General features: G+C 62.8%; 60 protein-coding genes and 3 pseudogenes (1 of these 63 running past the window's edge). 33 read left to right on the top strand and 30 right to left on the bottom strand.

What is annotated here, in order from left to right; translation table 11 throughout:
• Both IEY49_RS16815 and IEY49_RS16810 read left to right on the top strand, forming a co-directional pair.
• On the top strand, positions 1-1809 hold a 1809-nt coding region (locus IEY49_RS16815), incomplete at its 5' end, for an NPCBM/NEW2 domain-containing protein (protein ID WP_194505920.1).
• A gap of 495 nt (positions 1810-2304) precedes the next feature.
• Positions 2305-2796, top strand: coding sequence for a hypothetical protein (locus IEY49_RS16810; protein WP_189010857.1), 492 nt, complete (start codon positions 2305-2307; stop codon positions 2794-2796).
• Between the two features lie 97 nt (positions 2797-2893).
• Here IEY49_RS16810 and IEY49_RS16805 read toward each other — a convergent pair whose 3' ends face one another.
• From IEY49_RS16805 to IEY49_RS16785, 5 genes are all read right to left on the bottom strand, one after another.
• Complete coding sequence (locus tag IEY49_RS16805) at positions 2894-3133, bottom strand: hypothetical protein (protein WP_189010855.1); 240 nt, start codon at positions 3131-3133, stop codon at positions 2894-2896.
• Positions 3134-3277: 144 nt separating this feature from the next.
• Positions 3278-3865 (bottom strand): DUF805 domain-containing protein, encoded by a 588-nt coding sequence (locus IEY49_RS16800; RefSeq protein WP_189010853.1) that lies wholly within the window; start codon positions 3863-3865, stop codon positions 3278-3280.
• A complete protein-coding gene (locus IEY49_RS16795; protein WP_189010877.1) occupies positions 3798-3962 on the bottom strand; it encodes a hypothetical protein in 165 nt (54 codons plus the stop codon). Before IEY49_RS16795 ends, IEY49_RS16800 begins: the two co-directional genes overlap by 68 nt.
• 120 nt (positions 3963-4082) lie before the next feature.
• Positions 4083-5303 (bottom strand): sensor histidine kinase, encoded by a 1221-nt coding sequence (locus IEY49_RS16790; protein ID WP_189010851.1) that lies wholly within the window; start codon positions 5301-5303, stop codon positions 4083-4085.
• Between the two features lie 154 nt (positions 5304-5457).
• Positions 5458-6138, bottom strand: a complete 681-nt coding sequence (locus IEY49_RS16785; RefSeq protein WP_229780873.1) for a response regulator transcription factor — start codon at positions 6136-6138, stop codon at positions 5458-5460.
• Positions 6139-6301: 163 nt separating this feature from the next.
• Here IEY49_RS16785 and IEY49_RS16780 point away from each other — a divergent pair, with 163 nt between their 5' ends.
• Both IEY49_RS16780 and IEY49_RS21730 read left to right on the top strand, forming a co-directional pair.
• Positions 6302-6757, top strand: coding sequence for a DUF6326 family protein (locus tag IEY49_RS16780; protein ID WP_189010846.1), 456 nt, complete (start codon positions 6302-6304; stop codon positions 6755-6757).
• 181 nt (positions 6758-6938) lie between these two features.
• Positions 6939-7073: a hypothetical protein gene (locus IEY49_RS21730; RefSeq protein WP_268239081.1), complete on the top strand. Its 135-nt coding sequence runs from the start codon at positions 6939-6941 to the stop codon at positions 7071-7073.
• Between the two features lie 394 nt (positions 7074-7467).
• Here the strand turns inward: IEY49_RS21730 and IEY49_RS16775 are convergent, their stop codons facing one another.
• A complete protein-coding gene (locus IEY49_RS16775; protein WP_189010844.1) occupies positions 7468-8493 on the bottom strand; it encodes an SDR family oxidoreductase in 1026 nt (341 codons plus the stop codon).
• A 216-nt stretch (positions 8494-8709) separates the two neighbouring features.
• Here IEY49_RS16775 and IEY49_RS16770 point away from each other — a divergent pair, with 216 nt between their 5' ends.
• A complete protein-coding gene (locus IEY49_RS16770; protein WP_189010842.1) occupies positions 8710-9123 on the top strand; it encodes a hypothetical protein in 414 nt (137 codons plus the stop codon).
• 116 nt (positions 9124-9239) lie between these two features.
• Positions 9240-9422 carry a hypothetical protein gene (locus IEY49_RS16765; RefSeq protein ID WP_189010840.1) on the top strand — a complete coding sequence of 61 codons (183 nt, stop codon included), beginning with the start codon at positions 9240-9242 and terminating at the stop codon, positions 9420-9422.
• 104 nt (positions 9423-9526) lie between these two features.
• On the opposite strand, the gene IEY49_RS16760 is transcribed toward IEY49_RS16765, so the two are convergent.
• Entirely contained in the window at positions 9527-9874 is a 348-nt protein-coding gene (locus IEY49_RS16760; RefSeq protein ID WP_229780872.1) for a hypothetical protein, read from the bottom strand.
• A gap of 6 nt (positions 9875-9880) precedes the next feature.
• Positions 9881-10051, bottom strand: coding sequence for a hypothetical protein (locus tag IEY49_RS21545; protein WP_229780871.1), 171 nt, complete (start codon positions 10049-10051; stop codon positions 9881-9883).
• 110 nt (positions 10052-10161) lie between these two features.
• Here IEY49_RS21545 and IEY49_RS16755 point away from each other — a divergent pair, with 110 nt between their 5' ends.
• From IEY49_RS16755 to IEY49_RS16735, 5 genes are all read left to right on the top strand, one after another.
• Positions 10162-10482 carry a hypothetical protein gene (locus tag IEY49_RS16755; RefSeq protein ID WP_189010838.1) on the top strand — a complete coding sequence of 107 codons (321 nt, stop codon included), beginning with the start codon at positions 10162-10164 and terminating at the stop codon, positions 10480-10482.
• A complete protein-coding gene (locus tag IEY49_RS21945) occupies positions 10479-10697 on the top strand; it encodes an NUDIX domain-containing protein (protein WP_373291938.1) in 219 nt (72 codons plus the stop codon). Before IEY49_RS16755 ends, IEY49_RS21945 begins: the two co-directional genes overlap by 4 nt.
• 109 nt (positions 10698-10806) lie before the next feature.
• Positions 10807-11208 carry a Type 1 glutamine amidotransferase-like domain-containing protein gene (locus tag IEY49_RS16745; RefSeq protein WP_189010834.1) on the top strand — a complete coding sequence of 134 codons (402 nt, stop codon included), beginning with the start codon at positions 10807-10809 and terminating at the stop codon, positions 11206-11208.
• Between the two features lie 141 nt (positions 11209-11349).
• On the top strand, positions 11350-11649 hold the full coding sequence (locus IEY49_RS16740) for an AbrB/MazE/SpoVT family DNA-binding domain-containing protein (RefSeq protein WP_189010832.1): 300 nt from the start codon (positions 11350-11352) through the stop codon (positions 11647-11649).
• A complete protein-coding gene (locus tag IEY49_RS16735; protein ID WP_189010830.1) occupies positions 11646-12092 on the top strand; it encodes a type II toxin-antitoxin system VapC family toxin in 447 nt (148 codons plus the stop codon). Before IEY49_RS16740 ends, IEY49_RS16735 begins: the two co-directional genes overlap by 4 nt.
• 60 nt (positions 12093-12152) lie before the next feature.
• On the opposite strand, the gene IEY49_RS16730 is transcribed toward IEY49_RS16735, so the two are convergent.
• The gene (locus IEY49_RS16730; protein WP_189010828.1) at positions 12153-12500 is read right to left on the bottom strand and encodes a DUF2834 domain-containing protein; all 348 of its coding nucleotides are present in this window, start codon (positions 12498-12500) and stop codon (positions 12153-12155) included.
• A 542-nt stretch (positions 12501-13042) separates the two neighbouring features.
• Between IEY49_RS16730 and IEY49_RS16725 the strand changes: the two genes are divergently transcribed.
• Positions 13043-13804 carry a VOC family protein gene (locus tag IEY49_RS16725; protein WP_189010826.1) on the top strand — a complete coding sequence of 254 codons (762 nt, stop codon included), beginning with the start codon at positions 13043-13045 and terminating at the stop codon, positions 13802-13804.
• Between the two features lie 136 nt (positions 13805-13940).
• On the opposite strand, the gene IEY49_RS16720 is transcribed toward IEY49_RS16725, so the two are convergent.
• A complete protein-coding gene (locus IEY49_RS16720) occupies positions 13941-14489 on the bottom strand; it encodes a class I SAM-dependent methyltransferase (protein ID WP_189010873.1) in 549 nt (182 codons plus the stop codon).
• A gap of 51 nt (positions 14490-14540) precedes the next feature.
• Between IEY49_RS16720 and IEY49_RS16715 the strand changes: the two genes are divergently transcribed.
• The 5 genes from IEY49_RS16715 to IEY49_RS16695 all read left to right on the top strand — a co-directional run bounded on the left by IEY49_RS16715 (position 14541) and on the right by IEY49_RS16695 (position 17300).
• Positions 14541-15206, top strand: coding sequence for a Type 1 glutamine amidotransferase-like domain-containing protein (locus tag IEY49_RS16715; protein ID WP_189010824.1), 666 nt, complete (start codon positions 14541-14543; stop codon positions 15204-15206).
• Positions 15207-15442: 236 nt separating this feature from the next.
• The gene (locus IEY49_RS16710; RefSeq protein WP_189010822.1) at positions 15443-15841 is read left to right on the top strand and encodes a VOC family protein; all 399 of its coding nucleotides are present in this window, start codon (positions 15443-15445) and stop codon (positions 15839-15841) included.
• Positions 15838-16161 (top strand): DinB family protein, encoded by a 324-nt coding sequence (locus tag IEY49_RS16705; protein ID WP_189010820.1) that lies wholly within the window; start codon positions 15838-15840, stop codon positions 16159-16161. Before IEY49_RS16710 ends, IEY49_RS16705 begins: the two co-directional genes overlap by 4 nt.
• Before the next feature lie 45 nt (positions 16162-16206).
• Positions 16207-16395 (top strand): DinB family protein, encoded by a 189-nt coding sequence (locus tag IEY49_RS21940; RefSeq protein WP_373291939.1) that lies wholly within the window; start codon positions 16207-16209, stop codon positions 16393-16395.
• 320 nt (positions 16396-16715) lie between these two features.
• Positions 16716-17300, top strand: a complete 585-nt coding sequence (locus tag IEY49_RS16695; RefSeq protein WP_189010816.1) for a hypothetical protein — start codon at positions 16716-16718, stop codon at positions 17298-17300.
• 384 nt (positions 17301-17684) lie between these two features.
• On the opposite strand, the gene IEY49_RS16690 is transcribed toward IEY49_RS16695, so the two are convergent.
• Positions 17685-17975 carry a hypothetical protein gene (locus IEY49_RS16690; RefSeq protein ID WP_189010814.1) on the bottom strand — a complete coding sequence of 97 codons (291 nt, stop codon included), beginning with the start codon at positions 17973-17975 and terminating at the stop codon, positions 17685-17687.
• A 131-nt stretch (positions 17976-18106) separates the two neighbouring features.
• On the opposite strand from IEY49_RS16690, the pseudogene IEY49_RS16685 reads away from it, so the two are divergent.
• Positions 18107-18450, top strand: a pseudogene (locus tag IEY49_RS16685) (transposase); the annotation flags it as partial.
• On the opposite strand, the gene IEY49_RS16680 reads toward IEY49_RS16685, so the two are convergent.
• Genes IEY49_RS16680 through IEY49_RS22095 form a run of 4 tightly spaced genes read right to left on the bottom strand, consistent with a single transcriptional unit; the run spans position 18416 to position 21007 of the window.
• Positions 18416-19561, bottom strand: coding sequence for an FAD-dependent monooxygenase (locus tag IEY49_RS16680; RefSeq protein ID WP_189010812.1), 1146 nt, complete (start codon positions 19559-19561; stop codon positions 18416-18418). The pseudogene IEY49_RS16685 and the gene IEY49_RS16680 overlap by 35 nt on opposite strands.
• A complete protein-coding gene (locus IEY49_RS16675) occupies positions 19558-20208 on the bottom strand; it encodes a TetR/AcrR family transcriptional regulator (RefSeq protein WP_189010810.1) in 651 nt (216 codons plus the stop codon). The genes IEY49_RS16680 and IEY49_RS16675 overlap by 4 nt, the downstream gene beginning before the upstream one ends.
• Positions 20208-20612: a DUF6463 family protein gene (locus IEY49_RS16670; protein ID WP_189010808.1), complete on the bottom strand. Its 405-nt coding sequence runs from the start codon at positions 20610-20612 to the stop codon at positions 20208-20210. Before IEY49_RS16670 ends, IEY49_RS16675 begins: the two co-directional genes overlap by 1 nt.
• A 38-nt stretch (positions 20613-20650) precedes the next feature.
• Positions 20651-21007 carry a hypothetical protein gene (locus tag IEY49_RS22095; RefSeq protein ID WP_444542417.1) on the bottom strand — a complete coding sequence of 119 codons (357 nt, stop codon included), beginning with the start codon at positions 21005-21007 and terminating at the stop codon, positions 20651-20653.
• A 33-nt stretch (positions 21008-21040) separates the two neighbouring features.
• Between IEY49_RS22095 and IEY49_RS22090 the strand changes: the two genes are divergently transcribed.
• Positions 21041-21418: a hypothetical protein gene (locus tag IEY49_RS22090; protein ID WP_444542416.1), complete on the top strand. Its 378-nt coding sequence runs from the start codon at positions 21041-21043 to the stop codon at positions 21416-21418.
• Positions 21419-21567: 149 nt separating this feature from the next.
• On the opposite strand, the gene IEY49_RS16660 is transcribed toward IEY49_RS22090, so the two are convergent.
• The gene (locus tag IEY49_RS16660) at positions 21568-22245 is read right to left on the bottom strand and encodes an IS3 family transposase (protein WP_268239082.1); all 678 of its coding nucleotides are present in this window, start codon (positions 22243-22245) and stop codon (positions 21568-21570) included.
• Here IEY49_RS16660 and IEY49_RS16655 point away from each other — a divergent pair.
• The gene (locus IEY49_RS16655) at positions 22240-22578 is read left to right on the top strand and encodes an ABC transporter substrate-binding protein (protein ID WP_189010804.1); all 339 of its coding nucleotides are present in this window, start codon (positions 22240-22242) and stop codon (positions 22576-22578) included. The two genes, IEY49_RS16660 and IEY49_RS16655, sit on opposite strands and share 6 nt — an antisense overlap.
• 65 nt (positions 22579-22643) lie before the next feature.
• On the opposite strand, the gene IEY49_RS16650 is transcribed toward IEY49_RS16655, so the two are convergent.
• A protein-coding gene (locus IEY49_RS16650; protein ID WP_189010802.1) for an IS630 family transposase occupies positions 22644-23649 on the bottom strand; the annotation gives its coding sequence in 2 pieces (ribosomal slippage) (positions 22644-23180 and positions 23182-23649; 1005 coding nt in all).
• 262 nt (positions 23650-23911) lie between these two features.
• Here IEY49_RS16650 and IEY49_RS16645 point away from each other — a divergent pair.
• The 3 genes from IEY49_RS16645 to IEY49_RS16635 all read left to right on the top strand — a co-directional run bounded on the left by IEY49_RS16645 (position 23912) and on the right by IEY49_RS16635 (position 25121).
• Positions 23912-24427 carry a LysM peptidoglycan-binding domain-containing protein gene (locus IEY49_RS16645; RefSeq protein WP_189010800.1) on the top strand — a complete coding sequence of 172 codons (516 nt, stop codon included), beginning with the start codon at positions 23912-23914 and terminating at the stop codon, positions 24425-24427.
• Positions 24409-24789, top strand: a complete 381-nt coding sequence (locus tag IEY49_RS16640; RefSeq protein WP_189010798.1) for a hypothetical protein — start codon at positions 24409-24411, stop codon at positions 24787-24789. Before IEY49_RS16645 ends, IEY49_RS16640 begins: the two co-directional genes overlap by 19 nt.
• A gap of 179 nt (positions 24790-24968) precedes the next feature.
• A complete protein-coding gene (locus IEY49_RS16635) occupies positions 24969-25121 on the top strand; it encodes a hypothetical protein (protein WP_189010796.1) in 153 nt (50 codons plus the stop codon).
• Between the two features lie 305 nt (positions 25122-25426).
• Here the strand turns inward: IEY49_RS16635 and IEY49_RS16630 are convergent, their stop codons facing one another.
• The 3 genes from IEY49_RS16630 to IEY49_RS16620 all read right to left on the bottom strand — a co-directional run bounded on the left by IEY49_RS16630 (position 25427) and on the right by IEY49_RS16620 (position 28931).
• Positions 25427-26101, bottom strand: a complete 675-nt coding sequence (locus IEY49_RS16630; RefSeq protein ID WP_189010794.1) for a hypothetical protein — start codon at positions 26099-26101, stop codon at positions 25427-25429.
• 271 nt (positions 26102-26372) lie between these two features.
• Positions 26373-28265, bottom strand: coding sequence for a putative bifunctional diguanylate cyclase/phosphodiesterase (locus IEY49_RS16625; RefSeq protein WP_189010792.1), 1893 nt, complete (start codon positions 28263-28265; stop codon positions 26373-26375).
• A gap of 255 nt (positions 28266-28520) precedes the next feature.
• Complete coding sequence (locus IEY49_RS16620; protein WP_189010790.1) at positions 28521-28931, bottom strand: hypothetical protein; 411 nt, start codon at positions 28929-28931, stop codon at positions 28521-28523.
• A gap of 272 nt (positions 28932-29203) precedes the next feature.
• Here IEY49_RS16620 and IEY49_RS16615 point away from each other — a divergent pair, with 272 nt between their 5' ends.
• Positions 29204-29440 carry a hypothetical protein gene (locus IEY49_RS16615; RefSeq protein ID WP_189010788.1) on the top strand — a complete coding sequence of 79 codons (237 nt, stop codon included), beginning with the start codon at positions 29204-29206 and terminating at the stop codon, positions 29438-29440.
• 54 nt (positions 29441-29494) lie between these two features.
• Here the strand turns inward: IEY49_RS16615 and IEY49_RS16610 are convergent, their stop codons facing one another.
• A complete protein-coding gene (locus tag IEY49_RS16610) occupies positions 29495-29983 on the bottom strand; it encodes a hypothetical protein (protein WP_189010786.1) in 489 nt (162 codons plus the stop codon).
• A 420-nt stretch (positions 29984-30403) separates the two neighbouring features.
• Here IEY49_RS16610 and IEY49_RS16605 point away from each other — a divergent pair, with 420 nt between their 5' ends.
• Together IEY49_RS16605 and IEY49_RS16600 are read left to right on the top strand one after the other, a co-directional pair.
• On the top strand, positions 30404-31597 hold the full coding sequence (locus tag IEY49_RS16605; protein ID WP_189010785.1) for a branched-chain amino acid ABC transporter substrate-binding protein: 1194 nt from the start codon (positions 30404-30406) through the stop codon (positions 31595-31597).
• A gap of 16 nt (positions 31598-31613) precedes the next feature.
• A complete protein-coding gene (locus IEY49_RS16600) occupies positions 31614-31760 on the top strand; it encodes a hypothetical protein (RefSeq protein ID WP_189010876.1) in 147 nt (48 codons plus the stop codon).
• Positions 31761-31808: 48 nt separating this feature from the next.
• Here the strand turns inward: IEY49_RS16600 and IEY49_RS16595 are convergent, their stop codons facing one another.
• Positions 31809-32255 carry a hypothetical protein gene (locus IEY49_RS16595; protein WP_189010784.1) on the bottom strand — a complete coding sequence of 149 codons (447 nt, stop codon included), beginning with the start codon at positions 32253-32255 and terminating at the stop codon, positions 31809-31811.
• Positions 32256-32650: 395 nt separating this feature from the next.
• Between IEY49_RS16595 and IEY49_RS16590 the strand changes: the two genes are divergently transcribed.
• Both IEY49_RS16590 and IEY49_RS16585 read left to right on the top strand, forming a co-directional pair.
• The gene (locus IEY49_RS16590) at positions 32651-32863 is read left to right on the top strand and encodes a hypothetical protein (RefSeq protein ID WP_189010783.1); all 213 of its coding nucleotides are present in this window, start codon (positions 32651-32653) and stop codon (positions 32861-32863) included.
• A 63-nt stretch (positions 32864-32926) separates the two neighbouring features.
• Entirely contained in the window at positions 32927-33151 is a 225-nt protein-coding gene (locus IEY49_RS16585; protein WP_189010782.1) for a hypothetical protein, read from the top strand.
• A 104-nt stretch (positions 33152-33255) separates the two neighbouring features.
• Here IEY49_RS16585 and IEY49_RS16580 read toward each other — a convergent pair.
• From IEY49_RS16580 to IEY49_RS16565, 4 genes and pseudogenes are all read right to left on the bottom strand, one after another.
• A pseudogene (locus IEY49_RS16580) lies at positions 33256-33666 on the bottom strand (recombinase RecA family protein); the annotation flags it as partial.
• Positions 33651-33785, bottom strand: a complete 135-nt coding sequence (locus IEY49_RS21725) for a hypothetical protein (RefSeq protein WP_268239078.1) — start codon at positions 33783-33785, stop codon at positions 33651-33653. The gene IEY49_RS21725 and the pseudogene IEY49_RS16580, both read right to left, overlap by 16 nt.
• Positions 33786-34048: 263 nt before the next feature.
• The gene (locus IEY49_RS16570) at positions 34049-35434 is read right to left on the bottom strand and encodes an amidase (protein ID WP_189010781.1); all 1386 of its coding nucleotides are present in this window, start codon (positions 35432-35434) and stop codon (positions 34049-34051) included.
• A 232-nt stretch (positions 35435-35666) separates the two neighbouring features.
• Positions 35667-37436, bottom strand: coding sequence for a hypothetical protein (locus tag IEY49_RS16565; protein WP_189010780.1), 1770 nt, complete (start codon positions 37434-37436; stop codon positions 35667-35669).
• A gap of 668 nt (positions 37437-38104) precedes the next feature.
• On the opposite strand from IEY49_RS16565, the gene IEY49_RS16560 reads away from it, so the two are divergent.
• The 3 genes from IEY49_RS16560 (at position 38105) to IEY49_RS16550 (ending at position 39786) form a co-directional block, all read left to right on the top strand.
• Positions 38105-38686, top strand: coding sequence for a hypothetical protein (locus tag IEY49_RS16560; RefSeq protein WP_189010778.1), 582 nt, complete (start codon positions 38105-38107; stop codon positions 38684-38686).
• Between the two features lie 149 nt (positions 38687-38835).
• On the top strand, positions 38836-39237 hold the full coding sequence (locus tag IEY49_RS16555; protein ID WP_189010777.1) for a hypothetical protein: 402 nt from the start codon (positions 38836-38838) through the stop codon (positions 39235-39237).
• 51 nt (positions 39238-39288) lie between these two features.
• The gene (locus IEY49_RS16550) at positions 39289-39786 is read left to right on the top strand and encodes a hypothetical protein (protein ID WP_189010776.1); all 498 of its coding nucleotides are present in this window, start codon (positions 39289-39291) and stop codon (positions 39784-39786) included.
• A gap of 699 nt (positions 39787-40485) precedes the next feature.
• On the opposite strand, the pseudogene IEY49_RS16545 reads toward IEY49_RS16550, so the two are convergent.
• The 3 genes and pseudogenes from IEY49_RS16545 to IEY49_RS16535 all read right to left on the bottom strand — a co-directional run.
• A pseudogene (locus IEY49_RS16545) lies at positions 40486-40818 on the bottom strand (recombinase RecA); the annotation flags it as partial.
• Positions 40794-41513 carry an IS3 family transposase gene (locus IEY49_RS16540; protein WP_189010775.1) on the bottom strand — a complete coding sequence of 240 codons (720 nt, stop codon included), beginning with the start codon at positions 41511-41513 and terminating at the stop codon, positions 40794-40796. The gene IEY49_RS16540 and the pseudogene IEY49_RS16545, both read right to left, overlap by 25 nt.
• Positions 41510-41809, bottom strand: a complete 300-nt coding sequence (locus IEY49_RS16535) for a transposase (protein WP_189010774.1) — start codon at positions 41807-41809, stop codon at positions 41510-41512. The genes IEY49_RS16540 and IEY49_RS16535 overlap by 4 nt, the downstream gene beginning before the upstream one ends.
• A 265-nt stretch (positions 41810-42074) precedes the next feature.
• On the opposite strand from IEY49_RS16535, the gene IEY49_RS16530 reads away from it, so the two are divergent.
• The gene (locus IEY49_RS16530; RefSeq protein ID WP_189010773.1) at positions 42075-44915 is read left to right on the top strand and encodes an HD domain-containing phosphohydrolase; all 2841 of its coding nucleotides are present in this window, start codon (positions 42075-42077) and stop codon (positions 44913-44915) included.
• 88 nt (positions 44916-45003) lie between these two features.
• Positions 45004-46569, top strand: a complete 1566-nt coding sequence (locus IEY49_RS16525) for a GGDEF domain-containing protein (protein WP_229780870.1) — start codon at positions 45004-45006, stop codon at positions 46567-46569.
• A gap of 528 nt (positions 46570-47097) precedes the next feature.
• Here the strand turns inward: IEY49_RS16525 and IEY49_RS16520 are convergent.
• Positions 47098-47241, bottom strand: partial view of an SRPBCC family protein gene (locus IEY49_RS16520; protein ID WP_189010765.1) — the 3' end only. It continues 423 nt past the right edge of the window; the window shows 144 of its 567 coding nt (coding positions 424-567); its start codon lies off the right edge, out of view — the gene reads right to left on this strand; the stop codon is at positions 47098-47100.

Genomic DNA, 47241 nt, shown 5'->3' with positions numbered 1-47241 from the left:
GCACGCCGCTCAATCCTGCTCAGCACTGCCCTGACCCTCCTGCTCGCCGCCTGCGGCCAGCCGCAAGGAGAGTCACCCGCCGAAGTCGATCCCTACGCCAACGGCGCGAATTACCCCTGGTCCTACACCGCCCCCGAAGGCCGCCTCACCACCCTGAGCCTCACCCCCGGCGAGAACAACCTGTACTTCGAACCCATCCTGGCCGCCTCCAACGGCTGGGGTCCCGTCGAGATCGACCGCAGCAACGGCGAACAGGCCGCCGGAGACGGAAAGACGCTGAGCATCAACGGGAAGACGTACACCCGCGGGTACGGCGTTCATGCGGGCAGTGAACTGCGCTTCAGCCTCAAAGGCACCGGAGCGAACTGCACACGGTTCACGGCGGATGTCGGGGTGGACGACGAGGTCGGCAAGAAAGGCAAGGTGGTGTTCCAGGTGTTCCTGGATGGCGTCAAGGCGTACGACAGCGGGGCGATGAAGGGCAAGGACCCGGCCAGACTGGTGGACCTGGACATCACTGGGAAACAGGAACTGAGGCTGGTGGTGACGGATGCGGGGAACGGCATCAACTACGACCATGCTGACTGGGCGCAACCCAAGATCTTCTGCGTGGCCACCACGCCCCCCACGACCCCGCCCCCCACCCCGCCACCCTCTGGCCCCTCAGGCACGCTGGACCCCAGCTTTGATGGTGATGGGATCGTGGTGACCAACTTTGATGGAGGCAATACCGAAGCCTCTGCGGTCCAGCAACAGCCGGATGGCAAAGTGGTCGCCGTCGGCACCATGTTCGCTGTCGGTATCGATTTCAAAACTGTCGTCGCTCGCTACAACAGCAATGGCAGCCTTGACCCCAGCTTCGGAAGTGCGGGAACAGCCGTGCTGAATCTGATCAGCAGCAGTTCCGCCAATCCTTCGGGGTACGAAATTTATTCCGCTATAGCGCTGCAGAAAGACGGCAAGATCCTTGTGGGTGGCGGAACCTCAGGTCTCACCCCGTTGATGGCACGCCTGACTCCGACAGGCGCACTTGACCCCACCTTCGGCAATGGTGGCGTCGTCATCGTTCCCGAACTGACGGTTGGGGGGGTGACCGAGATTCTGGTGCTGGGTGATGGACGACTCCTGGTCAACGGCACCCGGGCCGTGCAACGGTACAACTCCAATGGAACGCTTGACACGACGTTCGCGAGTGCCGGTACCCTGGAGCGCCAGGAGGGCGGGCAACTGTCCATCGCCGACATTGCTCTTCAGTCCACTGGTCAGATTCTTCTCCTGACGAGCAACGGGTACCTGAAACGCTTCACCGCGGATGGGCAGCTGGACACCAGCTTCGGGACGAATGGGCAGATCGGGTATGAAGTCTGGCGGTCCGCTTACAAGGAATTCAGTGGCAGGTCGCTCGCGATGCTCCCAGGCGACGGCTTCCTGGTCGGGCTGCAGGGTCGGAACATCTCTGAAAGCACATCCAAATATGATCCACCTGTCATAGATGACGACAGCATGCTGGTGAAGCATGAGCCCAACGGGGCCCTGAGCAGCAGCTTCGGAATGGGGGGGCGTGTGTTCTACCCCGAGGGCTACGGTTTGACTGGTTTACAGACTCTGCCAGACGGTTCCTTACTGGCGCACAATGTACGCTTCAATGCGGATGGAACCTTCAAGCAGATCTACTCCCTGCCAAATATGAATGTGACCCGAAGCAGCGTGCAGGCAGATGGCCGAATTCTCCTGGCTGGATCATCGAGCCTGCCTTCATGCCTGTCTCCGTGTGGCAGTTCCTTCACGGTGGCCCGCCTGTTTCCCTGATCAGAGGTAAATGGGCAGCGATGGTACTGCCATACCCGTCATGCTCATAAACCCTCGACCATCCGATGTATATCCTTGACTCAGCCTGTATTCGACGCTATCTTTAAGAAATCAAGGCGGCCTCCGGGCCGCCTTCTTCGTTGCACTCAAGGATGCTTCAGCAGATCAGGGGTTCTCGCCGGCTACACGCAGGACGATCGGGTTATCGCGCGGAGCAGGCCGTGGTGAGCGGCTAACTTCAGCATGTCTGAATGTCTGATAGCGAAACCCCCAGGTGTGTCCTGGGGGCAGAGGGGCAGGTAGTCTTACTGCGATTGAGTCATCAGACCTTCTACAAATCGCTAGTGCTGGCTTTTGCCCGCTCCGTTCAGTTCCTCAAAGACGGACTCCATAATGTTCTGCTCCCACCAGACTGCTGATGCCCCTCACCCACTGGCACAGGTACAGCGCATCTGCGCCGCGTGGCGGGCGTGGGCGCGTGTACTGTGAGAAGAAATGCGCGCCCTGTTGCCCCTGATCCTGCTGACCATGACGGTCCCCGCCCTGGCGACACCGCTGCTCAGCGCTCCACTCGTGCCCACCCCGATGGTGTTCAAACACGCGAACGACACACTCTACTCCGCGCGCGTCATGCTGCCTAAAGGATTAGTGCCAGACCCCACATCGTTCGATATGGGCAACCCGGTCGGCTTCAAGAGCACCGTCCTGGGTATGGTTATGCAGTTCAAACTGCACTACAACCCGGTCATCGTCATAACAAACGCCAGCGTGAAGCGCCGCGCGGCCGGCCGCACGACTGCCGAGGTGCATACCTTCCCGACAGGCAGTGTGACCATCTACACCAGCACGCCCGCACCTGAAGCTGGCGGGCACGTGACCTGCAAGGTCGATCTGGATCCCGCCCGGGTGCCCGCCCGGCAGATGGCGGCCGCCGTGGACCGCGCCGTGAACACCTGCACGTCCCTGCAGATCCTTGGAAAGAGATAACCCATTCCGGACGCCAACAAGCTACCTGACGGTGACTTATCGCCAGTGCCACCTTGGTTCCCCTCAACTGCGTACTGGAGTCCCGCGCCCGAGCGTGTCAGCGCGGTCCTGCGGTCAACGAGTGCTGAAGGTCGGTGAGCTCGGTCAGGCTGCCGTGATCAGTGATCGGCCAGACGGAGGACGTTTCATCCTGCTGAAATGACACCCGGAGTGTTTTCCCCTCGCCTGCATCCGCTTCGAGCAAGATCTGCCGGCCTGTGAAGGTCATCGAGCCTCCATCTCCGGCCAAGGTGCCCGCGACCAGTCGCTGGACCTTCCCCACCAGGGACGCGCTCACATCGAACATTTATACCCGCCGCGGCCTGCCCTCCTCCAGCACGAACCTGCGGGGTCGCGCCGTACACCACGATCTCCACGGCGGTCTTCACGCCATGGTGCAGGGAAGCCGGGGGGATGGTCTGATCCGCGAAGGGAAGCGTCATCAGGTCATCATGATCCACGCTGAAACCCGACCGTGACCCGGTGTGGTGCGCTTCAGGCGTTCACGGTCCCCGTCACCGTTCCTTTTGGACTCCCCCCAGCGGTTCACGCCCGGGAGGCTGTCCACCATCAGCAGCATCAGCAGGCCCGCCCATCCCAGCACGCCAGATGCGAACCACCACGGCCCCCAGACGACGGCTACCCCCGGACCCACCATGCTCCACGGCACGAACAGCAGCAGGGGAACAAGCAGCAGCTGCCACCACCCACTCCGCCCCGCGTCATGTAACCGCCGCGCGCCCATGCCCAGGGTCGGCACCAGGAAACCCAGTGCTACCAGCAAGTCCACTCCTTCCACGATCCGGACCAGCAGGGTGTCCTCACGCATCCCCAGTTGAAGCATGCTCAACACCAGCGACACCAGGGCCGTTGCGAGCATGAAGCACCAGAAGGCACGCCGGCGGACGCGCCCTTTGAAGTTCGCGTAATCGGGCTTAACCTGGCGAGGGGCGAAATTCTGTCTAACTTGTCTGTGCCAGCTGTGACTTGAGCGGCAGTCGCTCGTGCATGTTGAGCGTGAAGGTGACATACGGGCTGATGTGCGGCCACTTCAGCGGCGTCAAGGCCCGCAGGTCCACCGGGGTCGGTCGCCCCTGCCGCTCCGGCTCTGACAGCACCTGCTGCATCACTGAGACTTGATCTCAATCGGAACACAGAACCGCGCTGTTCGCTCCCTGGAATCCCCACGTGTCGAAGTCTCGCCATAGGAGGTGTGAAACCGCATCTCTTCCGAGCGGATGAGAACTTCAGAATCGTGGCCTTGCCCCGGCAGGCCCTTCATCGCCCGCGAGTGGGTTCAGCGTGATCTGCACCCCCGCTCCAGTTTCGGTGTTGAACAGCCTCATGCACCCGCCGTGAACTTCGATCAATGATTTCGAGATGGCCAGCCCCAGCCCACTTCCGCCGCGCCCGCGTTCCCGGTCAGGGCCGCTGTAAAACCGTTCGAACGCCCGATTCAGGGCTTCTGCGGTGAACCCTGTGCCTGTGTTGTGAATCTCGATGTGGACGGCCCCCGCTTCCACCTCAAGCTTGATCCAGACCGTGCCGTGCGGGGGCGTGTGGCGCAGGGCGTTGGTCAGCAGGTTATGGACGACCTGCTGCAACCGGCGCCGGTCACCGGTCACCATGACCGGTTCGGGACAGAGTTCCAGGAGAAGATCGACGCCCTGTGCCTGGGCCGTCGGCAGGTGATCGGCGTGCAGACGGATCAGGACATCCTGCATCTCCACTGGCCCAAGTTCGAGCCGCAATTCGCCCGCTTCAGCCAGCGAGAGAAGCTGCAAATCCTCAATCAGCTCGGACAGCAGGTCGGCATGACCGATCAATTTGTCCAGTTCCTGCGGGTGAGCCGGCAACACGCCGTCCCGCACAGCTTCCAGCCGCCCGCGCAGCACCGTCACTGGCGTGCGGAGTTCGTGGGCAATGGCAGCCACGCTATAGCGCCGTTCATGCTCCAGCCGCTCTAGGGATGCGGCCATGACGTTAAAATCTCTCAGGAGCCTCGCTGTTTCGTCGCTGCGCCGGGTCAGACTGCGGCTCAACGCGGCGCGGGCCGTGAAGTCCCCAGAAGTCAGCCGGTTCGCGGCAGCGGAGAGATGTGTCAAAGGGCGAGCAAAACGCCGGGCCGACCACCACGCGAGCAGGGACAGCACGGTGAAGAGCAGCACCAAGCCGAACACGAACAGGGACCGGATCTGATCCACATCTAGGCTGGTCCCAGACAGCTGTCTCGCCTGCATCAACAGGGGGTCAAGTTGACTGGGGGACAGCTGAAACCGGGCCGTCAGCAACTGCTGGGTCTGACGCTGCACCTCATCCATAAAAGCTGACCAGGCGTAACTGAGAATGACGAACACGGTCAGCGAGGTCAGCAGCACCAACCCCAGCATGGTTTTGTAGAGGTCTGCGGCCAGCGAGTTCCAAGCGCGCCGCATGGCTTGCCAGGGCGTCTCAGGCTGCAGCTTCATAAAGATTCCTATTGAAAGCCATACAGTTCAGCCTTCGACCAGGGCAAACTGGAACAGCTGCGTAGCAGCGCATGGAGGGACGAGCACGGGTCCCACGGTATGGACGAACATCCGGTGGGGGTGCCAAATGTGCACGAGTGGAGCGCAGTCCGCCTCATTCGTCTGCCAGCCGGAAGCCCACGCCGCGCACCGTCTGAATAATATTGGGCTGGCCCGCGCCCTCCAGTTTCCGGCGCAGATTCCACAGGTGGGTGTCGATTACCCGTTCCAGCGCGTCCGAGTCGGGCAGGGCCACTTCGAGCAGTTCGGCACGGGAACACACCCGGCCCCGGTGCCGCAGCAGGTGTTCCAGCAAGCGGTACTCGGTCATGGTCACGTCGAGGCGCTGACCAAGAACCCGCACCCGCACGGCCAACGGATCGAGTTCGACCCCGCTTAACCGAAGCGGTTGCCCGGTGGTCTGTGTTCCGGCACGGCGCAGCACCGCTTTGACGCGGGCAACCACCTCCAGGGGGCTAAAGGGCTTGACCACATAGTCGTCCGCGCCCATTTTGAGGCCCAGAAGCGTGTCCAAGTCTTCCGCGAACGCCGTGACCATGATGACGGGTGTTCCTGCCGTCTCCCGGATGAGCCGCAGCACTTCAAAGCCGTCAAATTCGGGCAGATTGACATCCAGCAAGACCAGATCAGGCCGGGCCGTGCGATGCAGTTGCACGGCCGCTGAGCCGGTACTGGCCCGTTCAGTGCGGAACTGCTCGCGGCGCAGGTACACCTCCAGCAACTCGGCAATATCCGGCTCGTCTTCCACGATCAATACGAGTTGGCCTGGGTTCACGTCTTTCAGTGTAAGCAGCCTTGCCAAGACCACGCCTAACGCCTGTCAAGAAAACTTGTCAATTCCCCGAAAGCGTCTTGTGGGTCGCCGCACACACTCCATGCAGGGTTGCACGTCGCTACCCGAGGCGTGAGCCTCACCAACCGAATGTAAGGAGGAGAACATGACACGACATGTCCCCATCAATAGCACTTTGAAGGACCCGCAGATCCCGGTGCAAGCCAAGCTCACGGCAGCCTGGGCCAGCTTCATGTTCCTCTACATCTACGTCGACATCTTAAATTTCTACAAGCCCGGCGTCGTCGACGGCATCCTGGTTGGCCTCATCTGGAAGTTCGACATCAGCTCGACGTTGTTGACCATTTTCCTCGTGTCTGTGTCGATCCCGGCCATGATGGTGTGGCTCTCCATGACGCTGCCCGCCCGGGTGAACCGCCCCACGAACCTCGTCGTTGCATCGCTCCTCATCCCCTACTCGATGTTCAACGCAGCAGGGGCGACCTGGGAGTGGGCCGCCTTCTACGGCATCTCCATCGGACTCGAGGTGCTGCTTCTGGCCTTCATCCTGCGCTCCGCCTGGACCTGGCCCCGCACGTCCTCACCATTGACGCCGGCGTAGCAGTGGTGTCCCTGTCCAAGTGGCTAAGCCAGCTATACGCTCTGCCAGGAGATAACCTCGACGGAATACGCGTGGTGACCATGGCATACGGGGCGTTCTCCTTCTCGTTCGCTATGCAGGCGCGCAGGCCTCAACCCCTGATCGTGCTGCTGGTCGCCGCGAACGCGACGTGGGGCGGGCTGTGAGCTTGCGGGTGCAATTGCTGGCGCTGAGTCCGTGGCTGGACTTCGACGCCAGTAATGTCGTGGTGGCCTGGTCGCGCTGGTTGGTCACGTTGGCTTTGGCCGAACGGTACCTGCGGCGCTCCTCCCGGTAACGCTCCAGGTTGAAGTCACGACACGGACAGGCCCCTTCTGCCTACCCCGCTCAGAAGCAGACTGTGCCGCAAGCCGCTGAGTTGCGGCTTCAGAAACCCCTCATGCGGTCTGGAAAAAATTTCAGCCTTCGTCAGGTTAGGTCCTAATCACGACGCAGGACATCAGCCAGATGCGTACAGAGGAACGGCATCAGCGCACCAGCAGGCAGCCGACTGCAGGCAACGTATGGGAACAAACAGGAGTTGCATTCCCTCCAATGTACCCGTCTCGTGAGACCAGACGAGACGGATGTAAGGACAGTGCGTCACGGAATGATGGTCACGGCAGGTGTTTTGGCAGCGGCGGTGTCTAGATGACGTCTGACTGGTACTCCCGCAGGATGGCTGTCGCCCGTCATTTGCCTCCATCCACGCTGAGCACCTGACCGGTCACCCAGCCGGCATACTCGGACGCGAAGAACAGGACCGCGTGAGCGATGTCCTCCGGACTGCCGAGGCGCTTCAAGGCGATGTTCTCGATCAAGCGGCGTTGCCCGTCCTCGCCGTAACTTTCCCACTGCCGCTCGGTGGTGGGGTTGCTCCGCACGAACCCGGGCGCGACGCTGTTCACCGTGATGCCCCATGCGCCGAGTTCGTGGGCCAGCTGCCGGGTCAGACCAATCTGCGCGGCCTTCGCGCTCGCGTACGCCTGAACGCCTGTCAGACTCACGCCCACCCCCGCCCCGCTGCTGATGTTCACGATGCGCCCAGCACCCCGCGCCTTCATGATCGGCGCGACCGCCTGACTGAAATAAAACGCGCCGTCCACGTTTACTCGGAACAGCGCGTGCCAGTCGTCCTGACTGATTTCCTCCACTGGCCGGCCCACCTGACCAAGCACGCCACCCGCGTTATTCACCAGTACATCCACCCGCTCTCCCCCTGAAGCCTCCTGAACCAGGGCCTGCACCGCCCGCCGGTTGGAGACATCCACCGTGCGAACCTGCAACGAAGCGCCTTCTTGAACCGCCAGGGCTTCCGTTTCCCGTAGCCCAGCTTCGTTCACGTCACAGGCCCAGACCCTCGCACCCCTGACCGCAAACGCCAGGCTGATGGCTCGACCGAAGCCATGCGCCGCACCGGTTACGACGACGGTCTGGCCATCGAAGCGGACGATCACGGCCGGACCATCGCAAGCGAGGGTGATGGTCCGTTGATTCTGCAGGGCGGAGTCAAGGGTATGGGCATGCCGCCATCCTGCCATCACCGTTCGCCGAACGACACTCCTGCCTGGCGGGCACTTGCCGCCGATACCGTCACGGTCGCGGTCCAGCTTCGTGCTGTACCCGGGCTCCCCGGCCCGGATCGGCGCAGCCCCGGCCGCACACAGCGCGGCACAGTGCGCGGACACGACCGGCGCCCGCTTCGGTAGCGCAGTCAAGCGTCTACAAGCAAATCCTGCCCGACGGATACTCAGCGCCACGTATTCATCTCTTCGGCAGCCACCAGATCATGGTCCCGGCCATGATCTGGTTCAGTGTTTTGTCAACTTCTGTCGCTAGGATAGGAGTGCACAGGTAGATCTGCTGTCAGAGTGACATGTCGGAACGCAGGTCAACTTACTTTCCTTCGCTAAAAGATTGGATACCCCATGAAAATGCCCCGACTTCTGATACCCCTGCTCCTGCTGGTTCTCGCCTCCCCGGCGGGGGCCCTGCAGTTAATCGTCTGGGACCGTGATTTCCAGACAAAGGTCGGCTACGGGGAAAGGGACGGCGGCAGGTTCGACGTGCAACTGGTCCCGCGCCACAACGGACCGGTGGTGGTGTTGTTTTCCCAGACTGATGAGGAATTCCGGCGAGGCACGTTCCCTGCCCTGCTGAGTCGTTACAACGGCTTCCTGCGGGGCGGGCAACTGATCATCGAGCTTCCAGGAAACGACGACCTGACACTCTCCAAGTTCCTGGCTACCTTCCGGCTGAGCGTCAGTGTGCAGTCGACGGGACAGACCCTGTCATTGCCTGGGCTAAAGGGTGCTGGACCGGACAACATTAAGATCAAAAACAGGTAGTTTCAGGGAAGCTGACCGACTGCCGGTATATCCGGACTGTTTACCCCCAGGCCTATCAGGCCCCCACAGGGTCGCGCAAAGTGCTACGGTACGCTCCACGGGATCGCCTCCCGGTGGTGGCCCGCACCCCAGCACTGCACATGCGCAAACCCAGCCCCTCCATCACCAAATACCACGACACTTACCCGCCGGAGCTGGCCACCACCGACGAACTCAAAGCGCTCGGGTTGAAACCAGGAACCTTCACCCCGGCAGCGCTGCTGGAATACCACCGCCCGCCGGATGTTTCAGGCGTCTGAGGGCTGTTTGAGAGGGTCAAGGCCGTGCCGATCACTGCTCGATGAGCCGTGTGCGGTCACATCAGGCTGCTTCACCCGGTAGCCACCACACCTGAACTCATGGCCTACGGGCGTGAACTGCTGCGCTGCGCCGCTTGCTTCGGCTGACCGGACAGCGTCAACCCACGCGGCTTCACGACCGACAACACCGTAATCACCAGCAACACCACCAGGCCAGCACCAGGGTGGAGCAACTGACCTTCAAGTCCAGGCGCCGCATCACCGTTGGGCACCGACCTCGCCGCGACATTCGCCATCACGCTGATCTCCGGCATGGTCAACAGCTGCACCACCGTCGCCACGACCGTCAGCAGCAACTTGAACACCACCCAGTAATGCCTGAACAAGCCCCAGGGCGTCAGCAGCGCCTGCGCCACGCCACTCAGCAACGCCAGCACACTCAGTGGCACCATGGCGTATCACGCGATGACCTCCATTCCCATCCAGGCGGTGCGCAGCATCTGCACGTCGTGACTGTTCATGGCCGCCACGGCCAGCACCAGGTACGAGATCGCCGCCCCGACCCAACCCACGGAGGCCGTGATGTGCAGCGTCAATGCGGCCTTCCGGACACCTGGGACGAGGCTCATTCGCGGGACGCCCGGCTCCGGGAGGCCCGGGCACCATTCGCCGGCGTGCCCGGGAGCACCGGCGTGTGATCGCCTGTCGGCTCTCCCGCTGCGATGTGTTGGCCCGGTCCATGATTTCCGCCCAGGAGCTTCAGGATGACCAGCAGACCAGGCCGACGAAAGCGGGCGCTCCCAATGATCCGGTCAACCTGGAGTTCCAGGTCGTGAACACCTCGACGGGTCGGTCGCGCATCTTGAAGCTGAAGATCGCTGAGCGGCCTGGGTGTGGGCCGCTGGATGACACGTTCGTGATGGAGAATTTTGCGACGCGAGCGGATGAGCGGTTTTACTGGGCGCAGCGGCATGACCGCTGCGGGTACTTTGTCATCCGGTTCGACTGGCACGGGAGCGACCAGCAACGACCGATTGTTCGCGCGGGAACGCTGCCTTGAGGGCTCTGGGGTTCATCAGAGGAGGCGGAAGGACATCCTGCAGTGGTGCTGGAGCCTGGATCCTCCGGGATGTCCGGGGCGCACAGCATGAACCTGAGTTCGACGTCGTGGCACTCCCGAAGGGTGGTGTCGAACCTGGGGAGAGCGCTCTGCAGGCGGCCGTGCGGGAAATCAGGGTGGATCGCATGACTGAACACGCTGCATGTGCAGGGTGAGTTATCCCGCCTTTAGAGGTCAGCGGACTGCGATCCCCATAGAGAGCGGTCCAACCCGTTGGGTTCTGGAGTTGACCTTTCTGACCTTGCCAGTCACGACCCGGGAGACTTGAGTGAATTCGACGGGGTCTATATCGGTGGCGGAAATACCTTCAGACTGTTGCACCTGCTCCGCGAGCATTCTCTCGACGCTGCCCTGAAGCGGTATGCCTTTGGCGGCGGAGCTGTGTATGGCGGCAGCGCCGGAGCCATCCTGATGGGGTCTGACATTCTGTCCTGCGCGCACGATGATGCTGATGTCATCGGCCTGCAGAGCACGACTGCCCTGAACTTCCTAGGTGGTCATGACGTCTGGTGTCATTACCAGCCTGAGCAGCACGCACAGGTTCAGGCGTATGCGGACCTTCATCAGCGCCCGGTATATGCCCTTCCCGCACGGGGCGGTCTCGTCGTTCACAGCGGGCAGATTGAGTTCGGTGGGTTTGAGCCTGGAGTGACTGTCCGGCCGTGATCAGTCACAGTTGAAGCGCACAGGACGTCCTTCGCCAACAGTGTGGCGGGTGAGACGCAACAGGGAGCAGGCAGGCCAGGGGCGGTCGTGGATGAGCCTTGCCTTCTGGTAAGACATACGCGTAAGGAATACAATCACGGCATGGGAACGATTACGGCCAAGATCACCAGTAAAGGGCAGGTGACCCTCCCCCGCGAAATCCGTGAACGCCTCGGTGTGCAGGACGGCGACCGAGTCCGCTTCGAGGTGGAACACGGCACGGTCGTGCTGTACCCCCAACGCGACACGCCCAGCTTCGGCGGCATGATCGGCCTTGACCCTCTGCCCGCCGGCCAGGATGCCTGCCAGCGTGTAGACGATCTCAGGCACGACCCCGACGACACGGCCGCCCTGCGGTCTGCGCCAGCACACCCGAACGTGACCCTGCTGGATGACCATTGAGCAGCGTCTCCCTGGACACCAATGTCCTGCTGGCCCTCTGGAATGCCGAGGTCACAGCGTCCCGCCTGGCCGCGGCTCTTGATCGCCTGGCCCGCTCAGGCCGCCTGCTGGTGTGCGGGGCGGTGTACGCCGAACTGTACGGGATGCGTCCGGATCTGGACGCTCTGCTGCGCACGTACGGTGTGGTGGCGGACCCTGAGATGTCGCTCATGGCCTGGCAGCGGGCAGGTCAGGCTCATGCGGCGTACTCGGTGCGGCGCCGGGCTGCTGGGGGTGGAATGCTGCGTCGCATCCTGACGGACTTTCTGGTGGGCGCTCACGCGAGTGCGGGGGGGCATCAGTTGCTGACCTTGAACGTGCGGGATTACGGTGACTTTCCTGAGGTACCGCTGTTGACGGTCGCGCTGCCCGCTCCTGGGCCGGAGTCAAGCGCAGGAGGGTAAGGTCAGTCGGTCGCCGTGGGCTTCTTCTGCGGCCTGGGGGCTGCGGCCCACCGTGTGCCGTCATTCGCCCGGCGCGGTTTCAGAGGGGCGCCCCGGTTGTGCTCGCTCCCGCAGGTAGAGATAGAGCGGCAGGGCCAGCGATGCCCCAACGAGGCACGCGGCCAATACCGGCCACAGCACGCGGGTCACGCCGGCGCGGGGGGCATCGAGGCGGATAAAGACCAGGATTGTCACGACCGTGACCAGCACGTCCGCCCAGGCGAATGCGGAGATGCGACTGCGCCTGATCTCCTCGCCGATCAGGGCCAGGTCCAGGCCGTGTTCAGCCAACCACGGCAGAAAAGCAGCCAGGGGCAGCGCCGCGCCTACGACCGCGAGTGTCAGGTAAAGCACTTGTGGGGAAGTCACTCGCTCAGCTTAAGATCTGCAGCCAAGAACACGATGCAAAAGTGGATTGAGGGTGTCGCACGGCTGGGTACACGCTGTGACGGCTGGGGGCACATGATTCGCCGGCATACAAGCGCGTTCATGTATGTGAATGGCGCTGGGCCTCAAGCGGGCCTCTACCCGGATCTGGAGCGGGTGGCACCAGGGTTACCCTCACGGTCAGTTTTCACCCGGCGTTGACGGCATCTAGGTATACCAGCAGGCTCAGCAGAGTGGAATGTGCGCCTTATACGACCGGGCGACCGCCCAGCCCCTATCCCGGGAACAGGGATAACTTCGTCTCCTTCTGTTCAATGCAATTGCAACTGCCTGCTGATACAGCTGTGACCACCGGGCTGAGGGTTTGACACATTAGTTGCTGGATGGGCACAGAAGTTGCCCAGACCATCCCGTTTCACCTACACCCATCCCAGGCTGTTCGGCTTCAATCTAGAATTATGCTATTGACAAAATAAATGCTGTGACTTACGCTACTCTTGATCACAATTTAAGGAGGAGCGCCCATGACCTATCCTGCCGGACAACCTAGCTGGACTGACCTCGCCACACCCATGCCAGACCAGAGCAAAGCCTTCTACACGGCCCTGTTCGGCTGGGAATACGGAGAAAGCAGTGAGGAATACGGCCATTACGCAATGGCCTTCCAGGACGGAAAACTGGCGACGGGGCTGGCTCCGCTTCCACCCGGCGCAGAGATGCCGAGTGCCTGGACGGTCTACTTTGCCAGCGACGATATCGCTGCCGATGCAGAGCACGTCACGCGCTTAGGTGGCCAGGTCATCATGGGGCCGATGCAGATCGGTGACCAGGGTCATATGGGGGTGTTCAGCGATCCCACGGGCGCCACTTTCGGCCTGTGGCAGGCCGGCAACCATCAGGGTTTCGAAGCCCGGGAAGGCGACGGCAGCGTGGCCTGGGTGGAGGTCAACACCCGCGACTCGGCCCGCGCCCTGTCGTTTTACACTCAACTGTTCGGTGCCGAGAGCACGCCGATTGAAGGCGCGGATTACCACCAGCTCCGGCACGGCGAGCAGGGCTATGCCGGAGTGTCAGGGCATGGTGCGAACTGGGAAGCTGTTACGGAGCCCCACTGGGTGACCTACTTCTATGTGACCGACGTCGACCGGGCAGCGCAGGTGGCTCAGGATCAGGGCGGGAAGGTGCTGGTGGCGCCTTTCGATATGCCTTACGGGCGCATGGCTGTCCTGGCCGATCCTGCTGGCGCGACGTTCAGCGTCATGAACCCGAAGCCGGCAGACGACTAAGGCCGATATCCGGTTTATTGAGAGCGGCCACCATCCAAACTGCTTTCTGCTCTGAACTGGACGGGGTGGACGGTACTTCAGGAGCCTCGGGCACCTCCGGTCGGTGTCACTTTACGTCAGTCTCCGAAAGCGACCATCAGCGGGGTTTCCTGGCATCCAGAACGATGGAAACACAGCCCACCTTGCCGTCACGGTTGCGGTGATCGAGCAGCAGCGAGCGGTAGATCGGCCCCGTCGTCACATCCCAACCGTGATAGTGGAAGCGGCCCCGCTCATCGCAGTATTCCAGCAAGTCCACCTCAAAGCCTGCCATCTCAAAGACTTGCCTGAAGCGGTGAGCGTCGTACACGATTTTGTGGTCCGCTGCCGGGTGGTCCGCCGGACCAGGCCCACCCACCTGCACGATCCGCTGGTACTCCTCGTCCGGGAAGTTCGCGTCGGGAACCGCGCAGCGCAGGAACCCACCTGGTTGGAGAAAGTTGAAGCACAGACGGGCAGCCTCCAGACCCTGCTCTGAAGTGAGGTGCTCCCAGACGTGCTCGCACAGGAAGGCGTCAGCGCGTCGGTCACCGAAGTACCGCTCGAAACTTGTACGGTCCGTCAGGTCGAGTTGTTCTCGCTGCGTGGGAGTCCAACCGTCCCAGGCCTGATTTCCTGCGCCAAGAATGACCTGGAGTGGTGCCATCACGGGTGCAGTATGCTGCCCGAAGCAGAGGCATCAGCAAGGAGAGCACCCATGAAACTTCTGCTTACTTCCGGCGGCATCACCAACCCGAGCATCCACGATGCGCTGGTCGGCCTGCTGACGAAACCGATCGCGGAGTCCACCGCCCTGTGTATCCCGACCGCGCAGTGGGGTCACCCGATGTGCGGACCAGGCTCGGTGCGGCACTTCATTACTGACCAGACTCCGGCGACCATGTGTGGCCTGGGATGGAAGTCGGTGGGCGTCCTCGAACTGACTGCGTTGCCGAGCATCAGCCAGGAGCGGTGGGTGCCGTGGGTCCGGGAGGCCGACGTCCTGCTGGTGGATGGGGGTGACGCGACGTACTTATGCCACTGGATGCGGGAATCCGGGCTGGCAGAGCTCCTGCCCTCGCTGCCCGAGACTGTCTGGGTGGGGCTGAGCGCTGGGAGCATGGTGATGACGCCGCAGATCGGTGAGTACTTTGTCGAATGGCCTTCTGCGCCAGACGACCGCGCCCTCGGGGTCGTTGACTTCTCGATCTTCCCGCATCTGGATCACGAAATGCTGCCGGGGAATACCATGTCCGCTGCGGAACGCTGGGCGGCCAGCATCAAGGGGCCTTGCTACGCGATCGACGACCGGACCGCCATCAAAGTGGTGGGTGACTCCGTCGAAGTCGTTTCTGAAGGGCACTGGAAACGGTTGACGCCCTAGCGTTTTTCGCTCGCCATTGTTTTGACGGCGGAGATCTGGGGGCTCCAACTGAAGAGGGAGTCTCGCCTGGGCATCCCATTGTTGTCTCCAGGAGGCGGTGTCTTCCCCTCCAACCTATTCTCGGCAGACTCTAGGATGACGCTGGCCGGAACCTGGTGATCTTGACGGTCACCTCTCCCGACCTCGTCTGAACCGACGTGTCCACACTGGCTGACCTACATTGGAGGAGTGCATCCATGACTGACCAGACCCCGTGGACGAGCAACATTTTCGCCATCACCCTGCTCACTGAGAACCTCGAGGAAGCCAAAGCCTTTTACCAGAGGGTTTTCGACCTTCCGATCTCATTTGAAGGTGACACCTCAGCCGTGTTCCAGTTCGGGAGCACCCTGATCAACATCCTCGCCATCAGTCAAGCCGAGGAACTGATCGCCCCGGCAACAGCCGCGCGCCCCCAGGATGGTGCCCGTGCCGTGTATACCCTTCGTGTCGAGAATGTGGACGCCAGATGCGCCGAGCTGACGGCCAAAGGCGTCAGGTTGCTGAACGGGCCGATGGACCGACCCTGTGGCATCCGCACCGCCAGTTTCCAGGACCCGATGGGAACCATCTGGGAGGTCGCCCAGGACCGATGAATCTGCTCGATACCCTGCTCGCCCATAACGAGGGCACCACGCGACGTCTGATTGAACAGAGTGCTGCGCTCTCCGATGAGCAGTTGGACCAGGAGTTTGATCTGGGTTTGCGTACGGTACGCCTTTCCCTGCATCACATCATCGAGAGTATGAAGTGGTGGACGGATCTGATGAACGGTCAACCGCAATGGTCGTTGGACCCCCTCCCTCACGACCCTGTTTCTCTTCCCAGTTTGCAATTTCGTCTGGCCACGGTGGCCGAGCAGTTTGCCCGAACTGCCCACGACGTGGAGGAACGTGGACGGTGGGACGATCACTAGCCTGCTCGGGCGGATCAGAGTTCCCGCCAGTATGGCACCACGTTGGTGCACGTCCTGACGCACGGTGCCCATCACCGGTCGCAGGTGATTCATATGCTGAAGCGACTGGGCGTTCAGGATGTGATCTGGCGGGCGAAAGTGCAACACAGTGGCGGGAGCGAACGAATTATGGGAATGCGGAGACGGTGCGGCAGATGCTGCTGTTGCTTGAGCAGAGGTGGGGCCGCAGCCTGAGTCCGGCGCTGGGGGCCCCCTGATTGATCACGCCTGAAGTGGATCGGCTGTTGGTGCAGGCGTTCGGTCAGTCGAGTCGGGAGAGGCGGCCGGTGTTGGAGTGCCTGGGTGAGTTGCTGCGGGACACGGCCGTGAAAGAGGTAGAGGTGATGTCTTCTTCACCGGCTGCGGAACCTGTGGGAAGGATGCCGGAAGCGGCAGAGGGTCGGGAGGAGCAACCGCTGGAGTTGATTGCAGTGAAGCTGCTTTTGTTCTCGGAGGAGGTGGAGGCCCGGGCCCGCGCGAGGGAGGAGCATCATTGGGAGGAGTCCCGTCGCTTGATGAAGGAGCAGCGGAATGAACTGCGGTCCGCGTGGACTGACCAAGTGGCCGGGTCGTTGCGTCGGGTCGAGCTTGCCCTGACGGCCAAGGTCGCTGGCGTAGAGAAGGAACTGGATGACTGGATTGACCGGTTGTCGCAGGGGAGGGAGCAGGAGCTGCAGCGCCTGGGGGAAATCCCGGGAGAGTTGCGGACGGTCCGGGAAGAGATGGCAGTCATCGCCGGACTGATGGAGCGGATGGAAGGCCAGGCCAACACTTCGGCGGAACTGCAGCGGGGCCTGACGTCCTTGACCCAGCAGCTGGCTCAACTGGAAGGACGGCTCAGCGGGGTGGTCAAGGACGTGAGTGCCTACTCTGCTCAGGCAGACACCCAGGGAAAGTCCGTGGTTTGGGAGGCCCGGCAGTTGAGGTCTCTGCTTCCGGAGGCGAAGGTGGTAGGTCTGGTGTGTGGCTTTGTACTGTTCGCACTTCTGGCGATGGTGATAGGTGAGCGGGTGCTGGAGCCACGAGTGCTTCTAGGCGTGATGTTCCTGGGGCTCGCAGGTCTCTTGATTCGGAGAGTGTGGAATGGGCGCACTGCCTGACATCCCTCCGCGGATGGTCAGACAACAGATGGGCCGGGCACTCCAGAAGTTGGGAGCCCAAACCAGGACCCACACACCCTGTAATCATTTCGAGGGCTTCCGCAGGTTCGAACCAGTGCCCGTGCCAGTGGTCGAACCCGATGGTGATGTGCTGGTCTTCCGTGGTTATCCACAGCTGGCACTCGTGGTCAGCGGGAGAGGCGAGGGTGACACTGAACGCTTCACCCTCGTCGTGCGCTTGAGCGTGCGCTCGCCACTCGGGATGCACCGCTAAGAGGTCCTGAGCGAACGCTCTGGAATGAGGATTGAGGACGTGGACGTCAACCGGCGACATGGCTCTACCTTGCCTCATCGCCCGGGCAGGCACACTCAGGGGAAGTCGGGTTACACGCCACGAACCCTGGCCGCGGGCAGCCCGGTCCCGGTCAGGACCCAGCATCCGAGCCCGAAGAAGGTCATGAGGTCCTCCAGGAGTGAGAACGGCACTCCTGCCATGTCAAGCGTGTGACCGGCCTGGTCGTGCAGGCTCACACCAATGCCCCGGTTTGCGTTCGTGACGACCACCACTGCCACATCCGGCACGACCGCCCGCACCTCCACCGTGAGGCGCCGCAACTCACGCTCTGTGATTCCCCGGTCCACGTCCGGCATCCGCACTGCGTTGAAAAGCGTCATGCTTCACCGTGCCGGGGCGCTGGGTGGGCGCACAAGCTCCCCTCCCCCCAACCCCGGCCAGCGAGGTACGGTATGAGGATGACCCGATATGGCGTAGATGGAGATAAGCCCCCACGATAGGAGGCACCATCATGACTGATCGCAGAATCCACACCGCCGAGTTCAAACGGGATGCCGTGCGACTGGCCCGAACCAGCGGCAACCTGGCCGGGACCGCCCGTGACCTGGGCCTGAATGCTTCCCTACTGCGCAAATGGATGAATGCCGAGCAGGAGAAGGGCAAGGCCGCTTTTCCTGGTCATGGGCAGCAGATCCTGACTCCAGAGCAGCAGGAGATCCGCAGGCTGCGCAAAGAAAACGAAATCCTCCGACAGGAGCGTGAAATCCTGAAAAAAGCCGCGGCCTTCTTCGCCAAAGAAACTACACGCTGAGGTATGAATTCATCCGAGATCATCGAACCCAGTACCGCCTGGATCGGCCTGAAAGAGTTGACCCATCGACCGACGTGTGAGTTCCGGCGGGGTGAGGCGCATGGCCATGGCCCTCAGGGCACGCAGGCCTGCTGCCTCCAGCTGCCCAGCCTGACCCAGCAGGCGCGACGCGGTCTGCACACGGTCAACCCTCCGGCGCCGAATTCGGCCATACCGTGCCAGAGCTGCAGGAAGGTCAGAGGACGCTGTGAGCTGCTCGCCCAGAACCCAGGCGTCTTCCAGGCTCATGGCCGCGCCCTGCCCCAGGTTGGGCGTCATGGCATGCGCGGCGTCGCCCAGTAAGGCCACCCGGCCGTGCACCCAGCAGGGCAGGCGAACCTCGTGGATATCCGTGCGGATTACTGGCGTGTCCGGCTTCAGTCGGGTCAGCAGCTCTGGCGCGGGATCAGCAAATTCCGCGCATCGCGCCCTGACCTCGCTGCTGGGGTCAGGCGTGCCTTCGCGTTGCCCTTCCTGCGCGTTAGCCGTAATGTACCCGTACGTCTGCCCACCCCCGATAGGCACGAATCCCAGCCGGCAGCCCCGGCTCCACATCTCCACGGCATGCCGGGATGCAGGAGCACTGACCACAAAGCGCCAGCTGGTGTAGCCGGCATAGCGTTTCGGAACGTCCCCAAACACGAGGCCGCGAACCGACGAGTGCAGCCCGTCTGCCCCAACCACCACGTCGAATCGGTGCCTGGAGCCGTCACTGAACGTGACATCCACTCCCTGGTGGTCCTGACGAAGAGCCTGCACGGTCGTGCCGAACCGCACTTGTTCTCCGAGACCCTGTCCAAGGACGTCCTGCAATGCCGCGCGGTGCAGGGCAACCGCCCCACCATAAGCCTGATACGACATGGTCTGCAGGGGGCGTCCACGCGCGTCTGTCAGTTGGACCGACGCCAGAGTCTGGCCGGCCTGCGCGGTCACTTCCCGCAGCCCCACCCGGTCCAGAACCCTCAGGGCGTTGACGCTGAGAATCAGTCCCGCGCCCACCGGCCGCCAGGACGCTACCTTCTCGATCACCTGAACCTCGGCCCCGGCGCGTTTCAACACCTGAGCCAGAGTCAGGCCGCCTATTCCGGCACCAACAATCAGGACCGAGGGGGTCATGGCTCACCGCCCTGGTCAGATAAGCAGGCCCGCAGCGCCCGGCCCTGCAGGTGCAGCAGCGCGTCGAGCTGGCGCCGCGTGTCGGCCAGTGTGGCCCCTCCCGCCAGCCAGCCGACAAGGCACGCCTGGTACAGCGAGAAGATAGCCACGGCCGCCGTGTGCGGGTCCAGGTCGGCTGCAATTTCTCCCGCCGTCTGCCGGCCCAGCAGCAGTTCGGTCAGGCGCTGCACGAATGTCTCGCCCTGCTGCATCTCGCGCTCGCGCCAGGGGCTCTGATGAAACAGCACCAGCTGGAGGAAATCACTGGCCAGCACCTGATGCCCCTCGTAAAAGTCGAAAAAGGGATCAAACAGGCGGGGAAGCACCTGAGCGAGCGGACCACTGGTCCGGCGCGGGTCCAGGGCCTGCTCAATCGTCTGGCCGATCACGTCATGAAACACCATCAGCAGCAGGTCGGCTTTGTCGGTCGCGTACCGGAAGATGGTCCCTGTGGCCACATCGGCTTCGGTGGCAATCTGGCGGATGGTGGTGGACCCGTAGCCCTGCTCGGTGAACAGGGTGAGCGCGGCGGCTCGAATCCGCTGCAGTTTGTCCTGCTTGTGGCGTTCACGGCGGCTGGGTGCGGTCAGCCTGGGTGGGCGGGTCATCATGCTTTCCTGGACTGGTTGGGGGCGGCCCAGGACGGGTTTTCGGACGCGAGCAGGAGCAGTGCGGGGAGGAGGTTGATCCAGAATCCGCTAAGTGGGACCAGCGTGACCTGAACGACTGTGAGGACCAGCAGCGCCATTCCGGTGCCCCTGGGCAGCGGCTGACCTGCTCGGGACGCGACGGTGACCCAGACCCCCCACAGCAGCTGTGGGCCGGCGAAACTGCCGAGTGAGCTCCAGAAGGCGGCTTGACGGTCCAGGTGGAGGGGGTGCCAGGGCACCCCGGTCACTCCGGGGAGTTGCTCCGGGGCCATCAGGGCCAGGTGAGGAATGATGCTGGCGAGGGCCAGCAGCAGGTGGCCCACGGCCACGAAGATCAACAGGCGTCCTGCCCATAGTTGCATATCCCACTCCTTTTGAACTTGCTCAAACTTGAACATGTTCACTCTTGCAGAAGTGCTGCCTCATCGACAGGAGGAATGTCCTGACGCGATGCTCGCACCAGCTCACTTTGCGGGTGTGGTGAAGCCCATGGAGTTAACCCTGACTGCTCCACACAGCAGCTCAATCGGGGGCGCTTCTGAAGCTTCATGGCAAATCCAACAGACTCATCCCAATCTCCGCGGGAGGCACAGGATGGGCACAGTTCACGTTCCACATCGACGCGCGTCACTGCTTCCTCACCCATGGTTGCCTGGAAGGTCCGAACTCCATTCCTGTCGTCTTGCTTGGCCCGGTACATCGCGATATCAGCGTGCTTCTGCAGGGTGGTGACGTCCCGGCCATCTTGCGGTGCCACCGCCACCCCGATCGAGCCGGTGACGTGCAGGGTATGCCCGCCGACCTAAACGGGCTGCGCGAGCTGGGCGTGGATCATCTGCGCGACGCGCTGTGCGTCCCGGGCGTTGCGAAGGTCCCGGAGGATGATCGTGAATTCGTCACCGCCCATGCGGGCCACGAGGTCGCCGGAGCGAACCGTCTGGTTGAGCGTCCGGGCCACTTCCTTGTGCAGTTCGTCGCTAACATCATGACCCAGGGTGTCGTTGATCTGCTTGAAGCGGTCGAGGTTGATGAACAGGATGCCGAACGATGCGTTTTCGCCCGCCTGGAGTGCGCGCTCGACCTCCGCCTGGAAATGCGCCCGGTTAGACAGCCCGGTCAGGGCGTCATGGGTCGCCCGGAACCGCCGCTCATCAGGACATGGTGCTGATCAGGCCGGTTGGAGGATGCAGCGCCTCATGGTTCCATGGCATGACGTCACCTTCAGTGCGTTGAGGTGCTTGCTGCCGTACCTCACGCCCTCCTCCTGGTCAGTCTCTTGTAGTGGAGTGAACCCCTGATGGCGGACCAGTGGGCAAGTCACATCTGGGTGGCAGTGTACCGGGCAGCGAACTCAGCCGGTGGGACATAGCCGAGACTGGAATGCAGTCTGCGGGTGTTGTACAGGTCCGCAATGAACGAATCAATGTGCTGCCGGGCATCGTCCAGATCAGCATATTCCTGCAGGTTGACCTCCTCAGTTTTCAGAGTCTTGTAGAAGCTTTCCATCCTGGCGTTATCGTACGGATTGCCCTTTCTGGACATGCTCGGTGTGATCCCAACGGCGCGAAGCCGGTTCACATAGACCCGGCTGGCGTATTGCACTCCCTGATCGGAATGATGCAGGAGTCCCGGCGCCGGACAACGCGCGCTCAGCGCGTTGTTTAACGCAGCGAGCGGGAGTTCAGCATCCAGGAATTTCGACAGGGACCAGCCCACCACCTCACGGGTAAAGCTGTCCAGCACACACGCAAGGTACACGAAGCCCTGCTGCACTCGCACGTAGGTGGGGTCCGCCTGCCACACCTGATCGGGCCGGACGGGTGTGACCTGGGGCAGCAGGTTGGGAAAGCGCGTCTCACGGTGTGTGGAATCGGTGGTCGCCCGATACCGGCGCTCCCTGCGGCACAGCAACTTGCGTTCCCGCATGACCCGCAAGACGCGTTTGTGGTTCACGGGGCGACCTCGCCGGGCGAGTTTTGGCTGGGTCCGGTGCAGAATTACACGAACGGTCAGGCGTTTATCACTGCGTACCAGAAGGCGTTCGGAACGGCTCCTGCAGTGCGGGCTGCGTTCACCTGCGACGCCATGAACGCCATGCTTAATGCGCTCGCAGTGGCAGCACGAAGTGCTGGCAAAACACCCACACGGGCACAGGTGGACGTCGCACTGAACTCGGTCAACATCTCGACCTCACGGGGCGTGACGGGCCCAATCTCCTTCAGAGCCACTGGGGAACGGCGTTCCTCGCCCATGTTCATTGTGGAGATCGATTCACGGACGCTGCAACCCAAAGTCATCTCCGGCCGCCGGCACACCACCTCTAAGTAACCCACCCGCGCGGATACCTGAAAGTTGGTGTGTTGCAAAAGGCCCCTGCCAGACCCAATGGACCACTATTGATTACGGCATAGGTTGGTCTGGATCAGCTTTCGTGGGAGATCCACGTACCGAACACGTTGCCACGCTCCGGCCAGCTTCTCCTTCAAGTCCTCTATCGAACGAGCACAGAAATTCCCCAAAACATTGCGCTTGATGTACGCCCATACTAACTCAATCGGGTTGAGCTCGGGAGCATACGGCGGCAAATACTCCAGGGACAGGCGTTCGTGCACAGCGACGAACGCCTGTACTGCTTTGGCTCTGTGGATGCCGGCGTTGTCCAGGACCACCACGACTTCTCCCTCCATATGGCGTAAGAGGTGCTGGAAAAACCTGATCACATCTCCGCTGCGGATGGATCCTTTCTTGGTGTTCTGGAAGAACTGACCCTCTGTGGTGATCGCACCAATGGTGGAGAGCTTCTCCCAGTTGGCCGGCAGTGTGACCAGGGGCGTGACGCCCCTGGTGGACCAGGTCCGCTTGCGGACCCCTTTCATGGCAAACCCCACCTCATCGAGGTATACCAGGGTGGCACCCTCAGCAACCTTTTTTTTCCAACTCCGGCACCACCTGTTCTTTCCAGCTGGCGATCCGCAGTTCGTTCCGTTCTGCTGCCCGTCCATCCGGCATCTGTGGCGTAAAGCCCAGCTGACGCAGCACTTTGCGCACGTGATCGTGGTGGTACCAGACATCGAAGTGCCGACCGATCAGCTCCACGACGCGCCGAGTGGTCCAGGTTTCGTCCCGAAACCCATGATGCTTGGCACCCTCCCGCAGGAGGGTGCGCAGGTGTTCGTGCTGGACTGAGGTCAGCCGTGCGCTCGGACCTGGCGCAACCGTGGCCTGCAGTGTGCCCTTTTTCTTGAGGCGGGCATTCCATGTGGTGACCGTAACCACGGAGACACCAAAGTATTCAGCGATTTCGCGGTGCGTATGGGTGCCTTGTTGAAGCCATTCAGCGGCCGCCAGCCGTCGTGCTTCCAGTTGCGCACGGGAATACTGGTTGGGTTGCCATTCCATCAGGAATCTAAAATATCAAGACAGAGCCGTGCCGTAATCAATAAATTAGCGTCCAGAGTGATCTTGTTTTCGGGAGTACTCGCTGCCCTGCCGCTTCAGGCCATCAATACTGGTATTGATCTGAGCAGGATGGATCGTAAACCCAGAAGCTGCGCTTGCAAACCGGGACGCTGCTTGGGCGGCCAGCCTGCTGAAAGGCAGGACCGCGTGAACTTGTCAGCCAATGCATGCCAGTCGCGGTGTACGATCTCTCGAAGCAGCCATGAGTGACCTGACATCTGTCCACCTCCGTGATCAGTCGCATGGCCGTTTCGCGGTCATGCCGCCTCAGGTCCGGGTTCACCCCTGGGGGGCCCCACGGTTGCCCGTGTCGGCCACTCACCGTCAGGCGTGGCTGCTCGGCACCCTGGTGACCTTTACGTTCAGCGCCGCGCACGCGGCTGTCCCACAACCCGTCCACTCCGCCCCCGCAGCGCTGACAGCCAGCCGTGTGCGCGTCACAACCACGACCTATACCGTGAAAACCGGGGACACGCTCGCCATTCTCGCGCAGAGGTTCAACACCACCGTGCGGGAACTCATCACCATGAACAACCTTACGGGCACCGTTATCTACGTCACGCAGCGCCTCATTGTGCCCGCCACCGGCAGTGTCACGCCCGTGAAACCAGCCCCTCCGGCAGGGGTCGCCCGAACCATAGTGCTGCTCCAGTCATCCCTGCCCCCGTGGCCGCGTCGGCAGACAGTCCGTGCGGGCCGGTGCAGTGCCTGCTGCTGAGTTCGGCCGATGGCGTCCGCACGTTCAGCGTTGGCGGCCGTCCGGACCTCACCCTGGAGTACCGCACAGCCGCCAAGGGTATTCCGGCGTCCCTGAAAGTCACCTGGAAACGCGACGCGCTCGTTCCGGCGGACGTGGCGATCGTGCCTGAACTCATGCGTACTCTTTTGGGCGATTCGGGAGTGAACGCCTTGGGTGAGGGTGCGTGGCGGGTGCCGACGTGGCTGCTCAGTGAGTGTGGTCGTGGTCCTGCAAAGACCAGTGCCCGGTACCGTCTCGGAATTGACCCCAACCCGAGTGTTCTGTGCGCCCGGGGGAGGCGTGCGGGCGTGGATATCGTGAGTCTCGTCATCAGCCGCTAGACGGCGCTGCACCACGGTTCAGGGCCCCACCGGGTTCTGTCATCCTGCGGCCACTACGCCTTTTTTCCCGTGAACTCACACTTGATCAACCTTCGACAGATTTGTCTCCAGTACGGTGTCCTGGTGAAGCGCCTGAGTCAGGGTTGTGTGCGTCCTTTTGTGGGTGCAGACTGGGGTGCATGAGCCAGACGAAGGGGTGGGGCGTTTTGATCGGCGGTGCGCTGATTGGCCTGGGGCTTAGCCTGCCCGAGGAGATGCTCGGGCTTTCTGCCCTGTGTGCTCGTTTGATTGGCTTAGGCGTGCTGGGCTGGATCCGTTCAGAACAGCCATAAGCTGCTCCATCGTGATAGGGAGTTATCCGGCAGAGGAAGCGTTGAAGAAGGCCTACGGTGTGGCGCTGGCGAAGTGGACAGGCACCGAGCCCCGAAACTGCGCGCGATCTTGTCTTCCATGTGGTTGATCTTCCCGAGGTTCTTCCACGCCAGGTCGCGCCAGGCGTTCGTTACCTGAATCCGGAAGTCCCGCACGTGGTCTGGCCGTCGTACGCTGGCGTGGGGTGAAGCGCGCACAGAGTAGAAACCCGTTACCTGATACACCTTGCCAGAGACAGAACACTCGAGTGGCTCAACGATTATCCCTAAAACACCGACTGTAACTGCAAGGTCATTTCACTCACCACGGCATCGGTCGCAAAGGCTGTACAGGCATACAATCCTGCCTCAGCCAAGGGAGAAACTTCGAAGCGGGCCGACTCCCCAGCCCAACAGAAGTCTGACGCCGTCATATTGGCCGATGCCACACGGTAGGGCGCACCATGCATTCGCTCCGCCACCAGTCCAAGCTGCCCCATCAACACAGCGACCGGCATGGCCGGGTAATGGTCGAAATGTCCCGCGCAAGCTTCTTCTGGAACAACTTCCAGAGTCAATGTGCAAGTCTCACCCTTCCTGCAGAACTTGCCAGGTGGTGGGTCTGGCATCCGCTCGCGTGCCAATCCCGCGAAGGCTGGTGAATACTTGGAACGAAACAGCCGTTTGAAAGCAGCCTCGCTCAGGATGGTGTAGGTCACGCGCAGATGTGCCATAGGCTTCCTTCCTGCCGAGACTGTAATTTCTGCCGCAACCTGCCTTTTCCCTTGTTCAACGACGCTCGCCATAAATGAGATGACCGAACCGTAAGGTGCAGCATTCGCAAAACCTGTGTAAATAGCGTCTTGAGCGAGGTAATACTGACGGTCGTTACTGCCAAGAGCGAGTGCTGCAGCACACAGTCCGCATATCGCCGCGTGCCGGCTGATCTCGGCAGCCTGCATGGGACCCACCTCATTCGAGATGGGCCGCTCAGCGACGGCGGTCGCGAAAAAGGACATTCCATCGCTCTGGAGGTCCCTGAGGGCAAAATATGGCGGCCGAACACAGATCCGGCGCAGGAGAGTGTTGACCTCCAGTGGGACGGGGGCTGCAGTCGCAGAATGATGAACCTGATCGAGCATCTGACCTCCCACTCTGAACGTTTCAGAGTCCGGTGCATGTTATTGAATAAATTGCACGATGTCGGCCCATTCCGACGAACGAAGGACTCGTTTAATCAAGGGGCGTGGGGCTGCTTCCTGGTGGAAACAAGGTTGAGGCCAGGACGGTTTCGAGGGCAGCGTCCGCTGCCACCGGGGGGCAGAGAAAGTAGCCCTGTCCAAGATCGCACCCGAGGTCCCGGAGCATATCGAGTTGCTTCTGGGTCTCAATGCCCTCAGCCACCACCTGCAGGCTCAGGGTACTGGCAATGCCAATGACCGCCTCGATCAACGCCAGTGCAAATTGAGGGGCCCGGCGAGGCGTGCTTAGGTCATGAATAAAGGTTTGATCGATCTTGATGCAGTTGATGGGCAGATCGCGCAGGTAGGCGAGCGAGGAGTAACCTGTCCCGAAATCATCAATCGCAATCCTGACCCCGAGACGCTGCAATTCGTGTAATGACGCCTTGACGACTTCCAGGCGGCGCATGACAGCGCTTTCCGTGAGTTCGATTTCCAGAGCTGAGGCGGGCAGTCGGGCATCTCCCAGTGCCTGACGCACCTGATTCACAAAGTTGACCTGCGTGAACTGCAAGGGGGAAACATTGACTGACACCGTGACTGCCAGGCCTGTCCTGTCAATCCACTCCCGGGCCTGTTGACAAGCTGCCCGCAAAGCCCATTCACCCAGCGGAATAATCTGTCCGTTTGTTTCTGCGATGGGGATAAATTCAGCCGCTGAGACTGGGCCTAATGTTGGATGTGTCCAGCGCAGAAGCGTCTCCAGTTTCCGTACGACGCCATCATCTAGAGAACAGATTGGCTGGTACACCAGGTGGAACTGCTGACAGGTCAGGGCCTGGGTCAGGGCATGCTCAATCTGTTTGAGGCGTTCAATGGCAGAATCGGTGGCCAGCTCGAACCGTCTGATCCCATTCTTGCCGAAGGTTTTCACGGTGTACATGGCACTGTCCGCGTGCTGGATCAGCTGCTGGCTATCGCTCCCGTCGTCAGGATAAACACTCATTCCAATGCTCGCCGTGAGGTGCACGATGTGACCTTCAGCGACGATGGGGCGCGCCAGGTCTGTCAGCAGCGTCTGGGCGATCTGGGAGGCCTTTGTGGGGTCATCAAACACGAGGACTACGAATTCGTCGCCACTCAGCCGGCCTGCGAAGTAGTGTTGGTCCTCAAGCTTTTGCAGCCGTCTTGACGTTTCTTGTAAGGCCCGGTCGCCAATGACATGTCCGAGGGTGTCATTGATCAACTTAAATCCGTCCAGATCTATAAACAGGAGGGCGAATGTCCGCTGTTCTGAAATTGCTGTGTTCATAACTTCGTGCAGTCGCTGACGGTTGGGGAGGCCTGTCAGGAGATCCGTGTCCAGCAACTCCCGCACGGTTTCGTAGGCAGAGATGGAACGGACGTATTTTTCCTTGAATCCGATAAAAGCACTCGTGACAATAAAAAGCACGCCGTTTGCCAGATTGAGCTGGAGCAGTGCGTAAACGGTTCCCTGCGATGGCTGCGAACCAATGACTTGAAGGAGGTACATGACACTGACCAGCAGGAAGAGTGAGAAAAAGATGGTCGAGGCGTTGCGGGCGCCTCGAAGATTGGGGATGAAGAATGAAAGGATTTGTAGAGCCGGAATCCAGAAGAAGGTCTCGGTCATTTCCAGCTGAACTTGGTACGACTGGGGAATAAAGAAAAGAATAAAAACGAGTTTGCTCAGAAAAAGACTGCTCATCGCAAAAACCAGTGCAGTCACCACAGCATTCACTCGTGCTGGGCGTTTCCAGAGGACCAATGAAAGGGTGAGTAAAAGACTGAAGGCCACTGGGTAGCCAATCTGATCGAAAGGGGTGGCCTGACCACTGGGACCATCGAATTGGATGCCAATGAAAAAGGCGAGTGCCGCAGCCGGAAGAGCAAACAACAGGGGACGCCGCCATTCGATCTCCATGTGCGACTTCCGTTCCACTTCTGTCAGGAGTTGAGGCATCTCTACGTTCCAGGCTAGCGGACTACCTGTGGAGTGTGCACCTGCCTTTCGCAACTCCATCTCAGAGAAGGGTTATTGCCACGCAAGCGCGTTCAAGACATTACGCGCAGAGCCGAACAGGTAATACTCGCTGTCCGTCAGCGGGTTGATGTGCTAACAAGAAAGGCGGCCCTTGGGTCGCCTTTCTTGTTGGGTTTGCGCGGCTCAGCTGGTCAATCAGTGTGTGAGTCGGCCGTACTGGTTGGACAGGACGCGTAAAGCGACGCCCACGGTGGCGAGCATGGTGGCGGTGGTGAGGCCGCCCCCCAGACCGAGGAACGCGGCGCTGTGCAGGGCGTGATACGCCGCCTGCAGGGGCTCATTGCGGGCCGCGCACAGCTGCGCGTACACCCCTGCGCCCAATCCGTGGACGTCCGCGCTGCCCTGCCCGGCCATCAGGGCGATGTCCTGCGCGTTGCGTTCGATCTGGGTGGCGAACGCGAGGATCATCTCCCGGGTGGGATGTTCCCCGGCGAGGGTAGGGGAAAACTCGATGGCCGCGATCATCTGCAGGGACAGGGCGATGCAGGTGTCGAAGGTCTGCTGGTTGTGCGTGGAGTCCAGCCTGGCGCTGGCGGCGGCGGTCATGCCTCCAGCGTGAGGGGGCGGACCCTGGCACGTCAAGGCAACCGGGTGGCCCCCCGCAACTCATGAAGAAGGCCGGCGAAGCCTACCAGAACGCCAAGGGATTCATGAGGAGAAATGTGCCTCCAGGAAGCCTGGGCGCGTGAGAAGCTGAACGGATGAAGACGGATTGGCTAGAGCGGGCCTTCGCGGTCCTGGTGGTGGCGTGTGCCGTCGGGATTGGGGTCATGATCGTGCTCGCGTTGGGGTGAAGCAGGGTCGGGTACGCTCTTGGGGTGATGTTTCAGCCTGGCCGTCCCCTTCCCACCGACTCTCAGACCACGCAGGAGCGCACGCTGTACCACCAGGCGCGGGGGAGTGGCGCGGTGGCGACCATGACGCGGGAAGGCGGCACGTGGCAGTGGCGGGAGCTGCACGGGAATGCCCCGGACGGGTCCGGGTCCGGCGGGTGGAATGACCTGCAGAAGTGGTTGAACCAGCAGGCCGAACGGGAGACCCGAAGCACTGGGTGACTCCGTGGCGCGCAGGACGTGTTCTGCCTGCCAGGCGCACGTGAGTGATGCGGCTCAGGCCATGGCTGGTTCACCGCGAGCAGGAACGCTTGAGCCAGTCGTTCTCAGGTGACCGATCAGGACGCGCGGGAACTCGGGCACTTCCGCGGCATCAGCATCGAACGCACTGATCGAGCACCTGCCGTCGTCATCCGTCAGGAACAGGTCCCCATCCTGGAGATGCCCGAAATCGCGGAAGTACAACGTGTCGCCCGGGTGAGCGTCGATCATACTCATGGCATCGGTGGGTCGGACGACGAGGGCCGTGTCTCCAAACCACACAGGCGTCAGGAGGGCCGGGCCGGCGTTCAGGTCATCGGGCCCTGCGGTGGAGGTCCAGCGGGCGCTCAACGGAAGGTTGACCGGGACAGACACTTCATTCTGTTTAGGGCGCCGTTGCCGGAGGACGTCGGTATGGACCAGGTAGTGATTTCTGGCATCGGGAATGAGACCAAGACTGGTGAGGTGCGTGATGATGCCAGGCAGCGGTGACCGCGGATGCATCGGAATGCCTGCCGCTTCACCGATCTCCTAGAGGTAACCATTCCGGCCGAGGGCGTAGCACAACCCGGCGATGACGAACATCAGCCTGCGCTGCGGTTGCGGTATTTCAGGCCAGATTTCACTGAGGCGTGGGAAGAGCGACAACGTCATCTGCCTGGAGTGTAACGTGCGCTGGGGAAGTATTCGTGCGAGGTTGGGGGCACACTCGCGCATGCGCGTGACAGCAACGGAAACGTAAGCGTGCGCGATTGTGGCCTCTGGTCGTGACCTTGGCCGAAGCCTTGAGCCCCCCTTCATAACGGGATCTCCCGCCGTGCTCCGGAAGTTCTGTTGCTCTCCATCAGCACTGCCCTGATTCATCAGGCTGACTGCTGATGTCATGCAAGAGTCTTGTGACTTCTCTAAGTACACCATGAGTTTATGTTTAAAAGCCTGAAGAATCCCACCGTTCGTGGTGGACTTGGCCTCGCCCTGAGCGCCGCGCTGCTGGCTGGATCGGCCGACGCTGCCACCCTCAAGATTGCGACCATGAGCCCCCTGACGGGTGACCTGAGCGCCATCGGTCTGGAGATCAAACGCGCCACCGAACTCGCCATCAAGGACCAGGCCCCCGCCTTCCGCGCCCTCGGCCACACGGTTGTCCTGACTTCTTTCGACGACAAAGGCGCTCCCGTCACGGCCGCCCTGGAAATCAAGCGTGTCATCGCCGACCGCGGCATCCTCGGCGTGGTTGGGGCGTACAACTCCGCCGTCTCCAACGTGATCGGCGAGGCTACCGCTGCTTCAAAACTCACCGTCATCTCCCCGGCGAGCAGCAACGACGCCCTGACTACTCAAGGTTGGCTCCACTTCAACCGCCTCGTGCCGCCCGACCGCTCACACGCCGTCGCAGCCCTGAACTACATGACGGCCGAACTGAAAGTCAAAACCGCGTTCGTGGTGTCGGACAACACCGGGTACGGCAACGGCCTGACCAAAACCATCATGGCGGAGATGAAAAAACGCGGCGTTGAAGTCGTGGAGTACGTGGGCGTCTCCACTGACGAGGAAGCCGCCGCGACCGTCAAGAAGATCAAGGCCGCTGGTATGGACCTGGTGTACTGCGGATGTTACGAGAACGTCCTCGCTCCAGTGCTCAAGGGCATGCGCGCCGAAGGCATCAAGGCCTCGTTCATGGGGGCGGGCACGCTGGACTCCCCGAGCTTCGTCAAGCGCGTGGGTGTGGATGCCGAAGGCGCGGTGTTCACCACAGGGTTCGGTCCGATCACGTCGTTCACGAGTGCAGCCGGGTTCATCGAGAAGTACAAAGCGGCGTACGGTGCCGTGCCGAGCGGCATGGCGGGGTACGCGTATGACGCGGCCACCACCCTCCTGATGGGTATTCGCACAGCAGGCGGTAAAAACGTGCCTACCCGCATAGCGGTCGCAGCGGCGGTACGCAAGACGAACCTGCCCGCGTGCTTCAGCGGAACGGCGAACAACTGCACGACCGTGTCGGGGGCCATCGGCTTTGCGAATGACGGTGACCGTGACCGCTCGCGCCTGCTGGTGATGAAGTTCAGCCCACTGCTGCAAGCGCAGATCGAGAAGAGCTACACCATCAACGCCAAGTAAGCCGAGGATGACCGTGATGCTGCCGGATGAATCGGTAGAAGAGCAGAGCGTGGCGTCCCTCCCACGTGAGGCGCTGGCCGGCGACCGAGTGGCCGTGCGGGTGGAGAAGGGGAACCTGCTGGGCACGTGGCTGCTCCCGCGGGTGGGTGGACTCCAGGCTTGATGCCTGGGCGTCCGCCCACGGGGGCTGTAGTGCAGGTGATCTCCCCGGTTACAGGTGCGACCGGACCGCTTTCTGAATGGCGTCCACGGTGTTCGTGGTGTGCGGGTTGAGGTGCAGCACGGTCACGATCAGCTTGTTCTGGTAGTTGTCCCTCTCGACCACTGGAGGTGCACGGCGGTCACGGCCGTAGGACTTCGTGGACAGGACCACGGCGAGAACCGGGTGCGCGGATCGCTGAGTGACGATCACGTAGTCGAAGGTCTTACTGGTGTAGCGTTCCAGGGTGCCTTTGGAGCCAGGTTGGGTGAGGGTCAGCGCGACGCAGTTCTCCAGGAGCATGTGGGGCCGGACCTCGTACGGGAGGCCCTGGAGGGCCGTGCGGAGGTTGCTTTCGAACTGGTCGCTGATGCGTGCACCGCGAGGGTGAGGCAGCCCGTCCACCGGGGAAGGGGTCTGATCCGGCTGCGGGGAGCGTGGGCGCTGGCGACGAAACATGACCACCTCGCAGCGTACCAGTGTTGCTTTCCTGTTGTGGTGAACATGTAGAGGTGGGCAGGAAGAAAGCCCTGCAGCGGGGCAGGGCTGGGAACCGCCTTCACTCGGGCGGGTTGAAATTGTTGATGCCTGAGCATACGCCAGGCGTCCTGACACGAGTGTCACGCACGAGCAGCCCCAGGCGGGCCAGAGCCCTGGAGTCAGGGCAACGCTGAAGCCGACCGCACGCCGCCCTCGCGCACTTGAAGTTCGTTAATCCTGCGTTCTGAAGAGAATTCCAACAGGTTTCGTAGGCAGAATGGAAGCAAGCGAACCCCACCTTTCCGTCTTTCCTGACCCCCTTTTTCGGGTTTGGAAGCGAGGAAGTACACCACGTTCGCCCCAGGAGGTCAGTCATGGTCAGTACTTCCCCACGTCCACACTCCTTCACCCCCTCCCCGGAATTGCTCCGCGACTGGCACGCGGGTCGCGCCACCCGGGAGCAGGTGATCGCCGCCCTGATGGAACTCGGTGCGGGTTCCGCGGTCCGCGACGTCCTGCAGACGATGGTGGCCTCACCTTCAGGCCCTTGCACGGGGCAGGCCGGACCTACCGGAACGGATGACTGACGACAGGAACTGCTGTCCTGTAAAGCTCGCGCGTGGCACGCTCCTGAGGCGGCTGGCCTGCTGGTGGGTCCGACGGCACTCCTGCTGACGGATGGGGTCCGGGCCGTCATTCTGGATGACGCCGGGACGCGGTGCCTGCCTTCCGGGGTGGCACTCTCCCTACTGTTGCTCGCGCAGACCATCGTGATGGCCGATGACGCACTCGACGCGCAGGAGATCGAAGGTATGCGGCGCTGCCGGGTCCAGGCGAGTTCGAGTTCCCTGTCCGAAATCACGCCCATTCACTGACACGAGGCGCGAAAGCCCCACGTCAGACTCAGGACCTGAAGGCCGGGCAACGACAAAAAAAGCCCACGGAACTGCGTGTCCGTGGGCTTATCGGTGCCTGAGGGTCAGGCTGTGATTGCGGGGTCGGCGTCATGGGTCTGGGCGGCCGGGCCGCCGCGCATCAGTTCGAGCACCCGCGCGCGGATCTCCTCGAGCAGGTCAGGCCGCTCACTCAGGAAGGCCACGGCTTTTTCCTTGCCCTGCCCGATGCGCTCATCGTTGTAGGAGTAGAAGCTCCCCGCTTTCTTGATGACTTCGAAGGTCGTGGCGAGCGTGACCAGATCGTCCATGGCATCGAACCCGTGACCGTACCGGAGGGTCAGTTCGACTTCCTTGAAGGGTGGGGCAATCTTGTTCTTGACCGTCTTGATCTTCACCGTGTGCGATACAGCGACGTTGTTTTCCATATTCGATTTGCCACCCACCTTGCGCACGTCGATGCGGACTGAAGCGTAGAACTTCAGGGCCTTGCCGCCACATTCGGGTTGTTCGTGAGGGCATTGAGGTGTCCCTCGTTGAGGCTGCCCGCGAAGCCGTTAACGATGCTGTAGACGAACTTGGGGGTCACGCCAGCAGCCTGGGCAAGCCCGCTCATCCGTCACGTCCTGACCAACCCCCGCCATTACCCCGTGCCCATCCCCAGCGTCCGGCTGACCCCGCAGGACGCACGTCACGCCGCCTGAAGGATCACCCCCGCCCGTGCCTCAGCGCACCCGTTCACCTGCGCGCGCACCTCCTCGCCACCGCGCGCCACGCGTTACGGCATGCGTGCCCGGGTCGAGCTCAGGGTGTTGGGCCTGTGGAATGAAGGCGCCTGTCAGGAACGTACGCGTGGTGTTCCATGTCAGCCAGAAGCCGTCAAGAAAACGCAGGCGGTGAACCCACAGGCCCTGCGACTTCAGCCACGTGGCGGGCCACGGCCAGCAACCGCGCTTCCCCCCACCGTCGCCCGACAAGTTGCACGCCAATCGGAAGTCCCTGGGCCGTGAGCGTCACCGGCACGACCACCACCGGGTGCCCGGTCAAATTAAAGGGCATGCAGTGCGCCAGCGCGGTGCTCCAATACGGATACTCCTCCCCGTCCATAACCACAGGCGTTCCCGGCGTCCGGTGGGTCCAGGCGGGCGTGCCCACCACGGGGCACATCAGCACGTCAACGTCAGCGAAGAAGGTCTCCAGCTGCGCGATCAGCCGGTCCCGCCGGTCGAGCAGGCTGATGTACTCGCGCATGGTGACCTCGCGCTCGCCCGACTGGGGCTGCGCAGAACGCGGCACTTCCGCGTTAAAGAGTGCCATTCCCACTTCATTGGCTTCGGTGACGCTCCAGGTGAGTGGCCCCTCGTGACGTACCATCATCTGTTTGCTCAGCCTGGCCGCCACGTCCGCGATCGCTGTGGTCGTGGCCTCGTCCGTGGGCAACCCGAGGTCCTCGGACCAGGTCAGACGAATCTGTCGCCTGTCCACGTCCGGGAGAGGTTCGATGGGTACGGGAGGAACTTCCCACTGCCGACCGTCCGGGCCAGCCAGAACAGAAAGGGCCAGGGCCAGATCGTCCACACTGCGCGCCAGGGGCCCCAGGGTGGCTAGATGACGCAAGCCTCTGGGCATGCCGGGAAGTTCGGGGATATGGCCCGTGGTGGGAATGCGGTGTTCGGTGGGCTTCAGGGCGAAAATGCCACAGAAGTGAGCCGGAATGCGCACGGAACCGCCAGCATCACTGCCCAGGCCGAGAGGACTGAGCCCGGCGGCAACCGCGGCCGCCTCACCACCGGAGGAACCACCTGGCGAGTGTCGGGCATCCCAGGGGTTATTGGTCCGGCCGAAGATGGGATTGTCCGGTTCAGCGCCCATCGCCAGGGTGGGCGTGTTGGTTTTTCCGATCAGGACGCCACCCGCTGCCTTGAGCCGGGCCACGGCCGGCGCGTCGATGGCCGGGAGGTGGTCACTTAAGGGAAGGAAGCCCGCGGTGGTGCGCAATCCGGCGGTTTCCAGGACGTCCTTGACGGTGAACGGCAGCCCCAGGAGTGGCAAGGTGACACCCTGTGCTCTGGCTTCGTCTGCCTGACGGGCGGTGCGCCTTGCCTGCTCGACATCCAGCGTGACGACCGCATTGAGGGCAGGGTTCAGGCGTTCGATGCGAGCCAGATGAAGTTCCAGCAGTTCCACGGCGGAAAGATCGCGTTGCTCAAGTGCCTGAAGCATCTGATGGGCGGGGACGAACGGACCCGGGACTGAGGCAGTCATAGACCCTCCAGAACCATCGGTGAGGCGGACGGCTGAACGCTGGTATGGGTATCGTACGACACTTCTCAAGCCTGATGGTCCGGCAATCCAGGTTGCGGACGCCATGACGTCGGCCAACACGGTGATGGCGTGCTGGAGTTAATGCCCTTCAACGGACGGGCCGACAATGGCTTGGCTCACGGGATTGCTCACGGTGCTGAGACACTGGTGCGCCCGCCAGAATCCATTTCCGTTAGCGCCCGGGTGGAGTGATGGGCACGAGAGGCACGGGGCGGGGCACCACCTTCTGCACCGGCTCACCTTGAATGATGGAACCGCAGCGAACCGCCTCGCCGGTCTGCCGCATGAACAGGCGGACGTACGCGCCACAGTTCATCGCAGGCGCAAGCTGGTAAGGAGCGTTATTGAGCCATTCGTTGTGCCCGTCAAGGGAACGGATGAAGCCCAGCATGACGTTCGGGGTACTCAGCACCTGCGTGGCTCCCAGGTCTCGGAGCAGACGGTTGATCTCCGCAGGCGGCAACAGCACCAGTTTGCCGATGGTCACGGTGTTGTAACCCGCCGGAAACACGCGGTAATCGAAACGAGCAGACGGATTGGCAAACCCGTCATCCGCGATGCGCAACTCGCCTCGGTTCATCTGGCGCAAGGTGGTTTTCTGACCGCCAGGCGTGGCCATCACCCGGTCAAAGTGCACTTCCGGGCTGGTCACATACGCTTTGAGTTCCTCGACCGTCAGCCCGAAGGCCTGCCGAAGGAGCGAGTTGAGAAGGTCGCGTTTCATCTGCTCGACGGCCTCGCGGATGAAGGCCGGGAACAACGCGGACAGCACGCTGTTGATCAGTCCGAGGCTTCCACCCACCGCGTCCGGAGCGCCAGACATGGACAGCAGATGGTCATAGACGTATTGTTCCGCCACCTTCTGCGCCCGCGCTGTGTCCACACCGCCGGTGTTGTACACCAGGGCCCGCGCGAGCTGATGACTCACTCCCGGCCAGGCCCGCAGTCCGTCGTCAATGTCCTTGATCCAATACTCCTTGTACGTGATCGGCGCGGCATTCACGGCCATGTACGCTGCTTTCTCCGCCTGAATCACCCCGGCCTGCGTGACCAGCAGCGTGGCACTGCACGAGAAATCCAAGGGCTTGCACCGCGCGGCCGCAGCCAGCTTGTCCGCGGACCGGCGGTCGAAGTCGGCCTTGCGCCGGTAATATTCATCCACGTCCCGCTGCAGGCCAGCGCGCAGATCCGAGTACACCCGCGGCACCGACGTGGCCGCTCCCGGCCCGGCGAGCAACTGATCTCGCAGGACCGACCCGGGCCGGGCGTCCACCATCCGCCGGTACATGAAGTCCGACACCCCATCAATCGACACGCTGTTCTCATTCACTGGCCGGCCCGCTGCATCCACTGGAGGGGGTGTCCGTTTGGCCACGTACCCCTCCAGTACGATGTGCCGCACCGCATTCGGCCCCAGGGCGAACTCCCCGCCGGTGTAAGCATTCACGAAGGTATGGCCGTACATGTCGCCCGCCGCATGCGTGAGGTACCCCACCACGAACGCCTTGATGGCCAACCGGTTCCCGCCTCCCTCGGCTGCCGCGCTGTCCCACAGGTACTGGAGCCAGCTGTTCGCTCCCCCCGGCGCGTCCGGCCGCTTCGGCAGGCTCTCGTCCGGGTGAATGACGCGCTGACCGGTCAGCAGGTCCGGGTAGGCGTCCGGACCCAGGACCCCGGCGCGGTACTGCGCGGGGGCCGCCCGCAAGGCCGCCAGGATCTCAGGGTCCACGGCGTAGTCACGGCAGTCGCCTGCGATGGTTCCTGCCTCGTAGTTGGTGCGGCAGATGGTGACCCGGCCGTCGGTGACTGCGTCTGTCAGCGCCTGCTCAGCGAAGTAGATGTGAGTGCTGGGCTTCCAGGCCATCGCACTGGATGCCAGGGCTGCACCGAGGATGAGGAGGGCTCGGCGCTTACCGGGCCGCGAGGATGAGGTGGGGATCATGATGGGGTCCCTCCAGTCCGCCAGGAGCGGATATTGAGAGATGTCGTCCAGGCAGTTTGAGCGGGAGCATCAGTTTCTGGGGCCGTCCTCCTCTTGACGCTGATGAATCTGGTACCCACAGCCTAAGCGGCTGGGCGTGGCAACAGCGTGGCAACTTCAAGGGCGGGGACAGCCAATCTCGTGCGCATCCTCCACAAGACGCAGGATGCCGACGCAGGGCTGCCATGCCCGGCCATTAGTCGCAGGGCTGCCATCCCGGCCTGATTGGGTCCTGGCCACGCGGATGTCTTGCAGGGAATGCTCTGCGCGTCGTCCCGCACCTGGAGTTCGTCCCACAAGCCCGCCGGGAGGAGTTCGAAAGACCCGAGTATCATCCGTAACCACGGACAGGTGCTTGTGGCTTACGGTGAAGCATGCGACATGTTCTGCTCCCGATCCTGCTGACGGTGGCTTCCGCATGGTCCATCCCTGCAGGGGCCTTCGCGCCTGTCCTCGTGCAGCTCCCAGGTGCCGACCAGGCGGAATTGCTGGGCGCCTGGACAGGAAGTGGCTGGCTCCCTGCCGTCCAGGCCGCCCCCCGCACTCGTGCCGGGGAAACCTACCGGCCGGTTTCCGGCCCTGCCACGCCAGTTACGGGAGGTCGCGCGGAATCGTTCGGGGATCCGTGCATGTCCGCTTACGCTGTCCGCCTCACGCCGGGCCTGGCCTCCGGTCCCTTCCGGCTGCTCGTTCCCGGCACGGTCAAGGGGCACCCCCGCCCGGTCGTCAGCGTGCCCACGAACAACCCGACCTACCGCGAGATTGTGCGCGCGGAACTGACTAGGCGCGGCCTGACCGGCGCGAAGGTCAACGTGTTGGGTGTGACCCGCACGGATCTGGACGGCAATGGCACCCAGGAAGTCATCCTGGAAGCCGCGCACTTTGCCGGACGTCAGGGCCTGGACCCACCGCCTGTCGGCATGCCGGGCGACTACAGCCTGCTCCTGCTCCGGCAGGTGATGAACGGCCGGGTCGTGACCACCGTACTCGGAGAGCACCTCGCCCCCCGCACGCCCTGGGACCCGGGTTCGGATCAACCCATGCCCATGGCGACCCTGTACCGGCTGGCCGGCATCGCTGACCTGAACGGGGACGGACGCATGGAAGTCGTGACATTCGGCGCGTACTACGAAGGCTATGCCCTGGACGTGAATGAGTGGAGGTCCGGCAGTGGCCTGAAGTCCCGCCTTCAAGGGGGATGCGGGGTCTGACAGCTCACCCCGGACCTGTCCGCGCGCATGTTCGTCACCCTGCGCGGTCCCACGCCCCAGTCAAGTGCACGCCGTGCTGCACATGTCGCGGAACGTCATCTGCAGCTCCTGATTGCTTGGCACACATGCGCCCCATCACCCTGCGAAGCATGATCTCCACTCACCCGCCGACTGCCCAGCTCGTCCTGACGGATTTCGGGGCGGTCCTCCTCGTCGAGCATCACCGCTCTGAGCACTCCGTTCACCTCACCCTGATCACCGATTTCAACGGCATCTCCGCCGAACTCACCGGCGCGTGCCCCGAGCACCTCATCCCGCGCCTGCGCGCCTTCCTCCAGGAAGGCACGACCGGAACCGTGCACGACCTCCTCCCCGCACAGCAGGGCGTCGCATTCATTCACGCCGGTGCCGCCACCCTCACCCTGGGCGCCGTTCGACCGCATGGCTCCCCCAGCCTCAGTAGCCAGTTCCTGATCACCATGGACGACCGCCGGCGCCTCGCGGCCGCACTCCAGCAGGTCATGAGCCCCCTTGCCCTCCAGGCCAGCTGATGCGCTTACAGCCGCTTGCCCTGACCCCCTCTCCCAGTGGAGGCTGAACCCATGACCGACTTCGACTTCGACTTCGATGCCACCAGCCAACTGCCCCAACTGACCGACGACACCACCCGCGTCATGATCGGCATGGAACTCACCGAGCAGTTCCCCTTCCAGGACCGCCACAACCTCGCCCTGATGGCCAACCACATCGTGGACGCCGTCCGTGCCCTCACGCCCACCGTGCTCGCGCAGACCCGCGCGCAACTCGCGTTCACCCTGGACCCGCAGGAGCGCACCGTGCACCTGGTCGCGCACGTGCCCGAGCAGCAGGACACCACGAGTGCCGGCGTGGAAGCCCGCCACCTGGGCAACCTGCTCGCGAGTGACCAGTTCGTCGAGACCCTGAACGACACCGAGATGCGAAGGAACGTGTACGCGGTCGCGTACCGGGCCCTCCTGAACAGCCAGGCCGGGTACGACGGGCACGGCGGGTTCGAGGAGGCCGTCGAACTGGCCACGGCGGCCCTCGCGCACCCACCCGCCATCGCGCGCGGGAACTAGGGGGCGCACGCTGCTGCGATTCGAGTTGCTCACGTGCGCTCGTGCGGGACTCCTGCAGGGGCTCGGCGGTACGTACGGCTTCCACGTTCTGCAGGTCACGTACGGACCCCACGAAATCCTCCCCGGTTCAGGACCGAAACCGGACGCCAGGCTGGTGCGGTACAGCGGAGTGCTGCTCGTGATCCACCCAGAGGCCTTCCGGGAGGCGCTCACGAATCGGATCGGGCGGCATAAGGGATCCGCTCACCCGAGCGTGGGGTGCATGCGTGTCAGTCAAGACCTCTCGCGAAGGTCAGCGCGACGCAGTCTTCGAGGAGCATGTCGGGTCGGACGTCATAGGGGACGTTCTGGAGGGCCGTGTGGACCTCGCTTTCGAACTGGTCGCTGATGCGTGCTCCGTGAGGGCGAGGTGGAGCTTGTGTTGCGGGCGGGGTGCTGTCTGACTGGCGTGGGCGACGAAACTTGAGCACCTCTCAACGTACCAGGGTTCGTTGTTCTGGTCTGGCGAGAATGTTGATGTGAGCATGGGAAAAGCCCTGCACCGAGGCAGGGCTGGAGAACCGCCTTCACTCGGGCGGATTGAACTTGTTGATGCGTTGAGTTTACGTAGCACGTCATGACACGGGTGTCACGGTGGGGTTCAGCACCAGAAGCGACCCCCCGGATCTTTCGGTCCGGGGGGTCGCTTGAGTTTGATCGTCAGGCGGTGAGGGTAGATTCTGCGTCGGTGGTCTTGGCTGCTGGGCCGCCGCACATCGGTTCGAGCACCCGCGCACGGATCTCCTCGAGCAGGTCAGGGCGTTCACTCAGGAAGGCCACTGCCTTCTCCTTGCCCTGCCCGATCCGCTCGTCGTTATAGGAGTAGAAGCTGCCAGCCTTCTTGATGACCTTGAAGTTGGTCGCGAGTGTGACCAGGTCATCCATAGCGTCAAAGCCGTGACCGTACCGCAGGGTCAGCTCGACTTCCTTGAACGGCGGGGCGATCTTGTTCTTCACCGTCTTGATTTTCACGCTATGCGACACGGCGACGTTGTTTTCCATGTTGGACTTGCAGAAGTCTCCATCCGAGCATTGTCATAGGGATTTCCTGACCAGGACATACTTGGCCTGATGCCCATCGCCCTCAACCGATCGATATAGCACCGACTGGCGTATTGCGACCCCTGATCCGAGTGATGCAGCAGGCCAGGAGGAGGACAACGCGCTGTCAGCGCGTTGTCCAGAGCCGTCAGGGGCAACGCCACGTCCATCATGTTCGACATCGCCCACCCCACGATCTCGGGAGTAAAGCTGTCCAGCACACACGCCAGATACACGAAGCCCGCCTGCACCCTCACGTAGGTGAGATCGGCCTGCCAGACCTGATCGGGCCGGTCGGCAACCATCTCGGGCAGCAGATTAGGAAAGCGGGCGCCCTGGTGTGCGGAATCGGTCGTCGCCTGGTGCCGACGCTTGGGTCGGCACCAGAGTCGGCGTTCCCGCATCACGCGGAGGACACGCTTGTGGTTCGCCCAAAGTCCCCGGCGGGCTAATTCGCAGGTCACGCGGCGATACCCATAGCCGCTCCACTTCAGCACTACGGCCTCGATCTCCTCGGCCAGGGGTTGATCCCGGTCGGTAACCTGTGTGCCCTGCCGCTGGAGGTACCAGGAACGGCTGACGTCGTGCAACCGACAGAGGCAACGTACCGACACCTCAGGATGCGCGCCGCGCGCATCCTGAATCATTTGGTGCCGCTGTTCGAGCGGTACGTCGATAAGGACTTTTTTAACAGCGGGTTCTCCAGTGACAACTGGCCGCAGTACCGTTCCAGCTCTGCGATTCTCAGTTCAGCACTGCGATCTGTCGCTGCTCCATCGGTGAATGCGGCGACGCCGCGCGCCTCGACCTCTTTACGCCAACGGTGAATCAGACTTGGGGCGAGTGAGTGCTCGCGGCTGAGCTGAGCGGTACTGCGCTGGCCGGTGTTGATCTGGCTGACCACTTCAAGTTTGAACTCTCGGCTGTGATGACGTCCGGGCATGCTGACTCCTTCGCGGTATGGTCAGCGTAGCGGCTGACCAGGGCGAAGTGTCTTGCCTCGTGGCCCGGTAATGAGGGTGCACTCCAAGTAAGACGCATGATATGACCTTCGCCTACTCTGAGGGGAATGTGTGTCCTGAAGCGCGACACGAGCCGGGAGCCAGCCCTGTGACCCAGTCGGCCTGTTCTGCAACCCCGGCTCGACAGAAGGTGCGTTCGTGACCGAACCGGGGTTGAACAATGGCCAGGAGGCAGCAGATCTCCGCGTGACGCAGCTGAACGATGAAGTGGAGCGACTCATCCATCTGGCGGCCGCGGCAGGCAGCCCGGTGCCGGACCGAACGGCGCAGTATCTCCGAGCCTGCTTCAAGCACGGTGACGCGCCTCTCATTCCTCCGGAGGAGAGCGGACTTCCGCCTCACCGCGTGAGGGGCGCGGCCTGCACCGACCTCCTGACCGGCCTGCGTGACCGTCAGGCGTTTGACGAGGACTTTAACCTGACCCTGGCGCACTCCGCTCGGACCGGCGAGGCCGTTCATCTGCTGCTGCTTGATCTGGACGACCTGAAGGCCGTGAATGACACCCAGGGGCATGAGCAGGGCGACCGGCTCCTGCGTCTGTTCGCGCGGACCCTGCACCAGGAATTTCCGGTGCCGGCCAGCGTGTACCGCCTTGGCGGCGATGAATTTCTCGTGCTGCTGACTGGTGACCAGTTCGTGTGGAGTGAGCTGCGCGTCACCGTTCAGAACATCAATGGTCATCTGCGCGCGTCAGGGTTCCAGCAGGCGCGTGCGTCGGTCGGTCACGCGGCGTTTCCGGTGGACGCCGGCGCCCCCAACGACCTGCTGCGGCTTGCTGACCACCGCATGCTGCGTGACAAGATGGCGCACCGCGCCAAGCGCGGGCTGAGCTTATCGCGGGGGCCTGTCCAGGCCGAGGCGGGCATCACCGCTGAGATGATGTGGCAGGCGTTGCGGGCCACCTCGTCCCTGATGAGCAGCGACGTTCCCGGCGAGGACATCTGGACGCCGTTTTTGCGTGCCGTGATTGCCGCTGTTCCCAGCGCTGAAGCGGGAACGCTGTTCGTGCGTGAGGGTGACGCGCAGGTCCTCCAGGCTCAGGTGGGGTATTCGGACGCGTTGCTCGGCCTGAGGAACCCGGACGCGACCTTGCGGGCCTGGCATGGCGACGACCAGGACTGGGCGGCGGGGAAAGCCCGCGTGATCCGCGGCCGGGACATAGAGAAGTGGTCCGTGGCCATTCATCAGCATTCCGGATCCGCAGCGCTGGTTGACACGTACCGGGAGCACGGTTCCCTTTCGGATGTCCGCGCGAGCCTCAGCGCTCCCGTCGTGGCTGACGGCCGCGTCACCGCTCTGATCAACCTGGAGAGCCTGTCGTCCGATCAGGCCTTCGAAGCCCACGAAATGCGGCTGGCGGAAGAGTTCGCCGCGCAGGCGGGCGCCATCCTCGCCGTTCATCACCGCCGCGCCCGTGAACACGCCCGGACTCGAGAACTGGAAGTCCTGGCCGACGCGAACTTCGCGCTGCGTCACATTCACCGTCAGGATGAACTCGAACGGCGCCTGGTTGGTGAATCCCGCGCGCTGCTCGCTACGGAGCACGTGGCCGTGGCCCGGTACGACGCCGCTCGTGACGCCCTGTCACTGGTGGCAGGCTCAGGGGCGTACGCTGAACTGGAGCACATCGCGATTCCCCGCGGCACGGGACTGACCTGGCACGCGATTGACGGCGCTGAAGTGCAGATCGTCCAGGACGTGCTGGGTGACGCCCGGATCCATCAGCTGACGCACGCCCGGGCCGGAGCGATGCTTGTGGCGCCGCTGCTGCGTGCCGACGGCGGACCGATCGGCGCGCTGCTTGCCCTGCGGGAAGAGCCGCGTACCTTCACGGAACTCGACGGCCGGCTGCTGCGCGCCCTCGCGTCCGCCGGGGCGCTGGCCTTCGAGCACCTCTGGGCGGTCCAGCAGGAGCAGCGGCACACCCAGGAATTTCGGATGCTCGCCGATCTCTCGTCGCAGCTCAGCCACTCTGAGGATCCCATGCAAATCGCACGCGAGTCCCTGGCCAGCTGCCGCTCCTTCCTGGGCGCCGATGCTGCGGTGTTCAACCTTCCTGACAGACAGGCGGTGATCTGGGACGGCACCTGGCCCGCCGGATCCGCCGAACTTCTGACACGTTTCACCCAGGCCGAAGGCGCGGACAGTCTGATCAAGCTTGTTGGAGAGGCGGCGTTCCTGACGGGCACCGCCGGTGACTTCACCGGGGCAGCCGCGTGGTTGGCAGCTGCGGGGCTGCGCGGCCTGGTGATTGTTCCCGTGTGGGAACGGGGAGTCAACGTGGGAACCGTGGCTATGCTGTGGACGCATGCACTGGCTGAACTGCCGCCGGCGGGCGTACCACTCACGATGCGTGTGGCCGAACTGATCGGGCGTGCGCTGGACCGCGAAGCGCACATCGCGGATATTGCCGCCACCCGCGAAGGCGCCATGCTGGCCCTGGGATTGTCGCTGGAGCTGCGTGACTTTGAGACCGCGGGTCACACCGAGCGGGTCGTGGCCCTTGCCCTGCGCCTAGGGCAGGCTGTGGGCCTGGATCACGCCGCTCTCGAAGGCCTCCGCCAGGGCGCATATCTGCACGACATCGGAAAACTGGCTGTTCCTGATCACATTCTGCTGAAGCCAGGTCCGCTGGATCCTGCCGAATGGGCCATCATGAAAAGTCACGCGGGCATTGCCGACACGCTGTCGCGCCGGATCCCAACCCTCCCGGACGAAGCGCGGCAGGTCATCCGGCACCACCACGAGCGGTGGGACGGCGCCGGGTATCCGGACGGCCTCGCTGGAGCGGACATCCCGCTGGTGGCCCGGATTTTCGCGGTGGTGGACACCTACGACGCCCTGACGAACCAAAGGCCTTACAAGCCGGCCTGGTCCGCCAGCGAGGCCCTGTCGGAAATCCAGCGGAAGTCGGGTGAGATGTTCGATCCGCGGATCGTGAAGGTGTTCTGCGCGTTGGCTCGAGCGTCGGGCCTGCCGCCGGAACACAGGGCCGGCGCGCATTACCCGCAGAAGGAAACCCCGTGACACCTGAGATGCTCTGTAGCGCGGCCGTCGCTTCAGGCGCGTCGTCGGGCGCCACGCGCCGCTCCCGACGGCTCGTGAAGGGCCGGTTGTGACGCCGGCCCTTCCACCATCCATGGCGGCCCTGAAGGACGAACTTGCGCAACTTCAAGGGCAGATCAGCCGGGCAGGCGACGTAGCCACCCAGGCTCTGTTACACCGGGAGGCGACCTATGTGGCGCTGGATATCGGCGACACGGGCGCTGCACTGTCCCACGCCCTGTCCTGCCTGGAGCTGGCCCGCGCCAGCCACGACCTGCCCCTTCAGGTGAAAGCTCACGTGACCCTGGCAATCGTTCAGGCCGAAGGTTACGATGATCTGGGAGCCGCGGAGCAGTTCCGCGCCGCTGAGAAACTGGCCGAGCAGGCCGGAGATCACCGCGGCGTGGCCCTGGTGGTGATCAATGCCGCTCATTACCTGATGGAGCGCGGGCAGTACCTGGAGGCCGCCACCCGACTGCACGACCTGTGGCATTCCCCTCACGTGGATGCGCTGGACCTGCCGGAATCCGTTGAGCTCAGGCAGGCGTTCCACATCAATTACGTGGTGAGTGCCACTGAAGTGCTGATGCCGGAAGCGTCCACAGACCACGACGTCCTGAAACCGCGCCTCGCGGAGTCTGCCGGGGAGCTGCGAAGGCTGAATGCCCACCGGGGCAACCTGACGAATGCACTGCGTACCCTGGACGTTCTCGACGCCTTGATGCGCCACGCCTTGTGCGAGGGCGACCTGACGGCCTCACGGCAACTGGCCGACGAGTTTGTGCACCTGTCGTCCGGGGTGGGAAGCGGCACCATGTCCGGACGTGCGCTGTTCAGCCGCAGCCGGCTTATGGCACGCATGGGCCAGTGGGCGGAAGCGATTGACGACGCTCAGGCCGCCACCGCTCATTTCGCCCGGGATCATCAGGACCTGTGGGTGATCCGCTGCCGTGAAGCGCTGGCGGATGCTTACGCGCATACGCGGCGGTATCACGAAGCGTTCGAGATGCAGCGTGCAGTGACCCGGCAAGTGGAATCGCTCTACCGTCAGAACCAACAGCAGCGGGCGCTGCTCGGGCAAATCACGCAGCAGGCCCGGGAAGCAGACGTCCGGGCGGCAGCTTTCGCGGAGGCTGCCCTGCAAGACGCCCTGACTGGGATTCCCAACCGCGCTTACGCCATGCAACTGCTGACCGACCTGCACACTCAGGCGCCGCATGCTGCCAGCATTGCCGTCGCCCTGCTGGACCTGGACCATTTCAAACAAGTGAACGACACCTGGGGCCACGCGACAGGTGACCTGGTCCTCAGCCGAGTGGCGCAGACACTGAGGGCCGAAGTGCGGGCCGGCGACAGCGTCGCCCGATTCGGTGGTGAGGAGTTCGTGGTGATCCTGACCGGAGTGACGCTCGCGGAAGCCCAGGAGTCCTGCGAACGCCTGAGGCGCTCCCTGACGGGCCTTGACTGGAACGGCTTCGCTCCAGGCCTGCACACCTCCGGCAGTTTCGGTGTTGCCCTGCTCGACCGCCAGCGGGACCTGAAGGCCACGCTGCTCGCCGCCGACACCGCGCTGTACCAGGCGAAAGCAGCCGGTCGCAACCAGGTCCGGGCAGTATCGGAGCCCGTCCAGCGGTAACCTCTCCGAGTCGCGCCGCCCGTTGTGCCTGAATGGCCGCGTCCGTCTTGCCTTGGCACAGCAGGGCCACGGTCAGGTTGGCACTTGCCTCGGACAGCTGCGGGGCAGTTTTTCATGCGGCGCGAAGCTTGCCTTCGGCATCGGCCCAGCAGCACCAGCGCATGGCCGCGGTTGTTCAGGGCGATCGCGTCAAGCAGAATGCCTATCGGTGCCGTTTCAAACTTCAGTTTCGCCGCGCCGTCCAGTAGTGTCAGGGCCTCGTTGGGCCGCCGTAGTGTATTCAGGACACCGGAGGCGTTGACCAGGTGCTCGGGATTCAGCGGATCCAGCCAGGACGCTAGGAACGCCAGCGCCGTCGTATACGGATCTTCACGGAGCAGGGCCCCTATCGCGCCACGGGCCAGATCCGTCCGGCGCGACCCGGCACTCTGGTCAAAACTGCTGACCGAGTCCGCACCACCAGCACGCTTGATCAGTTCACGGACGTGGCGCTCCGCATCCTTGAGGGAAGCGAGCTGCGAGCCGGGTTCATCTGGTGTGATAGGGGAGAGCGGCGCCTTCCACAACAGAACCGTCCATGGCCGCTCCAGGAAGTAGAAACGTAACCCCCTTCCCGCGTGAAGTGACCACACCGATTTCCAGCAGGTCTTTAAGGGCGAGCAGCATGGCTCG

Origin of the sequence: Deinococcus malanensis, from assembly GCF_014647655.1 — a bacterium.
In the GTDB taxonomy this organism is placed as follows: Bacteria; Deinococcota; Deinococci; order Deinococcales; family Deinococcaceae; genus Deinococcus; species Deinococcus malanensis.
The sequence above is the reverse complement of the archived record's forward strand: the minus strand, read 5'-3'. Positions and strand labels throughout refer to the sequence as shown.

Coding starts and splice junctions, on each gene's coding strand:
- IEY49_RS16810 (WP_189010857.1), top strand. CDS start 2,305: ATGCGCGCCCTGTTGCCCCTGATCCTGCTGACCATGACGGTCCCCGCC.
- IEY49_RS16800 (WP_189010853.1), bottom strand. CDS start 3,865: ATGTCACCTTCACGCTCAACATGCACGAGCGACTGCCGCTCAAGTCAC.
- IEY49_RS16795 (WP_189010877.1), bottom strand. CDS start 3,962: ATGCAGCAGGTGCTGTCAGAGCCGGAGCGGCAGGGGCGACCGACCCCG.
- IEY49_RS16790 (WP_189010851.1), bottom strand. CDS start 5,303: ATGAAGCTGCAGCCTGAGACGCCCTGGCAAGCCATGCGGCGCGCTTGG.
- IEY49_RS16780 (WP_189010846.1), top strand. CDS start 6,302: ATGACACGACATGTCCCCATCAATAGCACTTTGAAGGACCCGCAGATC.
- IEY49_RS16770 (WP_189010842.1), top strand. CDS start 8,710: ATGCCCCGACTTCTGATACCCCTGCTCCTGCTGGTTCTCGCCTCCCCG.
- IEY49_RS16760 (WP_229780872.1), bottom strand. CDS start 9,874: ATGGTGCCACTGAGTGTGCTGGCGTTGCTGAGTGGCGTGGCGCAGGCG.
- IEY49_RS21545 (WP_229780871.1), bottom strand. CDS start 10,051: ATGAGCCTCGTCCCAGGTGTCCGGAAGGCCGCATTGACGCTGCACATC.
- IEY49_RS16755 (WP_189010838.1), top strand. CDS start 10,162: ATGATTTCCGCCCAGGAGCTTCAGGATGACCAGCAGACCAGGCCGACG.
- IEY49_RS16740 (WP_189010832.1), top strand. CDS start 11,350: ATGGGAACGATTACGGCCAAGATCACCAGTAAAGGGCAGGTGACCCTC.
- IEY49_RS16725 (WP_189010826.1), top strand. CDS start 13,043: ATGACCTATCCTGCCGGACAACCTAGCTGGACTGACCTCGCCACACCC.
- IEY49_RS16720 (WP_189010873.1), bottom strand. CDS start 14,489: ATGGCACCACTCCAGGTCATTCTTGGCGCAGGAAATCAGGCCTGGGAC.
- IEY49_RS16715 (WP_189010824.1), top strand. CDS start 14,541: ATGAAACTTCTGCTTACTTCCGGCGGCATCACCAACCCGAGCATCCAC.
- IEY49_RS16710 (WP_189010822.1), top strand. CDS start 15,443: ATGACTGACCAGACCCCGTGGACGAGCAACATTTTCGCCATCACCCTG.
- IEY49_RS16705 (WP_189010820.1), top strand. CDS start 15,838: ATGAATCTGCTCGATACCCTGCTCGCCCATAACGAGGGCACCACGCGA.
- IEY49_RS16695 (WP_189010816.1), top strand. CDS start 16,716: ATGAAGGAGCAGCGGAATGAACTGCGGTCCGCGTGGACTGACCAAGTG.
- IEY49_RS16690 (WP_189010814.1), bottom strand. CDS start 17,975: ATGACGCTTTTCAACGCAGTGCGGATGCCGGACGTGGACCGGGGAATC.
- IEY49_RS16680 (WP_189010812.1), bottom strand. CDS start 19,561: ATGACCCCCTCGGTCCTGATTGTTGGTGCCGGAATAGGCGGCCTGACT.
- IEY49_RS16675 (WP_189010810.1), bottom strand. CDS start 20,208: ATGACCCGCCCACCCAGGCTGACCGCACCCAGCCGCCGTGAACGCCAC.
- IEY49_RS16670 (WP_189010808.1), bottom strand. CDS start 20,612: ATGCAACTATGGGCAGGACGCCTGTTGATCTTCGTGGCCGTGGGCCAC.
- IEY49_RS22090 (WP_444542416.1), top strand. CDS start 21,041: ATGCCCGCCGACCTAAACGGGCTGCGCGAGCTGGGCGTGGATCATCTG.
- IEY49_RS16645 (WP_189010800.1), top strand. CDS start 23,912: ATGAGTGACCTGACATCTGTCCACCTCCGTGATCAGTCGCATGGCCGT.
- IEY49_RS16635 (WP_189010796.1), top strand. CDS start 24,969: ATGAGCCAGACGAAGGGGTGGGGCGTTTTGATCGGCGGTGCGCTGATT.
- IEY49_RS16630 (WP_189010794.1), bottom strand. CDS start 26,101: ATGCAGGCTGCCGAGATCAGCCGGCACGCGGCGATATGCGGACTGTGT.
- IEY49_RS16625 (WP_189010792.1), bottom strand. CDS start 28,265: ATGGAGATCGAATGGCGGCGTCCCCTGTTGTTTGCTCTTCCGGCTGCG.
- IEY49_RS16620 (WP_189010790.1), bottom strand. CDS start 28,931: ATGACCGCCGCCGCCAGCGCCAGGCTGGACTCCACGCACAACCAGCAG.
- IEY49_RS16610 (WP_189010786.1), bottom strand. CDS start 29,983: ATGCATCCGCGGTCACCGCTGCCTGGCATCATCACGCACCTCACCAGT.
- IEY49_RS16605 (WP_189010785.1), top strand. CDS start 30,404: ATGTTTAAAAGCCTGAAGAATCCCACCGTTCGTGGTGGACTTGGCCTC.
- IEY49_RS16600 (WP_189010876.1), top strand. CDS start 31,614: ATGCTGCCGGATGAATCGGTAGAAGAGCAGAGCGTGGCGTCCCTCCCA.
- IEY49_RS16595 (WP_189010784.1), bottom strand. CDS start 32,255: ATGTTTCGTCGCCAGCGCCCACGCTCCCCGCAGCCGGATCAGACCCCT.
- IEY49_RS16590 (WP_189010783.1), top strand. CDS start 32,651: ATGGTCAGTACTTCCCCACGTCCACACTCCTTCACCCCCTCCCCGGAA.
- IEY49_RS21725 (WP_268239078.1), bottom strand. CDS start 33,785: ATGAGCGGGCTTGCCCAGGCTGCTGGCGTGACCCCCAAGTTCGTCTAC.
- IEY49_RS16570 (WP_189010781.1), bottom strand. CDS start 35,434: ATGACTGCCTCAGTCCCGGGTCCGTTCGTCCCCGCCCATCAGATGCTT.
- IEY49_RS16565 (WP_189010780.1), bottom strand. CDS start 37,436: ATGATCCCCACCTCATCCTCGCGGCCCGGTAAGCGCCGAGCCCTCCTC.
- IEY49_RS16560 (WP_189010778.1), top strand. CDS start 38,105: ATGTCCGCTTACGCTGTCCGCCTCACGCCGGGCCTGGCCTCCGGTCCC.
- IEY49_RS16555 (WP_189010777.1), top strand. CDS start 38,836: ATGATCTCCACTCACCCGCCGACTGCCCAGCTCGTCCTGACGGATTTC.
- IEY49_RS16550 (WP_189010776.1), top strand. CDS start 39,289: ATGACCGACTTCGACTTCGACTTCGATGCCACCAGCCAACTGCCCCAA.
- IEY49_RS16540 (WP_189010775.1), bottom strand. CDS start 41,513: ATGATTCAGGATGCGCGCGGCGCGCATCCTGAGGTGTCGGTACGTTGC.
- IEY49_RS16535 (WP_189010774.1), bottom strand. CDS start 41,809: ATGCCCGGACGTCATCACAGCCGAGAGTTCAAACTTGAAGTGGTCAGC.